The organism is Klebsiella sp. CD33 (assembly GCF_051992865.1).
In the GTDB taxonomy this organism is placed as follows: domain Bacteria; phylum Pseudomonadota; class Gammaproteobacteria; order Enterobacterales; family Enterobacteriaceae; genus Klebsiella; species Klebsiella pneumoniae.
The window spans coordinates 905884-962143 of the sequence record NZ_CP197023.1 but is presented as its reverse complement, the minus strand read 5'-3'; the positions used below and the strand labels follow the sequence as shown (position 1 = coordinate 962143).

General features: G+C 61.3%; 56 protein-coding genes and 1 riboswitch (1 of these 57 cut by a window edge). Of the genes, 27 read left to right on the top strand and 29 right to left on the bottom strand.

What is annotated here, in order from left to right:
• From cbiM to pduF, 15 genes are all read right to left on the bottom strand, one after another.
• Positions 1-736: the 5' portion of a cobalt ECF transporter S component CbiM gene (gene cbiM, locus ACR809_RS04820; protein WP_004143926.1), read on the bottom strand. Its footprint begins 2 nt before the window's first position; only the first 736 of its 738 coding nucleotides appear in the window; its start codon is at positions 734-736; its stop codon straddles the left edge of the window (only 1 of its three bases is visible, at position 1).
• Positions 736-1446 (bottom strand): cobalt-factor II C(20)-methyltransferase, encoded by a 711-nt coding sequence (locus ACR809_RS04815; RefSeq protein WP_023286833.1) that lies wholly within the window; start codon positions 1444-1446, stop codon positions 736-738. The genes cbiM and ACR809_RS04815 overlap by 1 nt, the downstream gene beginning before the upstream one ends.
• Positions 1443-2237 carry a sirohydrochlorin cobaltochelatase gene (gene cbiK, locus ACR809_RS04810; protein ID WP_004174588.1) on the bottom strand — a complete coding sequence of 265 codons (795 nt, stop codon included), beginning with the start codon at positions 2235-2237 and terminating at the stop codon, positions 1443-1445. Before cbiK ends, ACR809_RS04815 begins: the two co-directional genes overlap by 4 nt.
• Before the next feature lie 10 nt (positions 2238-2247).
• A complete protein-coding gene (locus tag ACR809_RS04805; protein WP_002915627.1) occupies positions 2248-3033 on the bottom strand; it encodes a cobalt-precorrin-6A reductase in 786 nt (261 codons plus the stop codon).
• Positions 3030-3755, bottom strand: a complete 726-nt coding sequence (locus ACR809_RS04800) for a precorrin-3B C(17)-methyltransferase (protein ID WP_004143930.1) — start codon at positions 3753-3755, stop codon at positions 3030-3032. Before ACR809_RS04800 ends, ACR809_RS04805 begins: the two co-directional genes overlap by 4 nt.
• Positions 3755-4810 (bottom strand): cobalt-precorrin 5A hydrolase, encoded by a 1056-nt coding sequence (cbiG, locus tag ACR809_RS04795; RefSeq protein WP_080893685.1) that lies wholly within the window; start codon positions 4808-4810, stop codon positions 3755-3757. The genes ACR809_RS04800 and cbiG overlap by 1 nt, the downstream gene beginning before the upstream one ends.
• Positions 4791-5564 (bottom strand): cobalt-precorrin-4 methyltransferase, encoded by a 774-nt coding sequence (locus tag ACR809_RS04790; protein WP_004149602.1) that lies wholly within the window; start codon positions 5562-5564, stop codon positions 4791-4793. The genes cbiG and ACR809_RS04790 overlap by 20 nt, the downstream gene beginning before the upstream one ends.
• Positions 5557-6126 (bottom strand): decarboxylating cobalt-precorrin-6B (C(15))-methyltransferase, encoded by a 570-nt coding sequence (locus tag ACR809_RS04785; RefSeq protein ID WP_002915684.1) that lies wholly within the window; start codon positions 6124-6126, stop codon positions 5557-5559. Before ACR809_RS04785 ends, ACR809_RS04790 begins: the two co-directional genes overlap by 8 nt.
• A complete protein-coding gene (locus ACR809_RS04780; RefSeq protein WP_004174583.1) occupies positions 6116-6721 on the bottom strand; it encodes a cobalt-precorrin-7 (C(5))-methyltransferase in 606 nt (201 codons plus the stop codon). The genes ACR809_RS04785 and ACR809_RS04780 overlap by 11 nt, the downstream gene beginning before the upstream one ends.
• Positions 6715-7854, bottom strand: a complete 1140-nt coding sequence (cbiD, locus tag ACR809_RS04775; protein ID WP_002915708.1) for a cobalt-precorrin-5B (C(1))-methyltransferase CbiD — start codon at positions 7852-7854, stop codon at positions 6715-6717. Before cbiD ends, ACR809_RS04780 begins: the two co-directional genes overlap by 7 nt.
• The gene (locus ACR809_RS04770; protein WP_002915711.1) at positions 7851-8486 is read right to left on the bottom strand and encodes a cobalt-precorrin-8 methylmutase; all 636 of its coding nucleotides are present in this window, start codon (positions 8484-8486) and stop codon (positions 7851-7853) included. The genes cbiD and ACR809_RS04770 overlap by 4 nt, the downstream gene beginning before the upstream one ends.
• Before the next feature lie 10 nt (positions 8487-8496).
• Complete coding sequence (gene cbiB, locus ACR809_RS04765) at positions 8497-9456, bottom strand: adenosylcobinamide-phosphate synthase CbiB (RefSeq protein ID WP_002915724.1); 960 nt, start codon at positions 9454-9456, stop codon at positions 8497-8499.
• Positions 9453-10829 carry a cobyrinate a,c-diamide synthase gene (locus ACR809_RS04760; protein WP_004185466.1) on the bottom strand — a complete coding sequence of 459 codons (1377 nt, stop codon included), beginning with the start codon at positions 10827-10829 and terminating at the stop codon, positions 9453-9455. The genes cbiB and ACR809_RS04760 overlap by 4 nt, the downstream gene beginning before the upstream one ends.
• A 93-nt stretch (positions 10830-10922) precedes the next feature.
• Positions 10923-11100, bottom strand: a riboswitch (cobalamin riboswitch).
• Between the two features lie 281 nt (positions 11101-11381).
• The gene (pocR, locus tag ACR809_RS04755; RefSeq protein ID WP_004181164.1) at positions 11382-12293 is read right to left on the bottom strand and encodes a transcriptional regulator PocR; all 912 of its coding nucleotides are present in this window, start codon (positions 12291-12293) and stop codon (positions 11382-11384) included.
• A 203-nt stretch (positions 12294-12496) separates the two neighbouring features.
• Positions 12497-13306: a propanediol diffusion facilitator PduF gene (gene pduF, locus ACR809_RS04750; RefSeq protein WP_002915732.1), complete on the bottom strand. Its 810-nt coding sequence runs from the start codon at positions 13304-13306 to the stop codon at positions 12497-12499.
• Between the two features lie 525 nt (positions 13307-13831).
• Here pduF and pduA point away from each other — a divergent pair.
• The 21 genes from pduA (at position 13832) to ACR809_RS04645 (ending at position 30606) form a co-directional block, all read left to right on the top strand.
• The gene (pduA, locus tag ACR809_RS04745) at positions 13832-14122 is read left to right on the top strand and encodes a propanediol utilization microcompartment protein PduA (protein ID WP_122051083.1); all 291 of its coding nucleotides are present in this window, start codon (positions 13832-13834) and stop codon (positions 14120-14122) included.
• On the top strand, positions 14119-14931 hold the full coding sequence (gene pduB / locus ACR809_RS04740; RefSeq protein WP_002915739.1) for a propanediol utilization microcompartment protein PduB: 813 nt from the start codon (positions 14119-14121) through the stop codon (positions 14929-14931). The genes pduA and pduB overlap by 4 nt, the downstream gene beginning before the upstream one ends.
• Positions 14932-14949: 18 nt before the next feature.
• The gene (gene pduC / locus ACR809_RS04735; RefSeq protein ID WP_002915744.1) at positions 14950-16614 is read left to right on the top strand and encodes a propanediol dehydratase large subunit PduC; all 1665 of its coding nucleotides are present in this window, start codon (positions 14950-14952) and stop codon (positions 16612-16614) included.
• Between the two features lie 10 nt (positions 16615-16624).
• Positions 16625-17314 carry a propanediol dehydratase medium subunit PduD gene (pduD, locus tag ACR809_RS04730; RefSeq protein WP_122051082.1) on the top strand — a complete coding sequence of 230 codons (690 nt, stop codon included), beginning with the start codon at positions 16625-16627 and terminating at the stop codon, positions 17312-17314.
• A 14-nt stretch (positions 17315-17328) separates the two neighbouring features.
• The gene (gene pduE, locus ACR809_RS04725) at positions 17329-17853 is read left to right on the top strand and encodes a propanediol dehydratase small subunit PduE (protein WP_002915750.1); all 525 of its coding nucleotides are present in this window, start codon (positions 17329-17331) and stop codon (positions 17851-17853) included.
• A gap of 13 nt (positions 17854-17866) precedes the next feature.
• Positions 17867-19699: a diol dehydratase reactivase subunit alpha gene (locus ACR809_RS04720; protein WP_004149610.1), complete on the top strand. Its 1833-nt coding sequence runs from the start codon at positions 17867-17869 to the stop codon at positions 19697-19699.
• Positions 19689-20039 carry a glycerol dehydratase reactivase beta/small subunit family protein gene (locus ACR809_RS04715; protein ID WP_002915803.1) on the top strand — a complete coding sequence of 117 codons (351 nt, stop codon included), beginning with the start codon at positions 19689-19691 and terminating at the stop codon, positions 20037-20039. The genes ACR809_RS04720 and ACR809_RS04715 overlap by 11 nt, the downstream gene beginning before the upstream one ends.
• Positions 20040-20057: 18 nt before the next feature.
• Positions 20058-20333, top strand: a complete 276-nt coding sequence (gene pduJ, locus ACR809_RS04710) for a propanediol utilization microcompartment protein PduJ (RefSeq protein ID WP_002915806.1) — start codon at positions 20058-20060, stop codon at positions 20331-20333.
• Between the two features lie 21 nt (positions 20334-20354).
• A complete protein-coding gene (locus ACR809_RS04705) occupies positions 20355-20801 on the top strand; it encodes a BMC domain-containing protein (protein ID WP_122051081.1) in 447 nt (148 codons plus the stop codon).
• Positions 20801-21433 (top strand): phosphate propanoyltransferase, encoded by a 633-nt coding sequence (locus ACR809_RS04700; protein ID WP_064146047.1) that lies wholly within the window; start codon positions 20801-20803, stop codon positions 21431-21433. Before ACR809_RS04705 ends, ACR809_RS04700 begins: the two co-directional genes overlap by 1 nt.
• Positions 21430-21921 carry a microcompartment protein PduM gene (gene pduM, locus ACR809_RS04695; RefSeq protein ID WP_122051080.1) on the top strand — a complete coding sequence of 164 codons (492 nt, stop codon included), beginning with the start codon at positions 21430-21432 and terminating at the stop codon, positions 21919-21921. Before ACR809_RS04700 ends, pduM begins: the two co-directional genes overlap by 4 nt.
• A gap of 3 nt (positions 21922-21924) precedes the next feature.
• Positions 21925-22200, top strand: coding sequence for a EutN/CcmL family microcompartment protein (locus ACR809_RS04690; protein ID WP_002915814.1), 276 nt, complete (start codon positions 21925-21927; stop codon positions 22198-22200).
• Between the two features lie 10 nt (positions 22201-22210).
• Positions 22211-23227 carry a two-domain cob(I)yrinic acid a,c-diamide adenosyltransferase PduO gene (gene pduO, locus ACR809_RS04685; protein WP_004185478.1) on the top strand — a complete coding sequence of 339 codons (1017 nt, stop codon included), beginning with the start codon at positions 22211-22213 and terminating at the stop codon, positions 23225-23227.
• Positions 23224-24612: a CoA-acylating propionaldehyde dehydrogenase PduP gene (gene pduP / locus ACR809_RS04680; RefSeq protein ID WP_004143947.1), complete on the top strand. Its 1389-nt coding sequence runs from the start codon at positions 23224-23226 to the stop codon at positions 24610-24612. The genes pduO and pduP overlap by 4 nt, the downstream gene beginning before the upstream one ends.
• An 11-nt stretch (positions 24613-24623) precedes the next feature.
• Positions 24624-25736, top strand: a complete 1113-nt coding sequence (gene pduQ / locus ACR809_RS04675; protein WP_038435662.1) for a 1-propanol dehydrogenase PduQ — start codon at positions 24624-24626, stop codon at positions 25734-25736.
• A complete protein-coding gene (locus ACR809_RS04670) occupies positions 25733-27085 on the top strand; it encodes a 4Fe-4S dicluster domain-containing protein (RefSeq protein WP_004149613.1) in 1353 nt (450 codons plus the stop codon). The genes pduQ and ACR809_RS04670 overlap by 4 nt, the downstream gene beginning before the upstream one ends.
• 2 nt (positions 27086-27087) lie before the next feature.
• Positions 27088-27642, top strand: coding sequence for a propanediol utilization microcompartment protein PduT (pduT, locus tag ACR809_RS04665; protein WP_004181171.1), 555 nt, complete (start codon positions 27088-27090; stop codon positions 27640-27642).
• Positions 27642-27992: a propanediol utilization microcompartment protein PduU gene (pduU, locus tag ACR809_RS04660; protein ID WP_002915850.1), complete on the top strand. Its 351-nt coding sequence runs from the start codon at positions 27642-27644 to the stop codon at positions 27990-27992. Before pduT ends, pduU begins: the two co-directional genes overlap by 1 nt.
• Positions 27993-27996: 4 nt before the next feature.
• Positions 27997-28437: a propanediol utilization protein PduV gene (gene pduV, locus ACR809_RS04655; protein WP_002915858.1), complete on the top strand. Its 441-nt coding sequence runs from the start codon at positions 27997-27999 to the stop codon at positions 28435-28437.
• On the top strand, positions 28434-29648 hold the full coding sequence (locus ACR809_RS04650; protein ID WP_108452210.1) for an acetate/propionate family kinase: 1215 nt from the start codon (positions 28434-28436) through the stop codon (positions 29646-29648). Before pduV ends, ACR809_RS04650 begins: the two co-directional genes overlap by 4 nt.
• A 91-nt stretch (positions 29649-29739) precedes the next feature.
• The gene (locus tag ACR809_RS04645) at positions 29740-30606 is read left to right on the top strand and encodes a GHMP family kinase ATP-binding protein (RefSeq protein WP_004193729.1); all 867 of its coding nucleotides are present in this window, start codon (positions 29740-29742) and stop codon (positions 30604-30606) included.
• Between the two features lie 3 nt (positions 30607-30609).
• Here ACR809_RS04645 and cobD read toward each other — a convergent pair whose 3' ends face one another.
• Together cobD and amiC are read right to left on the bottom strand one after the other, a co-directional pair.
• Positions 30610-31686 carry a threonine-phosphate decarboxylase CobD gene (gene cobD, locus ACR809_RS04640; protein WP_004143954.1) on the bottom strand — a complete coding sequence of 359 codons (1077 nt, stop codon included), beginning with the start codon at positions 31684-31686 and terminating at the stop codon, positions 30610-30612.
• Between the two features lie 17 nt (positions 31687-31703).
• The gene (gene amiC / locus ACR809_RS04635; RefSeq protein WP_004174538.1) at positions 31704-32957 is read right to left on the bottom strand and encodes an N-acetylmuramoyl-L-alanine amidase AmiC; all 1254 of its coding nucleotides are present in this window, start codon (positions 32955-32957) and stop codon (positions 31704-31706) included.
• A gap of 227 nt (positions 32958-33184) precedes the next feature.
• On the opposite strand from amiC, the gene argA reads away from it, so the two are divergent.
• Positions 33185-34516, top strand: coding sequence for an amino-acid N-acetyltransferase (argA, locus tag ACR809_RS04630; protein ID WP_004149616.1), 1332 nt, complete (start codon positions 33185-33187; stop codon positions 34514-34516).
• Between the two features lie 229 nt (positions 34517-34745).
• Positions 34746-35066, top strand: a complete 321-nt coding sequence (locus ACR809_RS04625; protein WP_002915873.1) for a hypothetical protein — start codon at positions 34746-34748, stop codon at positions 35064-35066.
• Between the two features lie 57 nt (positions 35067-35123).
• Here the strand turns inward: ACR809_RS04625 and recD are convergent, their stop codons facing one another.
• The 12 genes from recD to rppH all read right to left on the bottom strand — a co-directional run bounded on the left by recD (position 35124) and on the right by rppH (position 53606).
• A complete protein-coding gene (recD, locus tag ACR809_RS04620) occupies positions 35124-36968 on the bottom strand; it encodes an exodeoxyribonuclease V subunit alpha (protein WP_086528706.1) in 1845 nt (614 codons plus the stop codon).
• Complete coding sequence (recB, locus tag ACR809_RS04615) at positions 36965-40501, bottom strand: exodeoxyribonuclease V subunit beta (RefSeq protein ID WP_108452209.1); 3537 nt, start codon at positions 40499-40501, stop codon at positions 36965-36967. The genes recD and recB overlap by 4 nt, the downstream gene beginning before the upstream one ends.
• Complete coding sequence (ptrA, locus tag ACR809_RS04610; RefSeq protein WP_004185488.1) at positions 40498-43383, bottom strand: pitrilysin; 2886 nt, start codon at positions 43381-43383, stop codon at positions 40498-40500. The genes recB and ptrA overlap by 4 nt, the downstream gene beginning before the upstream one ends.
• Before the next feature lie 120 nt (positions 43384-43503).
• Positions 43504-46881, bottom strand: a complete 3378-nt coding sequence (gene recC / locus ACR809_RS04605; RefSeq protein WP_122051079.1) for an exodeoxyribonuclease V subunit gamma — start codon at positions 46879-46881, stop codon at positions 43504-43506.
• A 12-nt stretch (positions 46882-46893) separates the two neighbouring features.
• On the bottom strand, positions 46894-47217 hold the full coding sequence (locus tag ACR809_RS04600; RefSeq protein WP_002915888.1) for a prepilin-type N-terminal cleavage/methylation domain-containing protein: 324 nt from the start codon (positions 47215-47217) through the stop codon (positions 46894-46896).
• The gene (locus ACR809_RS04595; RefSeq protein ID WP_004181182.1) at positions 47202-47609 is read right to left on the bottom strand and encodes a DUF2509 family protein; all 408 of its coding nucleotides are present in this window, start codon (positions 47607-47609) and stop codon (positions 47202-47204) included. Before ACR809_RS04595 ends, ACR809_RS04600 begins: the two co-directional genes overlap by 16 nt.
• Positions 47606-48163, bottom strand: a complete 558-nt coding sequence (locus ACR809_RS04590) for a prepilin peptidase-dependent protein (protein WP_122051078.1) — start codon at positions 48161-48163, stop codon at positions 47606-47608. Before ACR809_RS04590 ends, ACR809_RS04595 begins: the two co-directional genes overlap by 4 nt.
• Positions 48160-48711, bottom strand: coding sequence for a prepilin peptidase-dependent protein (locus tag ACR809_RS04585; RefSeq protein WP_065899796.1), 552 nt, complete (start codon positions 48709-48711; stop codon positions 48160-48162). The genes ACR809_RS04590 and ACR809_RS04585 overlap by 4 nt, the downstream gene beginning before the upstream one ends.
• A gap of 183 nt (positions 48712-48894) precedes the next feature.
• Positions 48895-49689: a thymidylate synthase gene (gene thyA, locus ACR809_RS04580; RefSeq protein WP_015958927.1), complete on the bottom strand. Its 795-nt coding sequence runs from the start codon at positions 49687-49689 to the stop codon at positions 48895-48897.
• A gap of 6 nt (positions 49690-49695) precedes the next feature.
• Positions 49696-50571, bottom strand: coding sequence for a prolipoprotein diacylglyceryl transferase (gene lgt, locus ACR809_RS04575; RefSeq protein ID WP_122051077.1), 876 nt, complete (start codon positions 50569-50571; stop codon positions 49696-49698).
• A gap of 245 nt (positions 50572-50816) precedes the next feature.
• A complete protein-coding gene (gene ptsP / locus ACR809_RS04570) occupies positions 50817-53063 on the bottom strand; it encodes a phosphoenolpyruvate--protein phosphotransferase (RefSeq protein ID WP_002915935.1) in 2247 nt (748 codons plus the stop codon).
• Between the two features lie 12 nt (positions 53064-53075).
• Positions 53076-53606, bottom strand: a complete 531-nt coding sequence (gene rppH, locus ACR809_RS04565) for an RNA pyrophosphohydrolase (protein ID WP_002915936.1) — start codon at positions 53604-53606, stop codon at positions 53076-53078.
• Positions 53607-54059: 453 nt separating this feature from the next.
• On the opposite strand from rppH, the gene ACR809_RS04560 reads away from it, so the two are divergent.
• The 4 genes from ACR809_RS04560 to ACR809_RS04545 all read left to right on the top strand — a co-directional run bounded on the left by ACR809_RS04560 (position 54060) and on the right by ACR809_RS04545 (position 56103).
• A complete protein-coding gene (locus ACR809_RS04560; RefSeq protein ID WP_004218186.1) occupies positions 54060-54203 on the top strand; it encodes a hypothetical protein in 144 nt (47 codons plus the stop codon).
• 85 nt (positions 54204-54288) lie between these two features.
• Complete coding sequence (gene mutH, locus ACR809_RS04555; RefSeq protein WP_004143967.1) at positions 54289-54984, top strand: DNA mismatch repair endonuclease MutH; 696 nt, start codon at positions 54289-54291, stop codon at positions 54982-54984.
• 63 nt (positions 54985-55047) lie between these two features.
• On the top strand, positions 55048-55761 hold the full coding sequence (locus tag ACR809_RS04550; RefSeq protein WP_002915973.1) for a TerC family protein: 714 nt from the start codon (positions 55048-55050) through the stop codon (positions 55759-55761).
• A 123-nt stretch (positions 55762-55884) separates the two neighbouring features.
• Positions 55885-56103: a YgdI/YgdR family lipoprotein gene (locus ACR809_RS04545; RefSeq protein ID WP_002915974.1), complete on the top strand. Its 219-nt coding sequence runs from the start codon at positions 55885-55887 to the stop codon at positions 56101-56103.
• The last annotated feature ends 157 nt before the right edge of the window (positions 56104-56260 follow it).

Genomic DNA, 56260 nt, shown 5'->3' with positions numbered 1-56260 from the left:
AATGTCCCTCCGCGGCGATCAGTCGCCGTTTGGTTAGCTGATCGTAGATCATCACGGTGAGCAAGCCTTCCGCGATGGCGATCGGGATCTGCGTCAGGCAGAAGATGCCCATAAACTTGGCGATCGATCCGCCTGCCCCGGTTGCCGGATCGGGAAAGGCCACCCCGAGCTGGACGGAGGTGACAAAGTAGGTCATCAGATCCGCCAGCATGGCGCAGAGAAAGACCCCGACATCGCGACGGATCCCCGCCCGACAGGCCAGCTTCCACACCAGATAGCCGACCATCGGGCCGATCACCGCCATCGACATCCCGTTGGCGCCAAGGGTGGTCAGGCCGCCATGCGCCAGCAGCAGCGCCTGGAACAGCAGAACGATCGCCCCCAGCACCGCCACCACGCCCGGCCCGAAGAGGATCACCGCCAGACCGACGCCGGTCGGATGCGAGCAGCTGCCGGTCACCGACGGGATCTTCAGCGCCGAAAGAACAAAAATAAACGCCCCGCAGAGGGCCAGCAGCACCTTCTGATTGCTCTCTTCCTGGACGATACGCCGCAGGCGCACCAGGCCGTACCACAGGCAGGGTAAAAACAGCAGCCACCACGCCAGCGCCCACATCGGCGGCAAAAAGCCCTCCATGATATGCATGGCGAACGCCTCCTGCGGGACGATGATCAGCAGAACAGCGGCCGCCAGCCCCCCATACGAAAGCTGCTTCAGCGATTTCACCTGATTCATTACGCCTCCTCCCACTGTTTGTTAACCAGAATGGTCGAGAAATAGGGCAGCGGCTGGTCATCGCTGACCTCGCGCAGACGGCGCCAGCACTGCTCGCCCGGCAGGGTGGCCTCTGACATCATCAGCGCCGCATCCAGCAGCCCCGCCTGCGCCAGCAGCGCCTTAATGCGGGCGAAGCGGCCGTAGACTTTCATCAGTACCAGACTGTCATGCTGGCGCAGCGCCGCGGCAATGTCCGCTTCCGGCGCGGTGCAGGAGATCACCGCCAGCGACTGCTGCTCCATGGCCAGCGGGGTTTTCGCCCGCGCGGCAATGGCGGCGAAGGAGGTAACGCCAGGGACAATCTCCAGCCAGTCCGGGCAGCCAATCCGCTGCAGCAGAAAGACCCAGGTGCTGAACAACATGGCGTCGCCGAGGGTGATAAACCCGACCTGCCTGTCCGCCGCCACCTCCTGGGCCAGCGCCGCGGCAACGTCGTTCCACACCGCCTCTTTTTCCGCGCTGTCGGCGCTCATCGGAAAATGGCAGCAGCGGACCTCCGTGTGTGCGCCCAGGTACTCGCGTACGATGGAGAGCGCCAGGCTGTCGCCGCCTTTGCGGCCGGCTGGCGCATACAGCACATCCAGCTGGCCGAGGATCCGCGCCGCACGCACGGTGATCAGATCGGCCGCCCCCGGCCCGCTGCTCAGGGCGTATAGTTTGCCGCTCATGCTGCTTTCTCCATCGTGTCGTTCAGCGCCTGCTGCAGATGGGCGACAAACATCGCCCGCACCGCCGGATTCTCCCCTAATCCGTTAAGCCACGGCGTGGCGGGGATACCGGCGGCATTGAAGCGGGTTTTCCACGAATCGTCTTCGTCGGAGGCCATATCATTAATGGCATGATCGCCGGCCACCAGCATCAGCGGCATCAGATGCACGCCGGTCACGCCCTGGCGGGAGAGTTCGTTAATGACGATGTCCACTTCGGGATAGCTTTCCACCGCCCCCACCCGCGCCGGAAAACCCTGCACCGCCATCATATGATCCAGACAGGCGTAGGCCGCGAAGGCGTGGTGGCTGGCGCCGTGCCCCATAAACACCACTCGCTCCGTCGCCGCCAGCGGCGGCATCTGCTGGCGCAGGGCCTGCATCAGCTGCACATAATCGCCATGACCGCTCAACAGCGGCGCGCCCAGCGTCAGACGCTGAAAGCGCGGGCGCATACTCTGCACTTCGCGAACGATCTTCTCGTACTCGTCGCCGTTGATAATGTGCAGGGACTGGATAGCCACATCCTGGTATCCCTGCTCGGCCAGCTTTTGCAGAGCCTGCAGCGGAGTATCGATATGAATACCATCGCGCTGCTGCAGTTTGCGAATAATCATCCCCGAGGTGAAGGCGCGGAACAGCGTGCGGTCCGGGCAGCTGGCGGCCAGATCGCGCTCGCAGGCGGCGATGTTCTTTTCGCGGGTGTCGTGATAGCTGGTGCCAAAGCTCACCACCAGAAGTGCTTTTTTCATATCCTCTTCCTCAAGTCGCCGACAGCCAGCGCGTCAGCCGCGCAGTGAAATCGGCCTGGCTTTGCAGTAGTTCATCGCCCGTCACCAGCGGCGCCGGACGGGTAATGACGATGCAGGGGATCCCCGCATCAAGACAGGGTTGTACTTTTTCCTGATAGCCTCCTTCCGCCCCCGAGGCTTTCGTCACCACAACATCGGCCCGGCACTGGCGATAAAAGGCGGCGTTAAATTCGGCGCTGAACGGCCCGCAGAGGGCGAAGATCTCCCCGACGCCAAACCCCAGATCGCTACAGTGCTGAACCACCTCCGGCACCGGCAGCACCCGGGCGAGCAGCGTTTTCTCCGCCAGTCCCGCCCGCCAGGCCGCCAGATCTTTGCTGCCGGTGGTCAGCAGGATCCGCTCGCCGAGGCGACGAGCCACCGCGCAGGCCTCGTTCAGATCGCCGACCACGTGAAGTAACGGATGGCGCAGATCGCTCAGCTGCTCCGGCCTTTGATAGCGGCTGAGCAGAACCCCGACGCTGGCGCAGGCGCGCACAATATTCTGGCTGACCACCTCGGCGTAGGGGTGAGAGGCATCGATCACCCAGCGGGTGCGCTGCGCTCTGAGCCACTCCGCCATCTGCTGCCACTCCATACGCCCGCAGCGTATCTGCCCGCGGATATCGCCGGCCAGCCGCTCGCCGGTAGGGGTTGCCACCGACAGGGTGTAGCGCACGTCGGCGGCGTCCAGCTGCTGGCAGATCGCCCGCGCATCGCTGGTGCCCCCGATAACCAGCACGTCGCCGTGATTCACAGCGCGTAGCCTCGCGGGGTGATCATCAGGCCGTTGTCGATGTAAGTCGCTTTGTTGCCAACGATCACCAGACTGGTCATATCCACTGGGGCAAAATCCATCTCCCCGAGGGTGGTCAGCCATTTCTCCTGCTTTTTGCGTCCGGCGGATTTGACTACGCCGACCGGCGTATCTGCGCTTTTACTGGCCGCCAGCAGCGCAAAGGCGCGCGCCAGATGTCCTTCGCGGCCGCGGCTGCGAGGGTTGTAGAAACAGATAACGAAGTCCGCTTCCCCGGCGGCGACTATGCGTTTTTCAATCACCGGCCAGGGCGTCAGCAGATCGCTAAGGCTGATATGGCAGAAATCATGCATCAGCGGCGCGCCGAGCAGCGAGGCGGCGGCGATACTGGCCGTCATCCCTGGGATCAGACGGACCTCAATGTCCAGCTGCTGCTTATTAACCAGCTCCAGCACCAGCCCCGCCATGCCGTAGATGCCGGCGTCGCCGCTGCTGATCAGCGCAACGTTGTGCCCGGCCTGCGCCAGCTCGATGGCCGCCTGGCAGCGCTCAATCTCTTTGCACATGCCGGTTTTGATCACCTGCTTGTCGCCGGTAAAGGCTTTCACCAGGTGGGTGTAGGTCTTGTAGCCCACCACGATCTCTGCCGCCTGCAGGGCCTCCACGGCTTCCATGGTCATCATCGCCTGCGAGCCAGGGCCAATTCCGATTACGCTTAACATCAGTGTGTTACTCCCAAAGTAATGGTCACGCCCTGCTCACGCAGGGTTTCGCCGGACAGGTTTCCCTGACTCAGCAGCCAGGCCACCGGGCCGGAGACGCTGCCGACGCCGACCGTCTCCCGGACAAAAGACGAGGCCGGAAAGCGGTGCTCGTGCTCGCGCAGCGCCTCGGCGCTGAAGGTTTCGAACGGCACCCGGCAGCGGTGAGCCAGCTGGCGCAACCCCGGCTCGTTTGCCTTCAGGCTCACGCTGCCGATCGCTTTCAGCGCCAGCGGGTCAAGACGCTGAGCGGCAAGCTGGCGATCCAGCAACGTACTGAGCAGCGCGCAGGGGGTGTCGCGCCGACAGCCGATCCCCGCCACCACCCGCTGGGGCACCAGCTTCCAGTGAGGCACCGGCAGCGGCGGCAGCGACCGGCGCAGGGTGACGCAGATCAGGGCGTCAAGCGCCGGCAAGCGCGCCAGGTCGCTTACCGGGATAAACCCGCGCCGGTCGCAGCGGCTTAGCGCCCCGGTGAATTCGCCGTCGCACCACAGCCCCACCCGCTTACCGCTCACCAGCATCTGGTTAACGGTTTTCACCGCCGCGCGAAAATCGGTCATCCGGGCGTTCAGCTGGAAGGCCAGCGTGTCGAGGGCGGCCAGCTCGTTGACATCGGTGGCGGTGGTGATCACCGGGTCGGCGTCGAGCATCCCGGCGAGATAGCGGGTCAGCGCATTGGCCCCCCCGGCATGGCCGGAGAGCAAGCTGATGACGTGCCGGGCGCGCTCATCAATCACCACCACCGCCGGGTCGCTGAGCTTGTCATTCACCAGCGGGGCCAGCACCCGCACGGCAATCCCGGTGGCGCCGATAAAAATCAGCGCCGAGAAGCTGCTGAACGCCTCGCGGGCAGCGCTGGCAAAGCCGCCGTTGAAGGGGATAAACCCCTCTTCCTGCAGCGCTTCGCTGCTGTAACAGGTAAGCGGCAGCATGGCCGCCAGCCGTTTTGCCAGCCGCACGCCGCCGGGCGTCAGGCAAAACAGGGCAATGGATTCAGGCTTTACGGTATTCATGGCTAAAATCCGCTGCGTACAGTTTTGAGTAGTGATACTCATCGCCGAGGAAGGGGCCGACCAGGATCAGCGCCGTTTTGCGGATCCCGGCGTCGCGTACTTTGTCGCCGATGTCCGCGAGGGTACCGCGGACGGTCTGGCTTTCCGGCCAGGTGGCCTTGTAGATCACCGCGACCGGGGTGGTCGCGGGGTAGCCGCCCTCCACCAGCCGCTCCGCCACCCGGTGAATACGTTGCACCGACAGGTAAATCGCCATCGAGGTTTGATGGCTGGCAAAGGCTTCCAGCTGTTCGCGCGCGGGAACCGGCGTGCGCCCTTCCAGACGGGTAATAATCAGACTCTGCGAGACTTCGGGTACCGTGTACTCCACCCCCAGCTCCGCCGCCGCGCCGAGGAAAGCGCTGACGCCCGGCACCACCTGCCAGCGGATCCCGCGGCGGGTCAGCTCTTCGCCCTGCTCGCGCACCGAGCCATATAGCGAGACGTCGCCCGTCTGCAGACGCACCACCGTTTTTCCCGCCTTCACCCCCGCCTCCATCAGGTCGAGGATCTGCTCCAGATGCAGCGCGGCGCTGTCGTGGCACTCCGCCTGTGGCGGACAGTAGGCCAGTAGCTCGGTGTTGATCAGCGACCCGGCGTAGATCACTACCTGCGCCTGCTGTAGCAGACGGTAGCCTTTGAGAGTAATCAGTTCGCGATCGCCCGGACCGGCGCCGACGAACCACACGCAATGGGGATCAAAAGTCTCAGCCATGGTTTTCTTCCTTCTGACAGGCGATGACAAAAACGGGATTATGGGGTTTGAAGTAGTGGCCGCTGCCCAGGGTAGCCAGGGTGGAGACCGCCAGCTGCTGGCAGTCCACCTCGTGGATGCCGCTCTGCCGCAGGTGCGCCAGGGCGCTATGAAGGTTTTCCTGCAAAATAAAAGTCATCACCAGCCGGCCGCCGGGATGCAGCTGCGCCAGCGACCAGTCGATCAGCGCCGTCAGGTGGCCGCCGCTGCCCCCCATAAAGATCGCGTCGGCTTTGTCGGCGACCGCCAGCGGCGCAACGCCCGCCACGATAGCGATGTTGTCGCAGCCAAAGCGCTGCCGGTTCTCCGCCAGCAGGCGCAGCGCGTCGGCCTGACGCTCAATCGCCGTCACCCGCAGCGCCGGGTTCTGTAGAGCAGCCTCAATGCTGACGCTGCCGGTGCCCGCGCCGATATCAATCAGATGGCGCGCCCGGTGCAGCTCCAGCTTCGCCAGCGCCAGCGCGCGCACGGCCTCTTTGGTCATCGGCACCTGGGCGCCGCGCAAAAACAGCTCATCTTTCATCGAGGATCACCACCGCATTCATCTCATATTCGTCCTCCACGGCGCTGACCGGCAGCCAGTGGATCCGCTCGTTTTCCATCGCCAGGTTCTCGCCTATCACCATCCAGCGATGGCCTTTGCCGCGGGCCATCAGCTGGGCGGCTATCTCCCGCGGTCCGCAGCGGCCGTCGGTCACCATGGCGACTTTCCGGTGGGCGGCCAGAGCATCGAAGCTCACCGCCCGGCCATGGCTGCTGGTCAGCCACATATCGTTCATGTCGATGCCCGCCCGGGCGCAGAGGTACTGCACCGCGCTGATGCCGGGGATCACCTGCACTCGTTCCCGGCCAAAATGGGCAATCAGCCGGGTGCCAATGCCATAGAACAGCGGGTCGCCAGAGGCCAGCACCACGACGCGGCGCCCGGTACGGGCCTCAATCCACGCCAGCAGCGCCGGCATATCGGCCCCCAGCGCGAAGCGCTCGCCGGCGAAGTCGGGAAACTGCTGGAGATGGCGGCTGCCGCCCACCAGCGCCTCAGCGGCGGCGATTGCCTCGCGCGCGGCCGGGATCAGCCACTGCAGCCCCGCCGGGCCCATTCCCACGACCGTCAACATGTCAGCTCCCGGGCAATCGCCTCCAGCGGACGGCTGCTGCCCAGTACCTGGTTATCAAAAGAAAACAGAACCGCGTCGCAGGTGGGCGGTTGCTGAGTGAAGCGCAGCATCTCAAGAACACGCTGGCAGATTCGCTCAGCCAGATGGTTATAGAGGCGCTGGTATCCCCAGGCGTCGATATGCTCCATTGCCGCTTCGGTAGTGTCGCACTCGCTGACCAGCGTCAGCAGCGGCAGCGGCGCGCCAAGCAGCGCCAGATGAGCGACGAGAGTTTCCATCCGCGCATCGGCGATATGGCTGTGGGTATGAAAGATCCCGGCGGCGATTTTGATCAGTTTGCCGGGATGGCCAATGAGCACAATCTGGCGGAAACCGAGCCGAACCGCCTCTTCAATCATGTAGCCGACGAAGTTGCTCATGGTGACCACCATCTGCGGGTCGATGCCCATCTGCTCGCGGACAAAACGCTCACCGTGGTTGCCCGGCACCAGCACCACGCGCTCCAGCCCGGCGGCGCGTTTTATCTCCAGCTCGAGGGAGAGCGAGCGCTTCCAGCTCTCTTCCGACATCGGGGTAACGATCCCCGTGGTGCCGATAATCGAGATCCCGCCGAGGATCCCCAGCCGGGCGTTATAGGTTTTTTGCGCGCGAAGTACGCCTTCCGGAGCAAAAATCTCCACCTGCGCGCCGCGGGTAGGACCTATCGCTTCGCGCACGGCGGTCTCGATGGTGTGCCGCGGAGTGCGGTTTATCGCCGGGCTGCCTGTCGGCAGGCCGATCCCTTTGCGGGTCACCGTGCCGATACCCTCCCCGCCCTGCAGGCTAATCTCTCCGCTGTCATTGAGGGTGACCCGGGCAAAAATCAGCATGCCGTGGGTGGCGTCGACATCATCGCCGCCGTCTTTACGGATCGCGGCGACCGCCTGCTGCCCTTCGACGTGCGGGGACTCAACGTTCAGGCACAGGGTGACGCCGGAGGGGGTGACGATCGAGACCTGATGAATCAGATGCTGGCGCATCACCATCAGCGCCGCCACTTTTGCCGCCGCTGTGGCGCAGGAGCCGGTGGTGTAGCCCTTGCGCAGCGCTTTGCCGTGATGCCACACCGGGGCGTCAAAGGTCTGATCGCTCATTGCGCCTCCCGCAGGTGGTAAAGCAGAGCGTTCACAATCGCTGCCGCCACGTTGCTTCCCCCTTTGCGGCCGAGCGCGGCGATGGCCGGCAGGCCGCTCTCGCTGAGCGCCGCTTTCGACTCCGCGGCGCCGACGAACCCGACCGGCACCCCCACCACACCGCCGATGGCGGTCTCGCGATGTTCCAGCAGGCGAAACAGCGCGGTTGGCGCATTGCCGAAGACGAACACTTTCTCCCCGGGCTCCTGCACCGCAATATCCACCGCCGCCATCGAGCGGGTCATCCCCCGGCTTTGCGCCTCGCGCACCACCCGCGGGTCGCTGATATAGCAGCGGCATTCGCCGCCAAAGCGGGCCAGCAGGGTTTTGTTGATCCCGGACAGCGCCATGGTGGTATCGGTATACAGCGTGCAGGGCCGGCTCAAGGCCTCACTCAGCGCGATCAGGGCATCCGGAGAAAACCACAGAATATCCAGCCAGTCGAAGTCAGCGGTGGTGTGGATCACCCGCTTGATAATCGCCTCGTGCAGCGGGCTGGCGAAACGGTAGTCCGGTCGCGTTTCGGCGATGATCTCGCTGATGATGTCGAAGCTTTTCGCCTCGATCGCCTGCGGTTGTTGGATGTACTGCATCAGGTTCTCCTCAGGCCGCGCCGACCAGCCAGTAGCGCACGCCGATAAACAGCGCCAGCGCCAGGCTTGACGCCACCCACATTAATCGAATGGTTCGGGAAATATCGTCCACCGCGATGTCGCGGACGGCGTCGCCTATCCAGGGCTTTTCAACGCGCTGGCCGAAGTAATCGTTCGGGCCGCCAAGGCGGATCCCCAGCGCGCCGGCGACGGTCGCTTCCGGCCAGGCGCAGTTAGGACTGCTGTGCTGATAGCGATCGCGCCAGCCCGTACGCAGCGCCCGGGCGCCATCTTCCCGGCATAGCACCGCGGCAAGGCTGAGCAGCAGCCAGCTCAGCCGGGCGGGAAGGAAGTTGGCTACATCATCAAGACGAGCGCTGACCATGCCGATCGCCCGGTATTTTTCGTGTTTATAGCCGACCATGGAATCGAGGGTGTTGACCGCTTTATAGGCCATGGCCAGCGGCGCGCCGCCGAGGAGCAGGAAAAAGAGCGGCGCGATAATGCCATCCACCGTGTTCTCCGCCACGGTCTCCACCACCGCACGGTTGATCTGCGCTGGCTGGAGCTGAGAGGTATCGCGCCCGACAATCCAGGAGAGCTTATGCCGGCTTTCGGCGAGATCTCCGGCCTGCAGCGGCCGGGCCACCGCCATCGCCGACTGTGCCAGACAGCGTCCCGCCAGCGCGGTGAAGATCATCCACACTTCCACCAGCCATCCAAGCCAGGGGTGGATCCCGTGCGCCAGCGCCAGTACGCCCCAGGCCACGCCCCATGTCAGACCGATCACCACCAGCCACATCACCCCGCCGCCGATGCGCAGCGCCCGGTCGCTATGGCAGACGCGTCGCACTACACGCTGGCTGACGGCGATCAGGCGACCTATCCAGCGCACCGGATGCGGCCAGTGCGGCGGATCGCCAATGACGACATCAAGTATCCAGGCTACACACCAGGCGAGAAGGGTCATAGCGCCCTCCTTGCTGCCCGCAACCAGTGGTTAAGCATGGTGGGACGCTGGGCAAAATGGACATGGAGATAGCTGGCAAAGGCGCTGCCGGACTGCCATCCTCCCTGCCACTGCTGGAGCGTCTTACCGTCTCGCTGTTTACGGCAGGCCAGTACGGCGGGGGTGGCGGGAGAAAAATCGGAGTAATGAAATTCATGGCCGCGCAGCCACTCGCCAGGGGCTGCCAGCAGCGTCTGCTGCTGCGCCTGCGCTTCGCAGTAGCCGAACCGGGTCAGACGCGTCCCCATTCGGCTGTGTCCGGGAATAATATCCGCCATCGTGTAGCGCTCGCCGCTGGTGACTTCCAGGGTCGTGCCCAGATACATCAGGCCGCCGCACTCGGCGTAGATCGCCACCCCGCGCCGGTGCGCCGCGCGAAGCTGTGTCAGCATCTCGTGGTTAGCGGATAGCCCGGCCGCATGCAGCTCCGGATAGCCGCCGCCGAGCCAGATCATCTGGCAGGCCGGCAGTTGGCGATCGCGCAGTGGACTAAAGCGCACCATCTTCACGCCGCAGCGCGCCAGCAGCGCCAGGTTATCGGGGTAATAAAAATTGAAGGCCTCATCGTCGGCGAGGGCCAGCGTCAGTCCTTCGCCGGCATCGGCGGCAAGCTGTTCTCCCCACTCGCCGATCGGCATGGCGGCCAGTTCGCTGAGGGCCAGCAGCCGGTCTATGTCGAGGGTGCGCCCCAGCAGGCTGGCAAAATCCCGCCATGCCTGCTGATTGACCACCGACTCGCGGGCGGTCACCAGCCCCAGATGTCGTTCGGGCAGCGCTACGCCTTCCACGCGCGGCACATAGCCGAGCACTGGCACCCGACAGTAGCGCTCAATGGCGCTTTTCAGCAGCTGGAAGTGCGCGTCGCTGTTGACCCGATTGACGATAACGCCAGCGATGTCGAGAGCCGGATCAAAATGTTGAAAACCCATCACCGTGGCGGCGATGGAGGTCGACACCGCTTTGCCATCCACCAGCAAAATCACCGGGCAGCCAAGCTGCTTAGCCATTGCCGCGCTGCTGCAGTAGTTAGGGTCGGTGCCGTAGCCGTCATACAGGCCCATCACCCCTTCGATAACCGCGATGTCGGCCTGCTGTAGCTGTTCGGTAAACAGCGCGTTGAGTATCGGGGCGGGAAGCATAAAGCTGTCGAGATTGCGGGAAGCGATGCCGCTGATGGCGGTGTGCCAGGCGGTATCCAGGTAGTCAGGCCCGACTTTACAGGGTTGCACCCGCATACCGCGCTGTTGGAGCAAGCTGAGCAGGCCGAGCGTAACGGTGGTTTTGCCACAACCGCTGCCGGTACCCGCAAGAATGAACGCACGCCTGGTTGCCATACCCTGTCCTGTTCTGGCGGTCAGGGTATAGCTACGCGCATGCCTGGTCCTGCGACCACGCACCGCTAAGCCACCCACTTCCCACCGAAGTTGTTGGTCAGTTACCGGCAGGCAGGTCTTCTGGCTTAGCCTCGTTCTCGCCCGCCCTTCCCAATCTTTCGATCAGTGGTTTTTGCGGGGTCGTCAGCATCACAGCAGCGGGGGCTGCGGGGGATTTACACCCCCTTCCCTGACACCAAACTGGTGTCGAACCTGTCGGTTTGTTTCGCCGATGCGCCCTGCATCGACGGGTATTACTTTATGTTTTCTTTTACCGTTTCATCACTCGTCACAATGACGTCAGTGAAGGAAAGCGGTGTTGTGATAATCAGCTGTCTCGTATTAACGGACACTCTATCTCATCACAAAAATAAAAACTGGTGTAGTTTACCCCTCGAATATCACTATTTTGTTGCGCTATGACAATTTATTGCTCTACTGTCGTTTTTTTCATTTTATATTGATGAAGATACTCGGGGATATCAAAAATCGGCAATAGCAAAATATTGTCATTTAAAAAGACTCAGTTTGTGATCCGGCATTAATTTGCTGACGAAATGCCTGCGGCGTTACCTGATAGGTCTGGCGAAACACTTTGCAAAAATAGCTGGTTTGCGAAAAACCTAAATTCCGCGCGATGCTGGCGATGCTCCAGTCGCTGTGGCATAGCAGCTCTTTTGCGCTCGCCATCCGCTGCTGATTGACCCAGGCGTTAAAACCGATCCCCTGATACTTTTTAAACAGTTTGCTGAAGTAGTACGGGCTGAGATAGACATGCGCCGCCACATCCTCCAGACGCAGCTCATCGGAGAGATGCGCGTCGATATAGCGCAGCGCCTTCTTCATTTTGCCATCGTGCGGCGAGGGCGCCCGGCTGGCCTGCGCCGGGTCGTTCTGCGACGGGTTATCTTTGATAACCACAAAGTTGAGCTGTTTTTTCAGGCAATTCTCGACGATCAGCTTCAGCAGATCCGCCGAAGCGATAACCCGCGAATAGTCCATCTCCGGCACATCGCGAAACGCCTGGACCAGCGCCGGATCGTCCTGCCAGCGGTCATCGACGTTCAAGATATCAACCAGTTCAACATCATTGCTCAGACGCACCTGCCCGCACAGCACGAAACCGACCAGGTGGCCGGCAATCACCAGCGGGATGGAAAAATCGGTTAACCCCGCATGACAGCGGTAGATACACAGCTGGTCTTTTTTCGAGGCTTCCAGCCCGCCGCAGCGGTCGCTCATGCGACAGCGTCCGCTGTGCTCCGGGTGCTGACGCATCAGCTGGCAAAACGGCGTGAAATTAAACAATTCAGAAATCTCATCACCGTGAATATTGACGACCACAACCGCCAGACTGGTGGCTTGCGCAAAATCCTGTGCGATTTTATTGATGAGTTCTGAGTTTAGGGTACTCGCAGAAATCATGATAAAACCCCTCAGTTAATTTTTTGTTATAAATAAAACATATTTTTCATATTTACCTTTTTTAGCATCAGATCCCATCGACGATAAAAAAGTGCATTGACAATAACAAAAGTCTCCCAACCCGGGGAGACTTTTTGAGCGGTTCGTGATATCGGTTCATGAAATTAGCCTGGCTATTTCACAGATACATTCCCCTTATGACGCTAACGCGTATTTTCTTCCTCCACGCAGGTATGACAGGGCAGATTATTGGCGATAAGAAAACGATAAATTGCGGCGCCGAGGCAGGCCCCTAACAACGGTGCGATAATGGGCACGATAAAATAGGGAATATCTCTTCCCCCGGTCATGGCGATATTGCCCCACCCGGCGAACCAGGTGAACAATTTCGGGCCAAAATCGCGTGCCGGATTCATCGCGAAGCCGGTAAGCGGCCCGGTCGAGGCGCCGATCACCGCCACCAGAATGCCAATCAACAGCGGCGCCAGTGGGCCCTTGGGTACGCCGTTGCCATCATCGGTGAGCGCCATGATCATCCCCATCAGCATCGAGGTGATCACCACCTCCACCAGCGCCGCATGCCAGATGCTGAGCTCAGGCGCCGGGTAGGTGCTGAATATACTGGCCAGCTGCAGGCTTTCCAGGCTGCCGCGCACCATATGATGCACCGTTTCAAATTGCGTAAACAGGGTGCTGTAAAGTATCCAGGCCAGCACGGCGCCGCCAAACGCGCCGGCGACCTGAGCCACGATATAGGGCACCACTTTTCTGCCCGGGAAGCAGGCAAACAGCCACAGGGCGACGGTGACCGCGGGGTTCAGATGTCCCCCCGAAATGCCGGCCGTCAGGTACACCGCCAGAGAAATACCTAGTCCCCAGATAATACAGATCTCCCACAGCCCCAGGCTGGCGCCGGTCAGTTTCAGGGCGCTCAGGCAGCAGATACCAAAAAACAGAAACAGCCCGGTGCCTAAAAACTCGGCGATACATTGCGCGCGTAAAGAACCATTCATTGTGACACCTCGTGACGAAGTTCGTGTCCAGGCCAGCCAACCATCCGCTGGCTCGTTGGGTACGGCGAGGCCCACTATAGAAACCGGCAGCGGCAAAGTGTTGGCATCCTGCGGAAATCGGGCGGCGTAAAGTCGCCGAAGAAGAATAATTTATTGCTATTTGTTCGCGAATCCCTGCAGCAATGGCGGGCGTTCAGGGGGGTATTTTAATTTCCAACTAAATGATAAAAAATTGCGAAAGCGCAGTGCTTATTTTCCAACAAATATCACATCACGCAAAATATCGCATAGCAAAAACAATTTAAAAAATCACCTCTTAAAATGTAAATACGGAGCGTGAATTGCAATATAATCACATTTATACAAACAATAAAATCAAATAAAAACAACGATATAAAATAAAATAAATCCATTTTATATTATATAAAAACCACTATTTTTTCGCTCTCCACCATCAACTCAGCCATTCTTTTTCGCCGCTCCGCCATATAGTTCCCTCACTGGCACATATCCTGCGAGGTCTTTATGCAACAAGAAGCATTAGGAATGGTAGAAACCAAAGGCTTAACCGCAGCCATAGAGGCCGCTGACGCAATGGTTAAGTCGGCCAACGTTTTATTAGTTGGCTATGCAAGGATCGGTTCAGGCCTGGTGACCGTCATCGTGCGTGGCGACGTGGGGGCAGTTAAAGCCGCCACCGACGCCGGTGCCGGTGCCGCCGCAGCCCGCCACGTGGGCGAAGTGAAAGCCGTACACGTCATTCCCCGCCCCCATACCGATGTTGAAAAAATCTTACCGAAGGGGAATAGCCAATGAGCAGCAATGAGCTGGTTGAACAGATCATGGCGCAAGTCATAGCCCGTGTGGCGACGCCAGAGCAGCAGGCGCTTCCCGATACCCCCCATCCCACAGGAGAGACGGCTATGGCAGAGAAAAGCTGCAGCTTAACGGAATTTGTCGGGACCGCCATTGGCGACACCCTCGGGCTGGTCATCGCCAACGTGGATGCCGCGTTGCTGGAGGCGATGAAGCTCGAAAAACGCTATCGCTCTATCGGCATCCTCGGCGCCCGCACCGGCGCCGGGCCGCACATCATGGCCGCCGATGAAGCGGTCAAAGCCACCAACACCGAAGTGGTCAGCATTGAGCTTCCTCGCGACACCAAAGGCGGCGCCGGTCATGGCTCGCTGATTGTGCTGGGCGGGAATGATGTTTCCGACGTCAAACGCGGGATTGAGGTCGCGCTGAAAGAGCTGGACCGTACCTTCGGCGATGTCTACGGCAACGAAGCGGGTCATATTGAGCTGCAGTATACCGCGCGCGCCAGTTATGCCCTGGAAAAAGCGTTCGGTGCCCCACTGGGCCGCGCCTGCGGCATTATCGTCGGCGCCCCGGCGTCCGTTGGCGTGCTGATGGCCGATACCGCGCTGAAATCAGCCAACGTCGAGGTGGTGGCTTACAGCTCACCGGCCCACGGCACCAGTTTCAGCAACGAAGCCATTCTGGTGATTTCCGGCGACTCCGGCGCGGTGCGCCAGGCGGTGATCTCCGCCCGGGAAATCGGCAAAACCGTACTGGCGACGCTGGGCGCCGAACCGAAAAACGATCGCCCCTCCTACATTTAATACCCGCGAGGCTGATTCATGAGATCGAAAAGATTTGAAGCACTGGCGAAACGCCCTGTGAATCAGGATGGTTTCGTTAAGGAGTGGATTGAAGAGGGCTTTATCGCGATGGAAAGCCCTAACGATCCCAAACCTTCTATCCGCATCGTCAACGGCGCGGTGACCGAACTCGACGGTAAACCGGTTGAGCAGTTCGACCTGATTGACCACTTTATCGCGCGCTACGGCATTAATCTCGCCCGGGCCGAAGAAGTGATGGCCATGGATTCGGTTAAGCTCGCCAACATGCTCTGCGACCCGAACGTTAAACGCAGCGACATCGTGCCGCTCACTACCGCGATGACCCCGGCGAAAATCGTGGAAGTGGTGTCGCATATGAACGTGGTCGAGATGATGATGGCGATGCAAAAAATGCGCGCCCGCCGCACGCCGTCCCAGCAGGCGCATGTCACTAATATCAAAGATAATCCGGTACAGATTGCCGCCGACGCCGCTGAAGGCGCATGGCGCGGCTTTGACGAACAGGAGACCACCGTCGCCGTGGCGCGCTACGCGCCGTTCAACGCCATCGCCCTGCTGGTGGGTTCACAGGTTGGCCGCCCCGGCGTCCTCACCCAGTGTTCGCTGGAAGAAGCCACCGAGCTGAAACTGGGCATGCTGGGCCACACCTGCTATGCCGAAACCATTTCGGTATACGGTACGGAACCGGTGTTTACCGATGGCGATGACACCCCGTGGTCGAAAGGCTTCCTCGCCTCCTCCTACGCCTCGCGCGGCCTGAAAATGCGCTTTACCTCCGGTTCCGGTTCTGAAGTACAGATGGGCTATGCCGAAGGCAAATCGATGCTTTATCTCGAAGCGCGCTGCATCTACATCACCAAAGCCGCCGGGGTGCAAGGCCTGCAGAATGGCTCCGTCAGCTGTATCGGCGTACCGTCCGCCGTGCCGTCCGGGATCCGCGCCGTACTGGCGGAAAACCTGATCTGCTCAGCGCTGGATCTGGAGTGCGCCTCCAGCAACGATCAAACCTTTACCCACTCGGATATGCGGCGTACCGCGCGTCTGCTGATGCAGTTCCTGCCAGGCACCGACTTCATCTCCTCCGGTTACTCGGCGGTGCCGAACTACGACAACATGTTCGCCGGTTCCAACGAAGATGCCGAAGACTTCGATGACTACAACGTGATCCAGCGCGACCTGAAGGTCGATGGCGGCCTGCGGCCGGTGCGTGAAGAGGACGTGATCGCCATTCGCAACAAAGCCGCCCGCGCGCTGCAGGCGGTATTTGCCGGCATGGGTTTGCCGCCTATTACGGATGAAGAAGTAGAAGCCGCCACCTACGCCCACGGTTCAAAAGATATGCCTGAGCGCAATATCGTCGAGGACATCAAGTTTGCTCAGGAGATCATCAACAAGAACCGCAACGGCCTGGAAGTGGTGAAAGCCCTGGCGAAAGGCGGCTTCCCCGATGTCGCCCAGGACATGCTCAATATTCAGAAAGCCAAGCTCACCGGCGACTACCTGCATACTTCCGCCATCATTGTTGGCGAGGGCCAGGTGCTCTCGGCCGTGAATGACGTGAACGATTATGCCGGTCCGGCAACAGGCTACCGCCTGCAAGGCGAGCGCTGGGAAGAGATTAAAAATATCCCGGGCGCGCTCGATCCCAATGAACTTGGCTAAGGGGTGAAAAATGGAAATTAACGAAACGCTGCTGCGCCAGATTATCGAAGAGGTGCTGTCGGAGATGAAATCAGGCGCAGATAAGCCGGTCTCCTTTAGCGCGCCTGCGGCTTCTGTCGCCTCTGCCGCACCGGTCGCCGTTGCGCCTGTGTCCGGCAACAGCTTCCTGACGGAAATCGGCGAAGCCAAACCCGGCACGCAGCAGGATGAAGTCATTATTGCCGTCGGGCCAGCGTTTGGTCTGGCGCAAACCGCCAATATCGTCGGCATTCCGCATAAAAATATTCTGCGCGAAGTGATCGCCGGCATTGAGGAAGAAGGCATCAAAGCCCGAGTGATCCGCTGCTTTAAGTCTTCTGACGTCGCCTTCGTGGCAGTGGAAGGCAACCGCCTGAGCGGCTCCGGCATCTCGATCGGTATTCAGTCGAAAGGCACCACCGTCATCCACCAGCGCGGCCTGCCGCCGCTTTCCAATCTGGAACTCTTCCCGCAGGCGCCGCTGCTGACGCTGGAAACCTACCGTCAGATTGGCAAAAACGCCGCGCGCTACGCCAAACGCGAGTCACCGCAGCCGGTGCCGACGCTTAACGATCAGATGGCTCGTCCCAAATACCAGGCGAAGTCGGCCATTTTGCACATTAAAGAGACCAAATACGTGGTGACGGGCAAAAACCCGCAGGAACTGCGCGTGGCGCTTTAACAAAGGATATCCCGATGAATACCGACGCAATTGAATCCATGGTACGCGACGTGCTGAGCCGGATGAACAGCCTACAGGACGGGATAACGCCCGCGCCAGCCGCGCCGACAAACGACACCGTTCGCCAGCCAAAAGTTAGCGACTACCCGTTAGCGACCCGCCATCCGGAGTGGGTCAAAACCGCTACCAATAAAACGCTCGATGACCTGACGCTGGAGAACGTATTAAGCGATCGCGTTACGGCGCAGGACATGCGCATCACTCCGGAAACGCTGCGTATGCAGGCGGCGATCGCCCAGGATGCCGGACGCGATCGGCTGGCGATGAACTTTGAGCGGGCCGCAGAGCTCACCGCGGTTCCCGACGACCGAATCCTTGAGATCTACAACGCCCTGCGCCCATACCGTTCCACCCAGGCGGAGCTACTGGCGATCGCTGATGACCTCGAGCATCGCTACCAGGCACGACTCTGTGCCGCCTTTGTTCGGGAAGCGGCCGGGCTGTACATCGAGCGTAAGAAACTCAAAGGCGACGATTAACAGGGGGGTAAGCATGCGCTATATCGCTGGCATTGATATTGGCAACTCCTCGACAGAAGTCGCCCTGGCGACGGTCGATGACGCAGGTGTGCTGAACATTCGCCACAGCGCGTTGGCTGAAACCACGGGTATAAAAGGCACATTACGAAATGTGTTCGGTATCCAGGAGGCGCTAACGCAGGCGGCAAAAGCGGCCGGCATTCAGCTCAGCGATATTTCGCTTATTCGCATTAACGAAGCCACGCCGGTCATTGGCGATGTGGCGATGGAAACCATCACGGAAACCATCATCACCGAGTCCACCATGATCGGCCATAACCCGAAGACACCCGGCGGCGTCGGACTGGGGGTCGGCATCACCATCACACCAGAGGCGCTGCTGTCCTGCTCCGCGGGCACTCCCTATATTCTGGTGGTCTCCTCGGCCTTTGACTTTGCCGATGTCGCCGCGATGGTCAATGCGGCAACGGCAGCGGGCTATCAGATAACCGGCATTATTTTGCAGCAGGATGACGGCGTGCTGGTCAATAACCGGCTACAGCAACCGCTGCCGGTGATCGACGAAGTTCAGCATATCGACCGGATTCCACTTGGCATGCTGGCGGCCGTCGAGGTCGCTTTACCCGGTAAGATCATCGAAACGCTCTCCAACCCCTACGGTATTGCGACCGTTTTCGATCTCAACGCCGAGGAGACCAAAAATATCGTGCCAATGGCGCGGGCGCTGATTGGCAACCGCTCGGCCGTGGTGGTGAAAACCCCCTCCGGCGACGTCAAGGCCCGCGCTATTCCGGCAGGTAATCTGCTGCTCATCGCTCAGGGGCGCAGCGTACAGGTTGATGTGGCCGCCGGGGCGGAAGCCATCATGAAAGCGGTTGACGGCTGCGGCAAACTGGACAACGTCGCGGGAGAAGCGGGCACCAATATCGGCGGCATGCTAGAGCACGTGCGCCAGACCATGGCGGAGCTTACCAATAAGCCAGCTCAGGAGATCCGCATTCAGGATCTGCTGGCCGTTGATACGGCGGTGCCAGTCAGCGTGACCGGCGGTCTTGCGGGGGAGTTCTCGCTGGAGCAGGCGGTGGGTATCGCCTCGATGGTCAAGTCGGATCGCCTGCAGATGGCCCTCATCGCCCGTGAAATTGAGCACAAACTGCAGATTGCGGTTCAGGTGGGCGGCGCCGAAGCGGAGGCGGCCATTCTTGGGGCGCTCACCACTCCCGGCACCACGCGCCCGCTGGCAATCCTCGATCTGGGCGCCGGGTCGACCGACGCCTCCATTATCAATGCGCAGGGAGAGATCAGCGCCACTCACCTGGCCGGCGCCGGCGATATGGTCACGATGATCATCGCCCGCGAGCTGGGGCTTGAGGACCGCTACCTGGCGGAAGAGATCAAAAAATATCCGCTGGCAAAAGTCGAAAGCCTGTTTCATCTGCGTCATGAAGACGGCAGCGTCCAGTTTTTTCCGTCGGCCTTACCACCGACGGTATTTGCCCGCGTCTGCGTGGTGAAACCGGATGAACTGGTTCCCCTGCCCGGCGATCTGCCGCTGGAGAAAGTGCGCGCCATTCGCCGTAGCGCCAAATCACGCGTCTTTGTCACCAACGCCCTGCGAGCGTTACGCCAGGTGAGCCCTACCGGCAACATTCGCGACATCCCGTTCGTGGTGCTGGTGGGCGGCTCGTCCCTCGATTTCGAGATCCCCCAGCTGGTCACCGACGCGCTGGCGCACTACCGGCTGGTTGCCGGGCGCGGCAATATCCGCGGCTGTGAAGGCCCACGCAATGCGGTCGCCAGCGGATTACTCCTTTCCTGGCAAAAAGGAGGCACACATGGAGAGTAGCGTAGTCGCCCCCGCCATCGTCATTGCCGTCACTGACGAATGCAGCGAACAGTGGCGCGATGTCCTGCTGGGCATTGAAGAGGAAGGCATTCCTTTTGTTCTGCAGCCGCAGACCGGCGGCGATCTTATCCATCACGCCTGGCAGGCGGCGCAGCGTTCGCCGCTGCAGGTAGGCATCGCCTGCGACCGGGAACGGCTCATCGTGCACTACAAAAATTTACCCGCATCAACTCCGTTGTTTTCGCTGATGTATCACCAGAACAGGCTGGCCCGGCGAAACACTGGCAACAATGCGGCTCGTCTCGTCAAAGGGATCCCATTTCGGGATCGCCATGCTTAATCCACAGGAGAACGCAGTATGAATAACGCACTAGGACTGGTTGAAACGAAAGGCCTGGTTGGCGCCATTGAAGCCGCTGATGCAATGGTGAAATCCGCCAACGTGCAGTTGATTGGTTACGAAAAAATTGGCTCCGGGCTGATTACCGTGATGGTCCGCGGAGACGTCGGCGCGGTCAAAGCCGCCGTTGACGCCGGCAGCGCGGCGGCCAGCGTGGTCGGCGAGGTCAAGTCCAGCCATGTGATCCCGCGCCCGCATAGCGATGTTGAGGCCATTCTGCCGAAATCCGTCTGACCCTCAAAAAAGGAGCACCGCGTGAAGCAATCACTGGGATTACTTGAGGTCAGCGGTCTGGCCCTGGCCATCACCTGCGCCGACGCTATGGCGAAAGCGGCCGCCATCACGCTGCTCGCCCTGGAAAAGACCAACGGTTCCGGCTGGATGGTGGTGAAGATCGTCGGTGATGTGGCCTCTGTCCAGGCGGCGGTGATGACCGGGGCCGAACTCGCCGAACGGCAGCAGGGGCTGGTAGCGCAGAAGGTTATCGCCAGGCCCGGGGAAGGCCTGCTGCCGGCCCGCGTCCAGGCGCCTTCACCAGCGCCTGACGTCGCCGTGACGGAGGAGAACACGGCCCTCACAGACGCCCCCTCCCACTCTACGGAGCGGGTGACCTGCAACCTGTGCCTGGACCCACACTGCCCACGACAAAAAGGCGATCCCCGCTCGCAGTGCCTGCACGCCGGTAAACGAGGTGACGCGTAATGGATAAACAACAGCTGGCTTCGACAGTCAACAAAGTGCTGGATGAGATGCGCCAGCGTCCCATTCCAATCGGTATCTCCAGTCGCCATATCCATTTAGCGGCGGCTGACTATGCCAGGCTTTTTCCCGCGCAGCCCATCCAGCCGAAAAAAGCGCTGCTGCAGCCGGGACAATATGCTGCAGAGCAGACGGTGACCCTGGTTGGCCCCAAAGGGCGATTAAACAACGTGCGCCTGCTCGGCCCTTTGCGCCAGACCAGCCAGGTGGAAATCTCACGCACCGACGCCCGGATCCTCGGTATCGCCGCGCCGCTGCGCATGTCCGGCAATCTGCAGGGCTCGCCGGGGATCCGCCTGATAAGCCCCTTTGCCGAACTGGAGTTGAGCGGCGGGACGATTGTTGCCCAGCGACATATTCATATGTCGCCACTTGATGCGTTGATCCTGCGCGTCTCCCATGGCGATAGCGTCGCGGTGGCGATCGAAGGCAGCGACAGGCGGCTTATCTTCGACAACGTGGCGGTCCGCGTTGCCCCGGATATGCGTCTTGAGATGCACATCGATACTGACGAGGCCAATGCGGCAGGCGCTGACGCTGCGCAAGCCTGGGCAACGCTGGTGACGAAGCCATGAACCACGCGATGCTGCAGCGTATCGTCGAAGAGGTCGCCGCCCGTCTGCGCCATCGCGCCCTCAGCACGGCCACGCTCAGCGTGGCCCAGCTCGGCGAAGCGGATATCCGCAGCCTGCTGTGCCAGCACGCTTCGCTGCGCATCGTGCAGGTGGATTTACCGCTGCTGGAGCAGCTTGCCGGCCAGCGTGCGCTGGCGGCAGCCGGTTGCGCACTGCATGAGGCGATGGCCTGGGGCGTTCGGGTACAGCTAACGCTGCTTCCCGCCCTGCTCCCCGCGCTGGCGGTAAAAAAACTCGCCCGCTTGCCGCTGACGTTCAGCGATCCGCTTGGCCAGCCCGTCAGGCTTCACGCCGCGTTGGTGCTCACCTATGCCGACGTAGCCCGTTTCAGTGGCGGCTATCTGGTGCTGCGCCGCCGTCCCATTATCACCGCCCTCGCCCGCGAAGCGGCCGTCGCGCGGCATGTTCAATTGATTAAGCAGGAGTGAACTATGCATCTGGCACGCGTGACCGGCGCCGTCGTCTCGACGCAAAAATCGCCCTCTCTGAACGGCAAAAAACTGCTGCTGGTGCGCCGGGTAAGCGCGGACGACGATCGTCCGATTCTCCCCACGAGCGGCGATGAAGTGGCGGTAGATTCGGTTGGCGCTGGCGTCGGCGAGCTGGTGCTGCTCTGCAGCGGCTCGAGCGCACGCCACGTTTTCAGCGGCCCGAATGAGGCCATCGATCTTGCCGTCGTGGGCATTGTTGACTCACTTTCACGCTAAGGGGGCGCCTGTGGCTATCTATACCCGAACCGGCGATGCCGGCAGTACATCACTCTTTACCGGCCAGCGGGTCAGCAAGACGCATCCGCGCGTCGAAGCCTACGGCACCCTGGATGAACTGAACGCCATGCTGAGCCTGTGCGTCTGCGCCGTCGCTGAAGAGGAACAGCGCACCCTGCTCGAAGCCCTGCAGCAGCACATTTTTTGGTTCAGCGCGGAGCTCGCCAGCGACAGCGAACAGCCATCACCGGGTAAGCGCTATATCAGCAGCGAAGAGATTGCCCTGCTGGAGCAGACCATCGATCGCGAGATGGCCCGCGTGCCGGCGCTGCACCAGTTTGTATTGCCCGGACGCTGTGAAGCCGCCAGCCGTCTGCACCTGGCCCGCACCGTTGCCAGACGGGCGGAGCGCCGGCTGGTCGAGCTGGCGGCAGAGGTTACTATCCGTCAGATACTGCTGCGTTATCTGAACCGCTTATCTGACTGCCTGTATGCCCTGGCGCGCAGCGAGGATCATGCCGCTCACCAGCGCCGCCTTGTGACGGAGATCGCGGCCCGCTATCTGGCCGCCAGCGGGTCGCCTGCGCCCGACGCGCCCAAAGCCCAGGCCGGGTCGCTCTCCTTTCACGAGCTGCATCAGCTCATCCGTCAGGCCATTGAACACGCCCGCCAGCTGCAGGTGCCGGTGGTGGTCAGCATCGTTGACGCACACGGCACCGAAACCGTGACCTGGCGAATGCCCGATGCGCTGCTGGTCAGCAGCGAGCTGGCGCCGAAAAAAGCCTGGACCGCCGTCGCCATGAAAACCGCCACCCACGAGCTCGCGACGACCGTACAGCCAGGCGCTGCGCTGTACGGTCTGGAGAGCCATCTGCAGGGCAAAGTCGTCACCTTTGGCGGCGGATATCCGCTGTGGCGCGATGGCCAGCTAATAGCCGGCCTCGGCATTAGCGGCGGCAGCGTCGAGCAGGATATGGCTATTGCACAGGCTGCCATGGCGGCCATTAACGTGAGAACTCATCAATGAATACAGCAGAACTGGAAACCCTTATCCGCACCATCCTCAGTGAAAAGCTCGCGCCGACGCCCCCTGCCCCTCAGCAAGAGCAGGGCATTTTCTGCGATGTCGGCAGCGCCATCGACGCCGCTCATCAGGCTTTTCTCCGCTATCAGCAGTGTCCGCTAAAAACCCGCAGCGCCATTATCAGCGCCCTGCGGGAGACGCTGGCCCCCGAGCTGGCGACGCTGGCGGAAGAGAGCGCCACGGAAACCGGCATGGGCAACAAAGAAGATAAATATCTGAAAAATAAAGCCGCTCTTGAAAACACGCCGGGCATAGAGGATCTCACTACCAGCGCCCTCACCGGCGATGGCGGGATGGTGCTGTTTGAGTACTCGCCATTCGGGGTTATTGGCGCCGTGGCGCCCAGCACCAACCCAACGGAAACCATTATCAACAACAGTATCAGCATGCTGGCGGCGGGTAACAGCGTCTATTTCAGCCCCCATCCCGGCGCGAAAAAGGTCTCGTTGAAGCTTATCGCCAGGATCGAAGAGATCGCCTACCGCTGCAGCGGGATCCGTAACCTGGTGGTGACCGTTGCCGAGCCGACCTTTGAAGCCACCCAGCAAATGATGTCCCACCCGCTGATTGCCGTTCTGGCTATCACCGGTGGCCCTGGCATTGTGGCGATGGGCATGAAAAGCGGTAAAAAAGTGATCGGCGCTGGCGCCGGCAATCCGCCGTGCATCGTTGATGAAACCGCCGATCTCGTCAAAGCCGCCGAAGATATCATCAGCGGCGCCGCCTTCGATTACAACCTGCCCTGTATCGCCGAAAAAAGCCTGATCGTCGTCGCCTCCGTCGCTGACCGCCTGATCCAGCAGATGCAGGATTTTGACGCGCTGCTGTTGAGCCGACAGGAGGCCGATACCCTGCGTGCCGTCTGCCTGCCCGACGGCGCGGCGAATAAAAAACTGGTCGGTAAAAGCCCGGCTGCGCTGCTGGCGGCGGCGGGTCTCGCCGTTCCGCCTCGCCCCCCTCGCCTGCTGATAGCCGAGGTGGAGGCGAACGACCCCTGGGTGACCTGCGAGCAGCTGATGCCGGTGCTGCCGATCGTCAGGGTCGCCGACTTTGACAGCGCCCTGGCGCTGGCCCTGCGCGTTGAGGAGGGTCTGCACCACACCGCCATTATGCACTCGCAGAATGTCTCGCGGCTCAATCTGGCGGCACGCACCCTGCAGACCTCCATTTTTGTCAAAAATGGCCCGTCTTACGCGGGAATCGGCGTCGGCGGCGAAGGGTTTACCACCTTCACCATCGCCACGCCAACCGGAGAAGGCACCACCTCCGCGCGGACGTTCGCCCGCCTGCGGCGCTGCGTGTTGACCAACGGTTTTTCCATTCGCTAACCGGGGGCGCCATGCATACCTTTTCTCTGCAAACGCGCCTCTACAGCGGCCCGGGCAGCCTGGCCGCGCTGCAGCGCTTTAGCCATCAGCACATCTGGATCGTCTGCGACGGCTTCCTGGCGCGCTCGCCGCTGCTTGACCGACTGCGCGCCGCGCTGCCCGCCAGCAACCGCGTCAGCGTGTTCAGCGATATTACACCGGATCCGACCATTCACACCGTGGCGAAAGGGATAGCGCAGATGCAGGCCCTGCGTCCGCAGGTGGTGATCGGCTTCGGCGGCGGCTCGGCGATGGATGCCGCCAAGGCTATCGTCTGGTTCAGCCAGCAGGGCGGTCTGCCTGTCGACACCTGCGTGGCGATCCCCACCACCAGCGGTACCGGTTCGGAAGTGACCAGCGCCTGCGTCATCAGCGACCCGGAAAAAGGGATCAAGTACCCGCTGTTCCATGAGGCGCTCTGTCCCGACATGGCGATCATCGACCCGACGCTGATGGTTAGCGTACCGCCCACCATCACAGCCCATACCGGGCTGGACGCGCTGACCCACGCCCTGGAGGCATGGGTCTCGCCGCAGGCCACCGATTTTACCGATGCGCTGGCGGAAAAGGCCGTAAGGCTGGTGTTTCGCGCCCTGCCCGTTGCGATTCGTCAGGGCGACTGCATTGCGACCCGCAGCAAAATGCACAATGCATCAACCCTCGCCGGTATGGCCTTTAGCCAGGCTGGCCTTGGGCTCAATCATGCGATCGCCCATCAGCTTGGCGGCCAGTTTCACCTCCCCCATGGCCTGGCCAATGCGCTGCTGCTGACCGCGGTGATCCGCTTCAATGCCGGCGAGCCGCGAGCGGCTAAGCGCTATGCGCGCCTGGCCAGGGCCTGCCGCTTCTGCCCGCCCGCAGCTGGCGAACAGGAGGCTTTCCAGGCGCTGCTTACCGCGGTGGAAACGCTGAAACAGCAGTGCGCCATTCCCACCCTCAAGGGCGCACTGCAGGAAAAGTATCCCCTTTTCTTATCGCGAATTCCCGCCATGGTGCCGGCCGCGCTGGCCGACGCCACCCTGCGCACCAACCCGCGTCCGGTCGATGGCGCGGCCATCGCGCAACTGCTGGAGAACCTGCAATGAGTGAAGCGATAGTGCCACTATCAAGCATTGATGCAGCGGAGATCCGTGAACGCGTTCGGGCCGCTGGCGTCGTAGGAGCCGGTGGCGCAGGCTTTCCGACCCACATCAAACTGCAGGCCCGGGTGGACACCGTGCTGGTGAACGCCGCCGAATGCGAACCGATGCTGAAGGTTGACCAACAGCTGATGGCTCAGCAGGCTGACCGACTGATTCGCGGCCTGGGTTACGCGATGACCGCCACTGGCGCCCGGGAAGGGATCATTGCCCTGAAGGCGAAATATGCTCCGGCGATTGCGGCACTAACCCCACGACTCCCGGAATGGGCCCGGCTGCATATTCTGCCTGACGTCTATCCGGCCGGGGATGAGGTGCTCACTATCTGGCTGGCGACGGGACGCCGCGTACCACCTGCCGCGCTGCCGGTCAGCGTCGGCGTGGTGGTCAATAACGTGCAGACGGTGCTCAATATCGCCAGAGCCGTGGAACAGGGCTATCCGGTGACTCGCCGGACGTTGACCGTCAATGGCGCCGTCGCCCGTCCGCTGACGCTGGCCGTACCACTGGGTATATCGCTGCGCGAGGTGCTGGATCTGGCCGGCGGCGCGACGGTTGACGATCCGGGGTTTATCAACGGCGGTCCGATGATGGGCTCGCTTATTACCTCCCTCGAGACACCGGTCACCAAAACCACCGGCGGCCTGCTGGTGCTCCCGGGCAACCATCCATTGATCCAGCGACGGCGGCAGGATGAACGAACGCTGCTCGCCATCGCCCGCACCGTCTGTGAACAGTGCCGTTTATGCACAGATTTATGCCCCCGGCACCTGATCGGCCATGAGCTTTCCCCTCATCTGCTGGTGCGGGCGGTGAACTATCGCCAGGCGGCCACCCCGTCGCTGCTGCTCAGCGCCCTGACCTGTTCGGAGTGCAACGTTTGCGAGAGCGTCGCCTGCCCGGTGGGTATTTCCCCCATGCGCATCAACCGTCTGCTGAAACGTGAGCTGAGGGCGAAAAACCTGCGCTACGACGGACCGCTGCGTCCGGCGGACGAGATGGCGAAGCACCGCCTGGTGCCGGTCAAGCGGCTCATCAGCAAACTGGGACTTGATCCCTGGTATCAGGAAGCGCCGCTGACGGCGGTGGAGCCGGAGGTGGCCTGCGTCACCCTGCCCCTGCGCCAGCATATCGGCATCAGCGCCGTGCCCTGCGTCGCGCCGGGAGAGCGGGTAACGCGCGGCCAGGTGCTGGCGGATATCCCCGCCGACGCCCTCGGCGCGCCGGTGCACGCCAGTATTGACGGCCTGGTCTCCGCCATCACGGAGCAGGCCATTACGCTTGTAAGAGGTTAATCATGACCCAGGCTATCGGAATTTTAGAACTGACCAGCATCGCCAGGGGGATGGAGCTGGGCGACGTCATGCTGAAAAGCGCGAACGTACAGCTCCTGCTCTGCAGAACCCTTTGCCCCGGGAAATTCCTGCTGATGCTCGGCGGCGACGTCGGCGCCGTGCAGCAGGCAATCGCCGCCGGCACCGCGCGCGCCGGGGAGATGCTGGTGGACAGCCTGGTGCTGGCCAACATTCACCCCAGCGTACTACCGGCGATCAGCGGTCTCAACGTGGTCGGGCAGCGGCAGGCGGCGGGGATCGTCGAAACCTGGAGCGTGGCGGCGTGCATCAGCGCCGCCGACCACGCGGTGAAAGCGGCCAACGTCACCCTGGTGCGGGTCCATATGGCGTTTGGTATCGGCGGCAAATGCTACATGGTGGTGGCGGGTGATATCGCCGATGTCGACAACGCCGTCACGGTGGCCAGCGACAGCGCAGGCGAGAAAGGATTACTGGTTCACCGGGCAGTGATCCCGCGACCGCACGATGCGCTGTGGCAACAGCTGATGGAGGGATAATGGAACCGCAAACCCCTACCGAACGCATGATCCAGGAGTATGTCCCGGGCAAACAGGTCACTCTGGCGCATCTCATTGCCAATCCTGGCAAAGATCTGTTCAAAAAGCTGGGTCTGCCGGACGCGGTCTCCGCCATCGGCATTCTTACCATTACCCCCAGTGAAGCATCGATTATCGCCTGCGACATCGCTACCAAGTCCGGCGCGGTGGAGATCGGTTTTCTCGATCGCTTCACCGGCGCGGTGGTGTTGACCGGCGATGTCTCCGCCGTGGAGTACGCGCTCAGGCAGGTCACCCGCACCCTCGGTGAGCTGATGCGCTTCACCGCTTGCCCAATTACCCGGACCTGAGCCCATGAAACGCCTGATGCTAATCGGACCCAGCCAGTGCGGCAAAACCTCGCTGACCCAGGTATTGCGTGGCGAAACCCTGCGCTATCAGAAAACCCAGGCCATCGTCTGGACGCCGGCCGCCATCGATACCCCCGGGGAATATCTGGAAAACCGCTGCCTGTACAGTGCACTGCTCACCAGCGCCTGCGAGGCCGATGTCATCGCGCTGGTACTAAATGCCGATGCGCCCTGGTCACCTTTTTCTCCGGGGTTTACCGCCCCGATGAACCGCCCGGTCATCGGGGTGATCACTAAAGCCGATTTGGCCGCCCCGCCCCGTCTGCAACAGGTCCGGACATGGCTCGAGACGGCGGGCGCCGGACATATCTTTATCACCAGCGCGTTAACCGGCGACGGGCTTGATGACCTGTTCGCCTGCCTGAATGCAGAGGAATATCAATGACCTATAAAATCATGGCGATTAACGCCGGCAGCTCCTCCCTGAAGTTTCAGCTGCTTAACATGCCGCAGGGGGCGTTGCTCTGTCAGGGGTTGATCGAACGTATCGGCCTGCCCGAGGCCCGCTTCACGCTGAAAACGTCGGCACAGAAATGGCAGGAGACGCTGCCCATCGCCGATCACCATGAGGCAGTGACCCTGCTGCTGGAGGCGCTGACCGGCCGCGGGATCCTCAGCAGCCTGCAGGAGATCGACGGCGTTGGCCACCGCGTCGCCCACGGCGGCGAACGCTTCAAAGACGCCGCGCTGGTCTGCGACGATACCCTGCGGGAGATCGAGCGCCTGGCGGAGCTGGCGCCGTTGCATAACCCGGTCAATGCGCTGGGCATACGTCTCTTTCGCCAGCTGTTACCCGCGGTACCGGCGGTGGCGGTTTTTGATACCGCCTTTCACCAGACCCTGGCGCCGGAGACCTGGCTCTATCCCCTCCCCTGGCGCTATTACGCCGAGCTGGGCATTCGCCGCTACGGTTTTCACGGTACCAGCCATCACTATGTCAGCAGCGCGCTGGCGGAAAAGCTGGGCGTACCGCTGAGCGCCCTGCGGGTAGTAAGCTGCCATCTGGGCAATGGCTGTAGCGTCTGCGCCATCAAAGGCGGGCAATCGGTGAATACCTCAATGGGCTTTACCCCGCAGTCCGGGGTGATGATGGGCACCCGCAGCGGCGATATCGACCCGTCGATTCTTCCCTGGCTGGTGGAGAAAGAAGGGAAATCCGCCCAGCAGCTCAACCAGCTGCTGAATAATGAATCCGGGCTGCTGGGCGTCTCCGGCGTGTCCTCTGATTACCGCGACGTCGAACAGGCAGCCGACGCCGGCAACGAACGGGCGGCTCTGGCGCTGTCGCTGTTTGCCGAACGCATTCGCGCGACTATCGGCAGCTATATCATGCAGATGGGAGGTCTGGACGCGCTGATCTTTACCGGCGGCATAGGCGAGAATTCCGCCCGGGCGCGGGCGACGATCTGCCGCAATTTGCATTTTCTCGGCCTCGCGCTGGACGACGAGAAAAACCAGCGGAGCGCGACCTTTATTCAGGCGGATAATGCGCTGGTCAAAGTGGCGGTGATCAACACCAATGAAGAGCTTATGATTGCCCGCGACGTCATGCGTCTTGCATTGCCGCAGGCGCGCGAGCTGGCGGTGTCGGCATAAACGACGCGCCTCCTCTTGCGGAGAATCATGGTAACCGGCGGGTCGCCATGCCACTATGCGCCCTGGCGAAGGTAAGCGGAAAGGTGAAAACGTGGCTGTTGCACAATGTCCCGCCTCGTGCGGAGAACTTATCCAGGGCTGGATCCTCGGCAGCGAAAAGCTGGTCTCCTGTCCGGTGGACTGGTACAGCACCGTCGAGGTCGAGACCGGGGTACCGCGAAAAGACGAGCGGCCGCTGTCGCGGGCGATGGTCGACCAGCTGCTGGCCCACTGGGGCTACCCCCCAGCGCTGAGCCAGCAGATCCGCATCACCCTGCACTCAACGATCCCGGTGGCCAAAGGGATGGCCAGCAGCACCGCCGATATCGCTGCCACCGCCGTCGCCACCGCCCATCATCTGGGCCATCTACTGGATGAGCCGACGCTGGCGCGCCTGTGCGTCGCGCTGGAGCCCACCGACAGCACCCTGTTTCGCCAGCTGACGCTGTTCGACCATAATACCGCCGCCACGCAAATCGCCTGTCCCCCTCCGCCGGCGCTCGATCTGTTAGTGCTGGAGAGCCCGCTGACGCTGCGCACCACCGACTATCACCAGCTGCCGCGCGAGCCGGGCCTGTTGGCAAACGCCTCCCGGCTGCAGCTGGCGTGGGAGAAAGTACAGCAGGCCTGCCACTGCGGCAACCCGCAGCTGCTGGGCGAAGCAGCGACCATCAGCGCCATTGCCAGCCAGCAGCTGTTGCCTAAGCCGGGGTTTGACGCGCTACTGGACCTGGTGGAAAGCGCAGGGCTCTATGGTCTCAACGTGGCGCACAGCGGCAGCGTCGTCGGCCTGCTGCTGGACCGCCGTCGGCATGACGTCGAATTTCTGCAATGGCGGCTGGCAGACAGCGACATCGCCGCCCACTGGCCGCAGCAGCATCTGTTGGCGATGGTGCCCGGGGGCGTCATCCTGCAGTAGGCCTCAGGCCAGCACCCGGCGCAACGCCGCCAGCAGCTGGTCGTTTTCCTCGGCGCTGCGGATCGCCACGCGGAAATAGCGGCTATCCAGCCCCGGGTAGTTGGCACAGCTGCGGATCAGCACATGCTGGCGCAGCAGGGCATATTGCAGGTCAAAATCGGCTCTGTCGCAGCGCAAGAACAGGTAGTTAGCACGCCCGGGCCACACGGTCAGCCCGGCCATCTCCTGCAGCTGCGCATAGAAACGCGCCCCCTCCTCCTGCAGCCACTGCCAGGTGGCCCGCTGATACGCCCGATCCTGGAGAATAATTTCCCCGGCCAGGGCGGCATAGGCGTTGATGGACCACGGCATTTGTCGCGCGCGCAGTCGGGCCACCGCCTGGGCATCAGCGTTCAGCAGGTAGCCGAGACGCAGCCCCGGAATGGCATAAAATTTGGTCAGCGATCGCAGAACCCAGACGTGCGGATGCTGCGCCAGCAGAGGAATAAACCCCGGCTGGTCGGGGATAAAGTCGAGGAAGGCCTCATCGAGGATCAGGCTGATGTTCAGCGCCCGGCAGCGCTGCGCAATGGCTTCCAGCAGGCCCCGCTCCGGCAGCAGGCCGGTGGGGTTGTTCGGGGTGCAGAGAAACAGGCAGTCCAGCGCCGGAGTCAGGGCATCGAGGATCGCGTCGGTCAGCTGCCAGCCATCGCGCTCCCGCAGGGCATACTCCACCACCTCGCAGTCCACCGTCTGCAGCGCCCGCCGGTACTCCGCAAAACCGGGAATGACGATCATCGCCCGCCGCGGCTTAAGGCCGTGGACGAGGGTGAAGATCGATTCAGTTTCGCCGTTGCCGGCGAGGATATGCGCCGCCGGCAACTGATGGTGGGCAGCCAGCGCCTGATGCAGCTGTTGATACTCGACGTCAGGGTAGCGTTCGGCGCAGCCTGGGTTGTCAACGATCGCCTGCCTGAGCGAGGCAGGCATCCCCAGCGGATTGATGTTGGCGCTAAAATCCAGCAGCTCGCCGGGGGCTATGCCCAGCAGGGCGGCGGCCTCGCGGATATTGCCGCCATGGGCGCTTTTCAGTAAGGCCATGTCCCTTTCCTGTGTGGTTATCCGCGGCGGGCCAGCGTCGCGCCGTCGGCGAAGTAGGCTTTAATCCCGGCGAGGATCGACTCGGCCACCTCCTGCTGGAATTTGGCCGTTTTCAGTTTCCGCTCTTCTTCCACGTTACTGATAAACGCCGTCTCCACCAGAATGGAGGGGATATCAGGCGCCTTCAGTACCGCAAAGCCCGCCTGCTCTACCCGATTCTTGTGCAAATTATTGATATTGCCCATTTTCTCCAGCACCGCCTTGCCGAATTTGAGGCTGTCGGCGATGGTGAGGGACTGCACCATATCGAACATGGTGTGGTCGACATAGCGGTCGCCGCTCTTGCTGACCCCACCGATCAGATCCGAGGCGTTCTGCGTCTGGGCGAGATATTTTGCCGCGGTACTGGTGGCCCCCTTGGTGGAGAGGGCAAACACCGAAGAGCCGCTGGGCTGGCGGCTGGTAAAGGCGTCAGCGTGAATCGACACGAACAGGTCGGCGCGCTGCTTCTGCGCCTTGGCGACACGCACTTTCAACGGGATGAACACGTCTTCGTTGCGGGTCATATAGGCCTTCATATTGCCTTCTTTGTCGATCAGCGCCCGCAGGCGACGGGCGATCTGTAGTACCACATCTTTCTCGCGGGTGCGATACTTCCCCACGGCACCGGAGTCTTCGCCGCCGTGCCCGGGATCGAGCATGATGACAATCGGCCGGTCGCGCCCGGCTTTGCCCGGCTGCGGCCCGCTTTGCGCCGGCGGCACCTGCCGCTCCAGATCGCCTTTGTTGTAATCCTCGAGCAGCGCCAGCAGCGGATCCTGAACATCGGTAGCGTTGGCGGGGTAGAGATCCATCACCAGACGCTCTTTAAAGCCGGCCACCGGCGCGAGGGCAAACAGCTGCGGCTTAACGTTCTGCTTGAGTTCGAAGACCATGCGCACGGTTTGCGGATCAAACTGGCCCACCCGGGCGGACTTAATAAAGGGATCGTCAGCGCGGATCTGCCCCCCCATGCCCTTCAGTACCGAGTTCAGGTTAACCCCCTCCAGATCGACCACTACCCGTTCCGGATTACTGAGGGCAAACTGCCGGTATTTCAGCACATGATTCGATTCCACCGTGACGCGGGTGTAGGTCGATGCTGGCCAGACGCGAACAGCGACCACCCGCGCGGCGGCGGCCAGCCCAACAGGGCTCACGCTCATTAACCACATGGCGCCCGCCCCCTGCAATAAACGGCGACGGCTTAATCCAGAGTTGTTTCCCGACATGCCACTCCCAAGCAATAAAAACGCATTTATACCCAAAACAAACAGATTGACCAGAAACTTTAACGAAAGGCATATAACCTGTCATCTATAAAAGGGTAAACATTCATTGACACCCTGCGCCGGGTCACATGTTTTTCGCGGCTTAGCCTCAAATTGGGGCTTGCGTTTAACGGCAAAACAGAATAAAAATACAATAATTACGAATAATCATGCATTGAGGGTTTGTCATGGTGAAGGAACGTCGCACTGAACTGGTAGAAGGATTCCGCCATTCTGTTCCCTATATTAATGCCCATCGGGGAAAAACGTTTGTCATCATGCTGGGCGGCGAAGCCATTGAGCATGAAAATTTCTCAAATATTGTCAATGACATAGGATTATTGCATAGTCTGGGCATTCGCCTGGTGGTGGTCTATGGCGCCCGCCCGCAGATTGACGCTAACCTCGCCGAGCATCATCACGAGCCGGTCTATCACAAGCAGACGCGAGTGACTGACGCCAAAACGCTGGAGCTGGTTAAGCAGGCGGCGGGGATGCTGCAGCTGGAGATCACCGCCCGTCTGTCGATGAGCCTCAACAACACCCCGCTGCAGGGGGCCCATATCAACGTCGTCAGCGGCAACTTTATCATTGCCCAGCCGCTGGGCGTCGATGACGGCGTCGATTATTGCCACAGCGGACGCATTCGCCGCATTGACGAAGAGGCGATTCATCGTCAGCTCGACAGCGGCGCCATTGTCCTGATGGGGCCGGTCGCGGTGTCAGTCACCGGCGAGAGCTTTAACCTGACTTCGGAAGAGATCGCTACCCAGCTGGCCATCAAGCTGAAGGCGGAGAAAATGATCGGCTTCTGTTCGTCGCAAGGGGTTTACAACCAGGCCGGGGAAATTGTCTCCGAACTGTTCCCTAATGAGGCGCAAGCCCGCGTCGAAGAGCTGGAAGCAGACGAAGACTATAACTCCGGCACCGTGCGCTTCCTGCGCGGGGCGGTGAAGGCCTGCCGCAGCGGCGTACGGCGCTGCCACCTGATCAGCTATCAGGAAAATGGCGCGCTGCTGCAGGAGCTGTTTTCACGCGACGGCATCGGCACCCAGATCGTCATGGAGAGCGCGGAGCAGATCCGTCGGGCGACCATCAATGATATCGGCGGTATTCTTGAGCTGATAAGCCCGCTCGAGCAGCAGGGCATTCTGGTACGCCGTTCCCGCGAACAGCTGGAGATGGAGATCGACAAATTCACCATTATTCAGCGCGATAACACCACCATCGCCTGCGCCGCCCTCTATCCTTTCCCGGAAGAGAAGATCGGCGAAATGGCCTGCGTGGCGGTGCATCCGGATTACCGGAGCTCGTCGCGGGGAGAGGTGCTGCTGGAGCGTATTGCCGCTCAGGCCAGGCAGATGGGACTGAGCAAACTGTTCGTGTTAACCACCCGCAGCATCCACTGGTTCCAGGAGCGCGGCTTCACGCCGGTGGATATCGACCTGCTGCCGGAGAGTAAAAAGCAGATGTATAACTATCAGCGCCGGTCGAAGGTGCTGATGGCCGACCTCGCTTAAGCCCTTCTCCTCTCTATCTAACGGCCCGGGATAGCGCGACGCTTATCGCTTTATCCCCGGCCGGTCTCCCGCCCCTCTTCCCGCCAGCCTGGCGTACGCACGCGGGCGAAATTCCTGGTTTCCGCGCAGGCCATTTCTTTCTCGCTGGCTCACCGATATGCTATTGGCTGTCGACAGGACGTCGACTGGCGCCGCGGCCGCCACCCGCCCAGCAAGGATCGCTTAAAGAATGGAAACCAAACCGAACTGGCTGGTCAGACATATTAATCTCATTACCACCGCGGTCGCCCTCTATCCGTGGTTGCTGATGATACTGCTCCTCTGGGATAACCAGCGCCATCATCAGCATGGCTATGCCGCGCTCGGCGCCGCCATCGCGATATTATTTCTGCTGGCCCTGACGTCCGGCATGAATCTTCTCATCTCCTCGCTGGTGATTTTTTGTGCCCGCTGTTCCACCCCACCGCTGGCCGGCGGCGCAGCAGTCCGCTTTTTCGCCATGAACTCGATCTCGGCGCTCTGGCTTATCCCTCTGTTCTTCAGTTACTGATTTTTCCGCCAGCCCGGGCAACGGCTGCAGCATTTTCCATCGCCCGGACCCGGCGTCTCAGGGGGCTTCGCGCCCGGCGAAAATCTCCGCCAGGCCGCTGCGCCGTTCGGTGCGCGTCACAATGGCCTGGGAGAGCACCTGCTCGTCGGCATAGAGCGACAACCGCCGTTTCGCGCGGGTGATCGCCGTGTAGACCAGTTCGCGGGTCACCAGCGGGACGCTGCGCGCCGGCAGGATCAGCGCCGCGTGTTCGAACTCCGAGCCCTGCGATTTATGCACGGTCATCGCCCAGGCGGTATCATGCTCCGGCAGACGGCTCGGCTGCACCGACTTGATGGCGCCGTCGGGCATCAGGAACCACACCCGCAGCTCGCCGTTGCGCTCCAGGGCGATGCCGATATCGCCGTTAAACAGCCCCAGCGCGCTGTCGTTGCGCGATATCATGATCGGTCGGCCATCATACCAGCGAGAGTGGCGCGGCAGGGCGATCGCCCGCTGGCGGTTGAGCCGCTGCTCCAGCCGCTCATTGACGCCGCTCACGCCATACGGCCCCTCGCGCAGCGCGCACAGCAGCTGGAATTCGCTGAAAGCGGCCAGCATGGCCTGCGGTTCGGCCCGCTCGCGGCGCAGCTGCAGGTAGCGCTCATAGCCCTGCTGAGCCGCGCCGAGCATGGCTTCGTACTCTTCGGTCGTGCTGAGGGGATGAAGTGCGATATCGTCAAACGGCTGGCGCAGCGTGGCCTTCACCTCCGCGCGCGCGCCAGCGTTCACCGCCCGCGCCAGGCTCCCGATGCCGGAGTGACTACCGAAGCGATAGCTCTTTTGCAGCAGGCACAAACTGTCTCTCAGCACGCCCGCGATAGCCCCATCGCCCGCCGGCACCGGCGAACCGGTCAGCCGGGTCAGCTCCTGCGCCCGCGCGGCGGTATAGCCCGAACTCGCCCAGGCGCAGATATCCCCCAGCACCGCCCCCGCTTCTACGGAGGCCAGCTGGTCGCGATCGCCGAGGAAAATCACCCGCCCGTGGGCCGGCAGCGCGTCGATAAGCCGCGACATCATCGGCAGGTCGATCATCGAGGCTTCATCCACCACCAGCACGTCCAGATGCAGCGGGTTGCCGGCGTGATAGCGCATCCGCTGGCTGCCTGGCTGGGCGCCCAGCAGACGATGCAGCGTGCTGGCCTCGGTGGGAATTAACGCTTTCTGCGCGTCGGTCAGCGGCAGCTTTCTCAGCGCCGCCCCCAGCGATTCGGTCAGGCGCGCTGCCGCTTTCCCGGTCGGCGCCGCCAGGCGAATACGACAGCGCGGGCTGTCTTCGATCTGGATCAGCGCCGCCAGAAGCTTCGCCACGGTGGTGGTCTTCCCGGTCCCGGGACCGCCGGAGATCACTGAGATGCGGCGGGTCAGCGCCACCGCCGCGGCCACTTTTTGCCAGTCGGTTTCGCCGGTGGCAGGGAACAGGGCATTCAGGGTTGACGCCAGCCGGGCCTCATCCATCTCCAGCACCCGGTTGGCTTCATTGAAGAAGCGGGCGACGGTCAGCTCGTTGCGCCACATCCGGTTGAGATAGAGCCGGTCGCCGCACAAAATCATCGGCGCCGGAGCATCGCCGCAGCTCACCGCCGACGACGCGAGCAGCAGTGCGGGCCAGTCCTCCGGCGCGCCGGCTTCGGCCAGCAGCCGATCGCGGATCTCCCCGGCTTTACCGCTCAGCGCCTCGTCGCCGCTCAACCGCGAGAGCGGCAGACAGACGTGCCCCTCGCCGGCATCCCGGCTCAGCAAGGCCGCCGCCAGCTTGACCGCCGGCGGGTCGTTTTGCGCCACCATCAGGGCAAACTGGACGTCCAGCGGCCGCAGCAGACGCTGCTCCACCGCCGCCAGCAGTAGTTGTTCGAAAGTCATGAGGCCTCCTCCTGAGTTTCTCCGGCAAAAAGCTGATCCAGACCGTCAATCAGCGGTCGCACCGGCCGGGTGGTGAAGATCCCCTGCCCCCCCTCCTGCCCGTCCATGCCGCGCAGGAAAAGATAAATCACGCCGCCGAAGTGGCGGTCATAGTCATAATCGGCCAGCCGGTGGCGCAGATAGCGGTGCAGCGCCAGGCTATACAGCTGATACTGTAGATCGTAGCGGTGGGCACGCATCGCCTGCTCCATCGCCGGCCGGGTGTAGGCCTCGCGATCTTCCCCCAGCCAGTTGGATTTGTAATCCAGCAGGTAATAACGGCCTTCGTGACGGAAGACCAGATCGATAAAGCCCTTCAGCATGCCGTGCACCTGGCGGAAATCCAGCGGCGGCGTGTCGGCAGAGAGGGGATCGTACTGGCGGATAAGCGCGTCAAGGCGCTCCGCCGTCAGCAGCTGGGCGATGGGCAGGTAAAATGCCATCTCCACCTGTTTATCCCGCGCCGCAAGCTGATTGAGCGCGATATCCGGCCCCGGCAGGCGAGTCTTCAGCACGCCCCCCAACCAGTCGGTCAGCACCGGCGCCCACTGCGCGTCAAACCCGCTCAGCTGCAGCTTCTCCGCCATCCACCCTTCCGGCACCGGCTGGGTGAAGTCCAGCTCCTCAAACAGGCTGTGCAGGAAGGTCCCCGGCGCGGCGCCGCGCGGGAACTGGTGCGGAGTCAGCTGCGGCTCTTCCACGACTTCGCCGACGCCGGCGGCATCAACATCCAGACGCGGCAGCAAATCCTGCCCGCCGCTGAAACCATGCTGCTGCAGTCCGGAGTAACTGGTCACCCGCCAGTCGTCGGCGATGCGGCGCTGCAGCTCGCGCGCCGACAATCGCGGGATGGTCGCCGCGGGCGCCTGCCACGGGGTGAGATCCAGTTCGCCCGGTCTCTGTAATGCAATATCGCCATGACAGAAGTCCGCCAGCCGCGCAGCCAGCCCGGCGGCGTCCATGGCTTCGCCCGCCTGCAGCAGCCGTCCCAGCGCGCTGAGGTGGAAATCGCTGTTGCCGGATTTCCGGCTGCTGAGCGGCGCCACGCCGAGGCTGCAGTGCCAGACCGCACGGGTCAGGGCCACGTACAACAGGCGCAGATCTTCCGCCAGTCGTTCCGCCTCCGCCAGCTCGAGGCTGGCCTCATCCTGGCCCAGATCCAGCACCGCCGCGAACGTCTCGCGATCGTGGTAAAACGCCTGGTCCTGTTTACGAAACCGGGCGATAAACGGCAGCCAGACCAGGGGGTATTCCAGACCTTTTGACTTGTGAATGGTGACAATTTGCACCAGGTGCTTATCGCTTTCGAGACGCATCTGCTGGCTGGCGGCGTTGCTGTCCGGCTCGGCGATATGCTGCGCCAGCCAGCGCACCAGGGCATGCTCGCTTTCCAGCTGGCTGGCCGCCTCCTGCAGCAGTTCGCTGATGTGTAGAATGTCGGTTAAGCGCCGCTCGCCGCCGCGGGTCGCCAGCAGATTCTCGGCGATATGCCGGGCTGTCATCAACGCCCGCAGCATCGGCATCACCCCGCGCTGCCGCCAGATCTGGCGGTATTCGCTAAACTCTTCCACCAGCGCGTCCCACGCCTGCTCGTCCTGGTTCAGGTTTTCAATATCCAGCGCGGTCAGGCCAAACATCGACGTCGCCAGCGCGCTGCGCAGGGTATTTTCCCGCTCCGGGGCCAGCACCGCCTGCAATAGCCAGAGCAGCTCCTGGGCCTCCAGCGTCTCAAAAACGCTGTCGCGGTTGGAGAGGTAGACCGAGGGAATACCCAGCGTCTGCAGCGCTTCACGCACCTGCGCCGCCTCCAGCCGGTTGCGCACCAGCACGGTAATATCCGAAGCCTGTACCGGGCGCGAGGTTTCCCCGCGCCACAGCAGCGCGCGCCCCTGCTGACCGGCGCTCAGCCAGTCGCGGATCTGCGTGGCGCAGAGCTGCGCCATAAAGGTCTGATAATCGCCAGACCCGACAGTGTCGCCGGGCATCAGCCAGACGTTCATCGCCGGTACGTCCGCCGCGTCAACGGTAAAGCGCAGCCCCTTGTTCTTCGCCGCCGCCTTCACCGGCAGGAACGGGATCTCGTGGAACATGAAGGGGTTATCGCTGAGGCTGAACAGCCGATTGACGCTGCCCACCATGCCCGGCGAGGAGCGCCAGTTGGTATCGAGGGTGTAGTGCGCGGCAACGTCGCCGCGCGCTTTCATATAGGTAAAGATATCGGCGCCGCGAAAGGCGTAGATGGCCTGCTTCGGATCGCCGATCAGCAGCAGAGCCGTCTCCGGCTGCCGGCGCCAGATGCGGCGAAAAATCCGGTACTGCTGAGGGTCGGTGTCCTGAAATTCATCGATCATCGCCACCGGAAAACGCTGGCGAATAGCGCTGGCCAGCGTCTCGCCGCTGTCGCCGCGCAGCGCCTCGTCAAGCCGGCTGAGCATATCGTCAAACCCCAGCTCGCCGCGGCGGCGCTTTTCGCGGGCGACCGCATCGCGGATCTCGACCATCGCTCTCGCCAGCACCAGATCGGTGAGCGTCAGCGAGGAGGCCAGCAACGACTCTACGGCGCTAAACAGGGGATGCACCGGCGGTTCGACACCGGCTTTGGTGCGCTCGAGCAGAAACGACTGGGCAAATTTCTCCAGCGCGTCGGGCAGCTGGTAGCTTAACGTCTCTTCCTGCGCCCAGGCGTTCACTTTCTCCATCCACTTGCCCTGGTTGCCGCGATTAAACTTCCGCCGGTCAAGGCCGGAATTTTCCAGCACGCCTTCGATCTCGCCCACCTGCTCGCGCCACTGCTGCTTGAGCGAGTCAATGCGGGCGATGATCTGCTGATGGCGTTCGGCCAGCGTCTCGTTAGGGGCTGGCGGCGACTTAAGCTGCGGCGCTTCGCCCTGCAGCCAGCGGTCAAGGGACTTCAGCAGATCGCGCGGTCCTTTCCAGACGTCGTGGATCACCGCCGCGATATCGCGGGTCAGGGGATAGCAGTGACGGCGCCAGAAATCGGCGCAGGCCTGATAGCGCAGGCGGGATTCATCCTCGATCAGCTGTTGCTCGAACAGCATGCCCGACTCGAAGGCGTTAAGGCTCAGCATCCGTTGGCAAAAGCCGTGGATGGTGAATACCGCCGCCTCGTCCATCTGCCGTTCAGCCAGCAGCAGCGTCTTCGCAGCGTCATCTTTATCGGCGATCTCCGCCAACAACGCGCTGTAGAGCGGATTGTCGGATTCGCCGCGCAGGCAGGCGATGCGCAGTTCGTGGATGTTGCTGCGGATACGGCCGCGCAGCTCTTCGGTCGCCGCCTCGGTAAAGGTCACCACCAGCAGTTCTTCAACGCTGATGGCGCGGGGATAGGCGGCCTCACCGCCCAGCCCCAACAGCAGCCGCAGATACAGCGCGGCGATGGTAAAGGTTTTTCCGGTGCCCGCAGAGGCTTCTATCAGGCGCTCGCCGATCAGGGGCAAGCGCAGGGGATCCAAAGACTCAGCGGTGTCGGTCATTCATTCTCTCGCATCAGGGGTAAGGATTGCTGCAATGCGCTGACGTTTTCCCACACTTTGCCGCCTTTCGGCTGGGCATAGTCCGCTTTGCCATTCTGGCTACCGGAAATCTGGGACAAGATCGTCATGCCCTGCGGATCCACCACCGTCTGATGGAAGAAGTCGGCAAGTTTTTGCGGCGTCAGCAGTTTAATCTGAGCCACTACTTTATCACGTGAATCAAAACGCATATTACCGCGATCGAAATCTTTGCTCAGTTTCGAGGCTTCATCGCCCAGCGTCTGCGGCGCCTGCAGCATCTGGCTTATCACCGCCTGCTGGAGCTGGGCAAACTCTTCCGGCTTCATCGCCCGCAGCTTCGCCTCCGCGGTGGGGAAGAAGGCCTGGAACCGCTGCCAGAGGAAGGCCGGCTGCTTATCGCTACTCTGCAGCAGGAAGCCCATGCCCCACTGGCGCCCCACGTTCATCGGGAAGGCAAAGACCGCGTAGCCGAGCTGCTCTTCAGTACGCAGCTGGTTGTAGAACCACGGCTGAATAATCTGTCCCAGCAGGGTGCTGGCGGCGGTGCTGCTGAACTCATCCACGTTGGGCGGCGCGAACACCGCGGCCAGCGCGGAGTCGGTGCTGTTGCCCGCTTTATTGAAGATCGCCAGCTGCTGCCGGTTCACCACCACGTCTTTATTGCGGCACCATTCGTTGCCGTCAGCGCCCAGCTGCTGCTGGATCTGGCGGGCCAGCGTCGTGGCGGCATCGGCGGTCATATTGCCTATCACCATCAGTTCAGGACGCCCCCTGGTTTTCAGGTTGGCGCGGTAGTTGAGCACCTCTTTAAGGGTAATGGAGGGCAGCAGCGCCCGGCGCACTTCGCGCTGGAAGTACGGCACCTGCGAGACCATCTGGATCGGCATTATCGCCTGATCGTAGGCTTTGCCTTTCTCGGCGGAATCCATCATCTGCGCATACCAGGATTTGGCCTGCTCCAGCTGCTCCTCGGTCGGCGTATAGCTGAAGTATCCCTGCAGCAGATCGCTGAACAGCGCCGGAAGATGCTGGGTATAGCCGTTGGCATTGACCATTAATCCGTTATTAGCGCCGGTAGAGAACGAAATGCCGCCGACCGCCGCCTGGTTACTGAGCTGGTCGAGGGCGATGCCGGCGAGATAATCGTTGAGGGCAAACATCACCTGCCGGCGAGCGCTGTCCATCGCCTGGGGATTACGCAGCACCAGGGAGATGTCCGCCTTCGGCTCGCTGGCAAAATACTGGCTCGGGGCATACACCACCCGCAGCGTCGGTTCATCAAGGATCAGCTGCGGATGCGGCCAGGCTTTATCGCTTTTGATAAGGGTGAAGTCATCCGGAATATAGGGGTTGAGCGCCGGCAGCTGCAGCTGGATGGCCTGCGATTTGTGCTGCCAGTCAGCGAACGTCTGCTCGCTAATCTTATCCACCTGATACGGCGCATCGACAAAGTAGGCCGTCTTGTTATGCGGCTCCTGGGGGCTGATATACCAGATACGGGCGTTCTGCGGGGTCATCATCGCCAGCCGGTCTTTGATCGCCTGCGGGTCGTACTGGTCGGCAATATTCACCACGTCCAGCGCATGCTCGACCGGCACTCGGATCATGGTATCCGCCAGCCATTCCACGTAGTCCATGTCGCGGTTGATCGACGGATAGCGGAAATCCAGCGCCAGTACATGCGCCAGTTCGTCGAAGTACCGTTTGTCGATGCCCTGAGTACGCAGGAGATCGAGGTAGCTGAAAATGGCCGCCGTCACTTCATCGCGGTGCGCCAGGCCTTTGTCGGTGAGGGTGGCTGAGATCGCCAGTACGCCGCTGTTGCCGTTTACCACCGGATCGGAATCGGCGCGGATACCTTCCGCCAGGCCCTGTTTTTGCAACCAGTCAGAGAGCGTGCCCGGGCTGCGGTTGCCGATAAGATAGGTGACCAGCTCATCGGTTTTGCTGCGGAAGCGATCGCTGTTGTTGTCGATGCGAAACTCGACGCGCAGCACTTTACGCGGCATCGCCGGCACATAGTGAATAATGATGCCTTTTTGCGCATCCGTGACCACCGGGACGGTAATTTCCGGCCTGCTGATCTGACGATTCGGCACGCGGCCAAAGGTGTCCGCAGCCATACGCGCCAGCGCCGGCAACGGCTTGTTGCTGTAGATCACCGCTTTCATCAGATTGGCGGAGTACCAGCTATCGCGGAAGGTGTGCAGCGCATCAAGCACCGGGCTGCCGGGCTTATCGCTGAGCGTCTCGAGGTTGCCACCCGAGAAGTGGGCCGCCGGGTGAGCCGGGTTGATGGTCTCCGCGCTGACCTGGGCCATGCGCATCCCGTCTCGCGTCCGGGCCATCGTCAGCTCGGCGTTGACCGCGTTACGTTCGCGGTCGGCATATTTTTTATCCAGCAGCGGCGCGGCGATGGCGTCGGCCAGGCGATCTACGGCCCCGTCCAGCGCATCATTTTCCACTTCAAGATAAAACGCGGTGCGGTAGGGCGCGGTACTGGCGTTATGGCTGCCGCCGTGCAGCTTAAGAAACTCTGCAAGGCTGTCAGGCTGGGGATATTTTTGCGACCCCATCAGCGTCATATGTTCCAGAAAATGCGCCAGCCCCTGATGATCTGCCGGATCCTGCAGGGATCCCACCGGCACCACCAGCGCCGACAGCGATTTCACCGCCTGCGGATCGGAAACCAGCAGCACGACCATGTCGTTATCAAGGCGGATCGCCTGATACTGACGCGTATCTTTTTCGCTTTTGCGGATCGTCTCCTGAATCGGCTGCCATCCGGTGTCGGCCTGACTAAACGGCGCCCAGAGGGCGGCCAGCACAACAAAAACCTTGAACCATAAACTGCGGGGCATTCACGAACCTCATCATTAACAAACTTGCGCTGCACAGCGTGCAGCCTTTTATGTCCATCAGTCCGTGATACGTTGCGCATATTAAATGAACCGCCATTCAGTGCGCAATTTTTATACTATTTAAATTTGTGTGGACCGATGGTAACGATATAGCGGTAACAGATAACGCTGCGTCTGGGCAATGATTTCTTCGTAATGCGCCGGCTCCAGCGAACGCCACAGGCGTTGATACCAGATATCGGCGCCCTCCCCGCTGACCACCATGTTCCCTTCGTAGGTCTGCAGGAATTTGCTCCGCGCTTTCTGCTGCGTCTCTTCGTCCATTAAGATGACATCCTTTTCGGCGTCGTAACAGGCTTTCAGCCAGGCGCCACCGCTTTCCGGCAGCAGCAGCAGCGGCTGCGACATCCCCAGCAAATAGCCATCCACCAGCTCGTTAAGGTACGCCTGCGCCTCGGCGGGCGCCAGCGCCGGAAAGCGCCACTCTCCCTCTTTCCGCACAAACAGCCGGCTCTCGCCGGTGCCGCCGCTGGCGCAGTAGACAAGGTGTTCCAGCCAAAGTTGCATCCCCTGGGAGACGCTCAGCAACGAAGGCCGCCAGCGCAGCAGACCGTCCGGCTGCACCTGCTGCAGCCAGCCGGTCAGGTTCACGCCGCCGCACTGCAGATCGATCTCCATGCTCTGCGCCTGCTGGCGCTCGGCCATCACCCGCTCGGCCAGCGCCTGCATCTCCAGGCGCTGCGTCTCCCAGACCAGCTCGCCAAAGGCGCCATACGGCAGCTCGCCGGCGGCGCGAAAGCGGCGGAACATAGCCGAGACGTCCTGCTCCTCAATAAGCGTATTGAGCAGTTGCTGATTCAGTTGATAACGGCTCAGCCCTTCAAGAGTGAACGGCTCGTCGTCTGGAATATCGTCCTCTTCGGCGCGGAAATTGACCCGCAAACGCTGCTGAAAGAACGCGCGTACCGGGTGCTGCCAGAAGCGCAGAAGCTGATCGAACGGCAGGCTGTCAATCGGCGGCGCGGTGAGCGGCTGTATAAAATCGCTATGCGCCTCTCCCTGCTGGCCGGCGGCCGCCAGCCATTCACGAGCGTAGCTCTTGTTCTCGTCTTCCTGGAAATTGGCAACGTCGAACGGCATGCGCGTATGCAGATGGGTGATGTGGGCTTTAACCCGCGCTTCGCTGGCGTCGCAGTCAAGCTCTTCGTCACCGGCGAGACAGTGGCTCTGGCCGATATAATCCACCAGCTCCTGCACCAGCACCGAAGGAAAACGCTCGCTGTTGTCCTGGATCGAACGGCCGATATAGCTGATATACAGCGTCTGCTCGGCGGACATCAGCGCCTCGAGGAACAGATAGCGGTCATCATCGCGCCGGCTGCGGTCGCCGCGCTGCGGCTTCTGGCTCATTAAATCAAAGCCCAGCGGCGGTAGCGTGCGCGGATAAACCCCGTCATTCATCCCCAGCAGGCACACCACCTTAAAGGGGATCGAACGCATCGGCATCAGGGTACAGATATTGACCGGGCCGGCAAGAAAGCGCTGGCTGATCCGCTGCTGATCGAGGCGCTGGGCCAGCTCATCGCGCAGCAGCGTCAGCGGAACCTGCTCGCCATACTGCGCCTCCAGACCGCTATCAATAACCGCCAGCCACTGCTGCTCAATCAGCGCCAGCGCCGCTTCGGTCTCGCTGTCCGGCAGGAAAAAGTCATTCAGCAGATCGCGACAGACCGGCAGCCACTCCGCCAGCGGCCGCTGCTGGGCCAGGCCGCGTCGCCACAGATTAAGCTGCATCAGCAGCGACGCGAGGTTGCCCACCAGCTCGGCGATCAAACCGCTGGATTCGTCATACGGCAGCACCGACTGCCATTCTCCCTCGCGGCTGTCCATCGCGTAGCCCAACAGCATGCGGGTGAGGCCGAACCGCCAGGTATGCTGCCCGGTCGCCGGCAGGTCCAGCTCACGGACGTTGTCGTCATCCATTCCCCAGCGGACGCCGGACTCGTTCACCCACTGGCGCAGGTAGCGCAGCCCTTCTTCCGTGATATTAAAGCGCGCCGCCAGCACCGGGACGTCCAGCAGCGCCAGCACATCTTCACTGGCGAAGCGGCTGTCCGGCAGCGAGAGCAGCGTGATAAACGCCTGCATCACCGGGTGCGACTCTCGGGCGCGACGGTCGGAGATCGCCCACGGCAGCCAGCGATCGCCGCTGGCCGCGCCAAACACCGCCTGTATATAGGGGCTGTAGCTGTCGATATCCGCCACCATGACGATGATATCCCGCGGCGTGAGCGTCGGATCCGCCTCCAGCATCGCCAGTAGCCTATCGTGCAGAACCTCCACTTCGCGCTGCGGACTGTGGCAGACGTGAATGCTCAGACTGCGGTCATCCAGCGCCAGCGGACGTTTGTCGCGACTGTGGGCGAATGCCTCTGCGCTCTGCCCGGCCACCGCCGCGTTGCGTAGTTCAAGGATATCCGACTGCAGGTTATGCAACAGGTTATCGGGGGCGATGTCGACAAAAGCGTCCAGCTCCTCATAGCGCTCCAGCCCTGCCAGCAGGTAGATATAGTCGCGCCCCAGTTTGCCCCAGGAGGCGAGCAACGGGTTGCCGACATCCTGTTCCCCGGCGTCATTAAACAACCCCGGCGCCTGCTCGGTGTCGCGAAACAGAGGTAGCGCGCGCGCCTCGCGGTGATGGCGCCGCTGACGCGACAGCAGCTTCGCCAGAAACGCCGGATCCTTAATGTCTCCCCAGTAGTAGCGGCAGGGGTTGGTAAACAATACGTAGACATCGACATGCTTACCCAGCGCCTGCAGGGCCTGAAGATAGACCGGCGGCAGCGCGGAAATCCCGCAGATGAAGACGCGCGACGGCAGCCCGGCGGGCGGTTCGTCCGCTTTTTCCAGGGTACTGATAAAGCGCTGGTAGAGATTGGCGCGGTGCCACTGCGGCTGCCCCAGCTCGGCGGTGTAGCTCACCAGCGCCTGCCACAGCGGCGCCTGCCACTGCTGGGCATCGCCAAGACCTTCCACCCGCTGGCCGGCCTCCCAGCGCATCAGCCACTCCGGGCGATAGACGAGGTACTGGTCATAGAGGTCCGCCACCCGGGCGGCCAGCTGAAACAGCTTGCGCTTGTCGCCGTCATCACTCAGATACTGGCGCAGCAGGATAAAATCGTCTTCCTCCAGGTGCTGCGGCAGGAGGGTCATCAGCTTCCAGCTCATGCTCTGCTTGCTGAAGGCGCTTTCGCCCGGAATATCTTTCAGGACGCGCACGAACATATCCCAGATAAAGCTCGCCGGCAGCGGGAACTCGATATTGGCGGCAATCCCGAAGCGCGCGGCCAGGGTCATCTGCAGCCACTGCGCCATGCCGGTACTCTGCACCAGCACCATTTCGGCCTGAAAAGGGTCATCCAGCCGCTGGCGCTCGACGATAAACTCCATCAACGCCTCGAGAACATCCAGCCGGTTTGAGTGGTATACCCTTAACATAATTGCTCCTGACTACTGGCTGACCGGGCAATGCAGCCGGGTCATCTGCACCCGCTTTGCAACGGGTCTACTGATCGTTACCGTGATGCTGACACATCTTTGCCTCGATGTCTGCATACGGCTTACCTGCCCGCGTGCCGGCGACGGCGGCGCGGAGAGCTGGCTATAGCGCCACGCGTCGCGCCACAGTTGACGGGTCTGGTTCAACTGGACAATTCCTTGCGCCATTCCGCGCTGATAGCCGCCCAGCGCGGTGACCGTCAGCACCATCAGCGCCATCGCCAGCACGGTCTCCGGCAGGCTAAACCCCCGCTGACGCTTCAGGGCATTTGACATAAGCTCGCCTCCCTGAGCGGGCAAAAATCGCTCCAGCCGTGGGCGGAAAAACGCACCTGCCCGCCGCGCACCTCGCCGGACTGCCAGACCTGCACCTCGCCGCTGGCGCTGCTGAGCACCAGTGAACCGTCGCCGAAGATACGCAGACAGGCGCGCCAGCCCTGCGGCGCCTGCTCCCGGCAGGCCAGCGCCACCTGCGCCGACCAGACCTGCTGTTTTCCCCACTGCAGCGCGGAATGGGCTATCGCCGTATCGCGGATCGCTTGCGTTTCGCTGGCGGTTTGCGCCAGCAGCGCCCGCTGCTGCAGGTTAAGCCCCTCGAGTAACAGGCTGCCGAGGGTCAGCAACAGGAGCACCATCAGCAGCGACGACATTCCACGCTGGCGGATCACAGGTTATACCCCGTCACCCGCTGCTCAACCTCGCTCGTCAGGCCCGTCTGTTGCGCGGAGCGCGCCGCCAGCGTCACGCTCAGCTCCGGCGCGAAGCCCGGGGTGACCTGACGTTGTACCGAGAAGCGCGTCACCACGATGGCGGCCGGGTTGGTGATTTTCTCCCATCCGCCGCCGCGGCAGTCGCTGGCCCCGCGCAGGGTCTCCAGCGCGCCGTCGCGCAGGCGAAAGCCGGTGCTCTCCGCCGCTGCCGCGGGGGAGTTTTCCCATCTCCCGTTGCTGTTCGCATCCCAGCGCACAATCAGACACTCGCCGCCAGCGGCTAGCTCCAGCCCGGCTCCGCCGCACGCTCCCCGGCAGTACCCGGCGCGCTGCAGATGTTTTCCCACGGCATGCACGCGCTGCCACAGCTCGTTCTCCAGGGCCAGCTGTTCGCCCTGGCGCAGAATATGACGCTGCAGGGCAGGCAGAAAGCGGCAGGCCCCCATCAGCAGCAGCGAGCCGATGACCATGGCGATAAGCGCCTCCGCCAGGGAAAATCCGCGGCGGCTCACTGACACCCTCCTGCGCTGTCGCTGCGGCATAAACGAATCCGCCCCCAGTGTGAGATCACAATGCTCCAGCTGCCGGCCGCGCTCTGCAGCCGCAGATTCCCCGCCCAGGCGGTGCTGCGCAGACCATAAAACCCCAGACCAGGCGTAACGCCAGCCAGCGTGATCCCCGGCCAGCGCGGGCGCAGCGTGAAGGATGTCCCCGAGGCGCAGTCAGGCCCCTCCCCCTCCGCGCTCAGGCACCAGCCCACTTCGTCCTGGCCGACGCGAAGCACGCGGTCCCGGTTGTAGGCGTTGGCGTCATCGCGCAGAAAGAGCAGAAAATCCCGCACCTGGACGGCGGTTTGCCACAGTCGTTGCTGCTGCTGCCAGCGCTGCCAGCCGTACAGGCCGCCGACGCTGAGGATCATCATCAGTGTCAGCGTTACCAGGGTTTCCATCAGGGTGTAGCCATGTTCTCTGTTCATGGCGTCGAGTATGCCGCGGCGATTGGCTCTGGCGCGACGACGGAAAATAGCTTTCCCGGCCAGATACGCAAAATAGCTTTGCATACTCGACAGAAGGACATTTTTTTGCGAGCGTCTACCCAACTTCGCCCACCGCAACCACCTGTGGCCTGGGGCAGGTGAAAACGACCTTCTCCCGGTGGTAACGGAAAGCGCTCCCATCGGGTGGTGCGAAGGGCATAAAAAAACCGGCGCCATCGAGCGCCGGTTGGTTATCTCTGCTGGGGGTTAAATCGCCACCGGCGCTTTAATGCCCGGGTGCGGATCGTAACCTTCAATCTCGAAGTCTTCAAAGCGGTAGTCGAAGATCGACGCCGGCTTGCGTTTGATGACCAGCTTCGGCAGCGGACGCGGTTCGCGGCTTAGCTGCAGGTTGGTCTGCTCAAGATGGTTGCTGTACAGATGGGTGTCTCCGCCGGTCCAGACGAAATCACCGACCTGCAGATCGCACTGCTGCGCCACCATATGCACCAGCAGCGCATAGCTGGCGATATTGAACGGCAGGCCGAGGAACACATCGCAGGAACGCTGATACAGCTGGCAGGAGAGCTTGCCGTCGGCGACGTAGAACTGGAAGAAGGCGTGGCACGGCGCCAGCGCCATTTTATCCAGCTCGCCGACGTTCCATGCCGAGACGATGATCCGGCGGGAGTCCGGGTCGTTTTTCAGCTGGTTCATCACCGTGGTGATCTGGTCGATATGGCGGCCGTCCGGCGCAGGCCAGGAACGCCACTGTTTGCCGTAGACCGGCCCCAGGTCGCCATTCTCATCCGCCCACTCGTCCCAGATGGTGACGTTGTTCTCGTGCAGATAGGCGATGTTGGTGTCGCCCTGCAGGAACCACAGCAGTTCATGGATGATGGAGCGTAAATGACAGCGCTTGGTGGTCACCAGCGGGAAGCCTTCCTGCAGGTTAAAACGCATCTGATGGCCGAAAATGGAGATCGTGCCAGTGCCGGTGCGGTCATTTTTTGGCGTGCCCTCGGTGAGCACTTTCTGCATCAAATCAAGATACTGTTTCATGGTTCCTCAAGAATTCTGTTGCTGCGGACGGTGGCGGTAAGCCCAAACCATCATAATGATACCCGCAAGCACCATCGGGATCGAAAGAATCTGCCCCATACTGATGTACAGCACCCAGCCGCCGGTGAACTGGGCGTCGGGCTGGCGGAAGAATTCCACGATGATGCGGAACAGGCCGTAGCCAATCAGGAACAGACCGGAAACGGAGCCGGTCGGGCGCGGTTTACGGATAAACAGGTTGAGGATCAGGAACAGTACCACGCCTTCCAGCGCCAGCTCGTACAGCTGCGACGCGTGACGCGGCAGCGCGCCGTAGGTATCGAACAGCGATTGCCATTCCGGATGCGTCGGCAGCAGCGCCAGGTCTTCGGCACGGGAGCCCGGGAAAATCATCGTGTAGTGGAAGCTCGGGTCTACGCGGCCCCACAGCTCGCCGTTGATAAAGTTGCCCAGACGCCCGGCGCCAAGACCAAACGGGATCAGCGGCGCGATAAAATCGGAGACCTGGAAGAAGGTGCGTTTGGTGCGTCTGGCGAAGATAATCATCACCAGGATCACGCCGATCAGGCCGCCGTGGAACGACATGCCGCCGTCCCAGACGCGGAACAGATACAGCGGATCGGCAAGAAATACCGGCAGGTTGTAAAACAGCACGTAGCCGATACGGCCGCCCAGGAAGACGCCGAGGAAGCCCGCGTAGAGCAGGTTTTCCACTTCATTTTTCGTCCAGCCGCTGCCCGGACGATTCGCCCGACGGGTGGCCAGCCACATCGCAAAGACAAAGCCCACCAGGTACATCAAACCGTACCAGTGGAGGGAGACCGGGCCTAGAGAAAAAATGACCGGATCGAACTCCGGAAAATGCAGGTAGCCACTATTCATCTGTCACCATAAAGACTTGTTATTCCGCCGAAAGTGGACAGCGGTGATGATCCATGCCCGAACAAAACGGGCACGCCGAAGGAGGCGAATCATAGCATAAGCCACAAGAGCGATCCGCGCCGAACGTGTAAAAGATATGTATACGGATGCTAACAGAATGCCGTTTTCCCGGCGGTACCCTACTTTGCCGGAGGGTGCGAGCAGAGGATCCCCGGGTTACGGCTTACGCCTCACCCGGGCTGGCGCTACCGCCCGCCGCGGATCAGGCCGCCGAGACCGCGACGCTCCATAAAGGCCGCCACCTGATGGCGCACCTCGGCGGTCATCTGCGCATCGAGGCTGCGACGCGACAGCTCCTGCGCCTCTTCGATATCAATGCGGCGCAGCAGATACTTCACCCTCGCCACCGAGCGGCCGTTCATCGACAGATGGCGGTAACCGAGGCCGATAAGGATCGTCACGCACATCGGGTCGCCCGCCATCTCGCCGCACAGGCGCAGATCGATGCCAAAGCGCTCCGCGTCATGGGCGATCATCGCCAGCGCACGCAATACCGCAGGATGCAGGCTGTCATACATGCTGGCGACCCGGGTATTGTTGCGGTCGACGGCCAGCAGGTACTGGGTCAGGTCGTTCGTCCCTACCGAGATAAAATCGATCCGGCTGGCCAGCTGCGGCAGCATAAAGACCATCGACGGGACCTCCAGCATCACCCCCAGGCGCGGACGTGGGATGGCGTAGCCGATCATCTCTTCCACTTCCCGGCTGGCGCGATCGATCAGCCGACGGGCCTCATCCACCTCCTCCAGACTGGTCACCATCGGCAGCAAAATGCTGAGGTTGCCGGTGGCGGCGTTGGCGCGCAGCATCGCCCGCACCTGGATCAAAAAGATCTCCGGCTGATCGAGGGTGATGCGGATCCCGCGCCAGCCGAGGCACGGGTTCTCTTCGCTGATCGGCATATACGGCAGCTGTTTATCCGCGCCGATGTCCAGGGTACGCAGGGTCACCGGTTTGCTGTTAAACATCTGCAGCATGCCCTGATACTGGGCGACCTGCTCCTCTTCTGAGGGGAAGCCGCTCTGCAGCATAAAGGGAATTTCGGTGCGGTAGAGGCCAATGCCGTCAACAAAGCTGCCGAGCTTCTCTTCGTGCTCGGGGCTTAAGCCGGCGTTAAGCATGACTTTCACCCGCTCGCCGCTTTTCAGCTCCGACGCGCGCTGGAGATCGTCCTCCGCCAGGCGGCTGAGTTCGTTCTCTTCGCTGATAAGGCGCTGATACTCCTGCAACAGGACAGGTTCAGGATCCACCAGCAGTTCACCGCGATAGCCATCGACAATCAGCGTATGGCCATGCAGCAGCGAGGGCTGAATATCGGCGCCCATCACCGTTGGGATGCCGAGGGCCCGCACCATAATAGCGGCATGGGAGTTGGCGGCGCCATCGCGCACCACCACGCCGGCCAGGCGATCCTGCGGCACTTCGGCGAGGGTGGTGGCCGACAGCTCGTCGGCCACGAGGATAATGCGCGCCGGCCAGGTGTTGGGCCCCTGAATACTGTCGTCGAGATGGAACAGCAGACGCTGGCCCAGGGTACGCAGATCGCCGGCCCGCTCTTTCAAATAGCCGTCGCTCAGCGCGGCAAACTGTTCGGCGAACTTCTCAATGATCTTTTTGACGGCCCACTCGGCGACGGCGCCTTTGTCAACTTCGGCAAACAGCTCGCGACGCAGGCGGGCGTCAGAGAGCAGGTGCGAGTAGAGATCGAAGATCGCCGCCGTCTCTTTTTGCGCCCCGGCAGCGTAGCGTTTGCTGTAGCGACGAAACTCGTTGGCCGCCTCTTCCAGCGCACCGGTCAGGCGTTCGCGTTCCGAGGCGGTGTCCAGCGTCGAGGCTTCATACACCTGCTCCATCAGCGGCAGGCTGACGTCCATCCAGCCCTCGGCGATCGCCACCCCGGAAGAGGCCGGCAGAGCGCGAATGCGCGTTTGACGATACTGGCCGAACAGGGCGTTCAGCTGGGACTGGGAGAGGATCGCCGCCATCTGGGTGGCGAGGGTGACGAGGAAAGACTCTTCGCTTTCATCAAACTGACGCAGCTCGCGCTGCTGGACCACCAGCACGCCCAGCAGCTGGCGGCGCTGAATGATCGGCACGCCAAGGAAGGCGCGGAAGCGGTCCTCTTTGACGGCGGGGATATATTTGAAGCTGGGGTGTTTTTGCGCATCGGCGAGGTTGATGGGTTCCGCCAGACGGCCAACCAGCCCCACCAGGCCTTCATCGAACGCCAGCGCAACGGTGCGCCCGCGAGGTTTTTTTAACCCGCGGGTGGCCATCAGGTAATAGCAGCGTCGGTCATTGTCAGCCAGGTAAACCGAGCAGACTTCCGTCTCCATCGCCTGGCAGACATCCGTCACCAGAATATCCAGCGCCTCGTTTAAACGCGGCGCGCTCGCGACCTTCTCGACTATTTCTCGCAACCGAGTGAGCATAATGTGCGTGGCTTAACCTCTTTTACGTCGATAAGCAGGCGCGTTTTGCGGCTTAGGTGCGCTCTCCGCCAGCGACATGGTCACGCTGGCGAACTCTTTCATCACCCGGCGGTAGACGTCGCGCTTAAACGACACCACCTGGCGAACCGGGTACCAGTAACTCACCCAGCGCCAACCATCAAATTCAGGTGTACTGCTGGTTTGCATATTGATGTCCGCATCGTTGCCGATCAACTGCAAAAGAAACCACTTTTGTTTCTGGCCGATACAAACCGGCTTTGTGTCCCAACGCACCAAACGTTTAGGCAACTTGTAACGCAGCCAGTTACGGGTTGAGGCCAGGATCCGCACATCTTTACGGCTTAACCCGACCTCTTCAAACAATTCCCGATACATCGCCTGCTCTGCGGATTCTCCTGGATTAATGCCCCCTTGCGGGAACTGCCACGAGTGCTGACCATAGCGCCGGGCCCACATCACCTGGCCCTGACGATTACAGATTACAATACCGACATTTGGGCGGTAGCCATCGTCATCAATCACCGGACTACCTCAAGATAAGCTTCAATGTGAATGATTGTTTCACACTCGCCGGAAACGGTAAACCACTCTGTTCGCACACTGAGAACGGATAACATTTGAATAACTCACAGTAATTGCCAGAGTTATAAACAATGAAAGCGCGTGACAGCCGATTTTATTCACTTTTTCTGTGGATAGAGTTGTGAAGAAGTACGGAATTAACCCGGGAAAACCCAGAGTAATCCGAACATCGCATCGCTAGCATCTGAAAATAATAGTATCATATTCATAAAGTTAGAATATATTCCTTTCACACATTACAGCATAACGTGACGATCATCACACATGCGATCCGCCGACTGATGAAAGATCGAGCAATGTCGATTTTATCCACAGATTACGCGCAGGCCACCGGCAGATTTTCTCTAAAAATTCGATTTTCGTCGCACGTCAAGGCTGTAAATCGAACCAGTAGTGAGTCTTTTCCCCAGTTATCCCACTTTTCTGTGGATAACATGGTGTAAGATCCTGTTTATTGTCAGTGACCAGTTCTGGAAAACCCGTTTACACCGTTTTCATAAGCCGCATGATGAGTTTAAAAAGCCATATAAATCATGAGATTGGTATAGTTACTCAGAAAACGGTAAACTCTATCCACAACGCGCAAAATTAGCGCTCACTTTTTAACCAAAGGTATTGCCCTATGCCCGCTATCGCTCCGCTCGCCTCACCGCCGCAAAGTCAGGAACAGCTGCTGGCCCAGGCCCGCCAGCTGGCCGGCTATTCGCTGGGCGAGCTGGCGGCGCTGGCGGGGATCCCCATTCCGCGCGATCTGAAGCGCGATAAAGGCTGGACGGGCATTCTGCTGGAGCTGTGGCTGGGCGCCAGCGCAGGCAGTAAACCCGAGCAGGATTTCGCCGCGCTGGGGGTCGAGCTCAAAACGATCCCCATCGACAGCCGGGGACGCCCGCTGGAGACCACCTTCGTCTGCGTCGCCCCGTTAACCGGCAATAGCGGCGTCACCTGGGAGAGCAGCCATGTACGGCATAAGCTGCAGCGCGTCCTGTGGATCCCGGTGGAGGGTGAACGCACCATCCCGCTGGCGGCGCGGCGCGTCGGCGCACCGCTGCTGTGGAGCCCGGACGAAGACGAGGAGCGCCAGCTGCGCATGGACTGGGAAGAGCTGATGGATCTCATTGTTCTCGGTGAGGTCGAGCGCATTACCGCCCGCCACGGCGAGGTGCTGCAGTTAAGACCGAAAGCCGCCAACAGCAAGGCGCTGACCGAAGCCATCGGCGCCCGCGGGGAGACAATCCTCACGCTGCCGCGCGGTTTCTATCTGAAAAAGAATTTTACCGCCGCTCTGCTTGCCCGCCATTTCTTGTTACAACACGATTAATTTTTTGTTCTGCGTTGGGGGTTGCATATAATTGCTGCTTTCTATTTTGCAGGACTTTGAACAATGTTATTTGCATGGATAACCGATCCTAACGCCTGGCTGGCGCTGGGCACATTGACGCTGCTGGAGATCGTGCTCGGGATCGACAATATTATTTTCCTCTCTCTGGTCGTGGCTAAGCTCCCCACCGCCCAGCGCGCCCATGCGCGCCGGATCGGTTTGATGGGCGCGATGGTCATGCGTCTGGCGCTGCTGGCCTCAATCGCCTGGGTCGTTAAGCTTACCAACCCGCTCTTTACCGTTTTCGGTCAGGAGATCTCGTTTCGCGATCTGATCTTGCTGCTCGGTGGGCTATTCCTTATCTGGAAAGCCAGTAAAGAGATCCATGAATCTATCGAAGGTGAAGAGGAGGGGCTGAAGACCAACGTCCACTCCTTCCTCGGCGCTATCGTGCAGATCATGCTGCTGGATATCATCTTTAGCCTCGATTCAGTGATCACCGCCGTCGGCCTGTCGGATCATCTGTTCATCATGATGGCGGCAGTGGTGATCGCGGTGGGGGTGATGATGTTCGCCGCGCGACCCATCGGCGATTTTGTTGACCGTCATCCTTCGGTGAAAATGCTGGCGCTGTCGTTTCTGATCCTCGTCGGCTTTACCCTGATGCTGGAAAGCTTCGACGTCCATGTGCCGAAGGGATACATCTATTTCGCCATGTTCTTCTCTATCGCGGTGGAGAGCCTTAACCTGCTGCGTAATAAGAAAAACCCGCTGTAAACCACAAAATTGCAGCCTGGTCACAGGCTGCAACCCTTTTTCAGACTTTACTGCTTTTTATGTCTCACAAATCAGGCTATTAATAGACGGGTATGGGGTGCAGCTACTGAAGAGGTGTTGACGATGAAGAAATGGGCAGTATTGATTTCCGCCGTAGGACTGGCGTTCTCGGTTTCCGGTTGCAGCAGCGATTACGTCATGGCGACCAAAGATGGGCGAATGATCCTGACCGACGGTAAACCTACCGTGGATGACGATACCGGTTTAATCAGTTACGAAGATCAGCAGGGTAATAAAATGCAGATCAATCGTGACGACGTTTCGCAAATCATTAAGCGTTAATCTTTCCCTGTCGGCCCCAGCTTCTGTTGACGCTGCGCTTACCGACCACCAGTCTTTTGAGAAGAGTCGGGATATACCAGGACGCCGCGGGTTTCACTCACCGCCCCTCCTCGTCACCCGGCTTTTTTGATTTTTTACTTCCTCTTTTTCTCACCCT

Bases quoted from the DNA above. Each gene is read 5' to 3' on its own strand.
- ACR809_RS04785 (WP_002915684.1), bottom strand. From the start codon at position 6,126: ATGAAAGATGAGCTGTTTTTGCGCGGCGCCCAGGTGCCGATGACCAAA.
- recB (WP_108452209.1), bottom strand. From the start codon at position 40,501: ATGACCGACACCGCTGAGTCTTTGGATCCCCTGCGCTTGCCCCTGATC.
- ptrA (WP_004185488.1), bottom strand. From the start codon at position 43,383: ATGCCCCGCAGTTTATGGTTCAAGGTTTTTGTTGTGCTGGCCGCCCTC.
- mutH (WP_004143967.1), top strand. From the start codon at position 54,289: ATGCCCGCTATCGCTCCGCTCGCCTCACCGCCGCAAAGTCAGGAACAG.
- recD (WP_086528706.1), bottom strand. From the start codon at position 36,968: ATGACTTTCGAACAACTACTGCTGGCGGCGGTGGAGCAGCGTCTGCTG.
- ACR809_RS04670 (WP_004149613.1), top strand. From the start codon at position 25,733: ATGAGTGAAGCGATAGTGCCACTATCAAGCATTGATGCAGCGGAGATC.
- ACR809_RS04690 (WP_002915814.1), top strand. From the start codon at position 21,925: ATGCATCTGGCACGCGTGACCGGCGCCGTCGTCTCGACGCAAAAATCG.
- ACR809_RS04650 (WP_108452210.1), top strand. From the start codon at position 28,434: ATGACCTATAAAATCATGGCGATTAACGCCGGCAGCTCCTCCCTGAAG.
- cobD (WP_004143954.1), bottom strand. From the start codon at position 31,686: ATGGCCTTACTGAAAAGCGCCCATGGCGGCAATATCCGCGAGGCCGCC.
- ACR809_RS04770 (WP_002915711.1), bottom strand. From the start codon at position 8,486: ATGCAGTACATCCAACAACCGCAGGCGATCGAGGCGAAAAGCTTCGAC.
- ptsP (WP_002915935.1), bottom strand. From the start codon at position 53,063: ATGCTCACTCGGTTGCGAGAAATAGTCGAGAAGGTCGCGAGCGCGCCG.
- pduU (WP_002915850.1), top strand. From the start codon at position 27,642: ATGGAACCGCAAACCCCTACCGAACGCATGATCCAGGAGTATGTCCCG.
- ACR809_RS04700 (WP_064146047.1), top strand. From the start codon at position 20,801: ATGGATAAACAACAGCTGGCTTCGACAGTCAACAAAGTGCTGGATGAG.
- pduE (WP_002915750.1), top strand. From the start codon at position 17,329: ATGAATACCGACGCAATTGAATCCATGGTACGCGACGTGCTGAGCCGG.
- pduV (WP_002915858.1), top strand. From the start codon at position 27,997: ATGAAACGCCTGATGCTAATCGGACCCAGCCAGTGCGGCAAAACCTCG.
- pduC (WP_002915744.1), top strand. From the start codon at position 14,950: ATGAGATCGAAAAGATTTGAAGCACTGGCGAAACGCCCTGTGAATCAG.
- ACR809_RS04600 (WP_002915888.1), bottom strand. From the start codon at position 47,217: ATGTCAAATGCCCTGAAGCGTCAGCGGGGGTTTAGCCTGCCGGAGACC.
- ACR809_RS04625 (WP_002915873.1), top strand. From the start codon at position 34,746: ATGGAAACCAAACCGAACTGGCTGGTCAGACATATTAATCTCATTACC.
- ACR809_RS04780 (WP_004174583.1), bottom strand. From the start codon at position 6,721: ATGTTGACGGTCGTGGGAATGGGCCCGGCGGGGCTGCAGTGGCTGATC.
- pduD (WP_122051082.1), top strand. From the start codon at position 16,625: ATGGAAATTAACGAAACGCTGCTGCGCCAGATTATCGAAGAGGTGCTG.
- pduQ (WP_038435662.1), top strand. From the start codon at position 24,624: ATGCATACCTTTTCTCTGCAAACGCGCCTCTACAGCGGCCCGGGCAGC.
- ACR809_RS04760 (WP_004185466.1), bottom strand. From the start codon at position 10,829: ATGGCAACCAGGCGTGCGTTCATTCTTGCGGGTACCGGCAGCGGTTGT.
- pduM (WP_122051080.1), top strand. From the start codon at position 21,430: ATGAACCACGCGATGCTGCAGCGTATCGTCGAAGAGGTCGCCGCCCGT.
- ACR809_RS04585 (WP_065899796.1), bottom strand. From the start codon at position 48,711: ATGCAAAGCTATTTTGCGTATCTGGCCGGGAAAGCTATTTTCCGTCGT.
- pduT (WP_004181171.1), top strand. From the start codon at position 27,088: ATGACCCAGGCTATCGGAATTTTAGAACTGACCAGCATCGCCAGGGGG.
- pocR (WP_004181164.1), bottom strand. From the start codon at position 12,293: ATGATTTCTGCGAGTACCCTAAACTCAGAACTCATCAATAAAATCGCA.
- cbiD (WP_002915708.1), bottom strand. From the start codon at position 7,854: ATGAGCGATCAGACCTTTGACGCCCCGGTGTGGCATCACGGCAAAGCG.
- ACR809_RS04715 (WP_002915803.1), top strand. From the start codon at position 19,689: ATGGAGAGTAGCGTAGTCGCCCCCGCCATCGTCATTGCCGTCACTGAC.
- pduJ (WP_002915806.1), top strand. From the start codon at position 20,058: ATGAATAACGCACTAGGACTGGTTGAAACGAAAGGCCTGGTTGGCGCC.
- ACR809_RS04800 (WP_004143930.1), bottom strand. From the start codon at position 3,755: ATGTTAAGCGTAATCGGAATTGGCCCTGGCTCGCAGGCGATGATGACC.
- cbiG (WP_080893685.1), bottom strand. From the start codon at position 4,810: ATGAATACCGTAAAGCCTGAATCCATTGCCCTGTTTTGCCTGACGCCC.
- pduF (WP_002915732.1), bottom strand. From the start codon at position 13,306: ATGAATGGTTCTTTACGCGCGCAATGTATCGCCGAGTTTTTAGGCACC.
- ACR809_RS04815 (WP_023286833.1), bottom strand. From the start codon at position 1,446: ATGAGCGGCAAACTATACGCCCTGAGCAGCGGGCCGGGGGCGGCCGAT.
- argA (WP_004149616.1), top strand. From the start codon at position 33,185: ATGGTGAAGGAACGTCGCACTGAACTGGTAGAAGGATTCCGCCATTCT.
- ACR809_RS04545 (WP_002915974.1), top strand. From the start codon at position 55,885: ATGAAGAAATGGGCAGTATTGATTTCCGCCGTAGGACTGGCGTTCTCG.
- pduB (WP_002915739.1), top strand. From the start codon at position 14,119: ATGAGCAGCAATGAGCTGGTTGAACAGATCATGGCGCAAGTCATAGCC.
- ACR809_RS04790 (WP_004149602.1), bottom strand. From the start codon at position 5,564: ATGGCTGAGACTTTTGATCCCCATTGCGTGTGGTTCGTCGGCGCCGGT.
- ACR809_RS04720 (WP_004149610.1), top strand. From the start codon at position 17,867: ATGCGCTATATCGCTGGCATTGATATTGGCAACTCCTCGACAGAAGTC.
- amiC (WP_004174538.1), bottom strand. From the start codon at position 32,957: ATGTCGGGAAACAACTCTGGATTAAGCCGTCGCCGTTTATTGCAGGGG.
- cbiB (WP_002915724.1), bottom strand. From the start codon at position 9,456: ATGACCCTTCTCGCCTGGTGTGTAGCCTGGATACTTGATGTCGTCATT.
- lgt (WP_122051077.1), bottom strand. From the start codon at position 50,571: ATGAATAGTGGCTACCTGCATTTTCCGGAGTTCGATCCGGTCATTTTT.
- recC (WP_122051079.1), bottom strand. From the start codon at position 46,881: ATGTTAAGGGTATACCACTCAAACCGGCTGGATGTTCTCGAGGCGTTG.
- ACR809_RS04550 (WP_002915973.1), top strand. From the start codon at position 55,048: ATGTTATTTGCATGGATAACCGATCCTAACGCCTGGCTGGCGCTGGGC.
- cbiK (WP_004174588.1), bottom strand. From the start codon at position 2,237: ATGAAAAAAGCACTTCTGGTGGTGAGCTTTGGCACCAGCTATCACGAC.
- thyA (WP_015958927.1), bottom strand. From the start codon at position 49,689: ATGAAACAGTATCTTGATTTGATGCAGAAAGTGCTCACCGAGGGCACG.
- pduP (WP_004143947.1), top strand. From the start codon at position 23,224: ATGAATACAGCAGAACTGGAAACCCTTATCCGCACCATCCTCAGTGAA.
- pduA (WP_122051083.1), top strand. From the start codon at position 13,832: ATGCAACAAGAAGCATTAGGAATGGTAGAAACCAAAGGCTTAACCGCA.